Source organism: Pseudomonas sp. NFACC51 (genome assembly GCF_900103575.1).
GTDB lineage: Bacteria > Pseudomonadota > Gammaproteobacteria > Pseudomonadales > Pseudomonadaceae > Aquipseudomonas > Aquipseudomonas fluorescens_Q.
The window spans coordinates 1-56,219 of the sequence record NZ_FMXH01000011.1; the positions used below are offsets into that span (position 1 = coordinate 1).

The window sequence follows — 56,219 nt, forward strand, 5'->3', positions numbered from 1 at the left end:
ACCGTGAAGATGCCCCACGGGCTCTCGGCCAGGGCCTTGACCACGATCAGCGCCAACACCGCGAGGATGATGATCATGATCAGGAAGCAGCCGAACAGAGCGATGGTGCCAGGGACACGGCCCATTTCTTCCCGGACCATGTCACCCAGGGACCGACCGTTGCGGCGGGTGGACAGGAACAGGACCATGAAGTCCTGCACCGCACCGGCCAGCACCACGCCGGCGATCAGCCACAGCGTACCGGGCAGGTAGCCCATCTGCGCCGCCAGCACCGGCCCGACCAGCGGCCCCGCGCCGGCAATGGCCGCGAAGTGGTGGCCGAAGAGAATGTGTTTGTTGGTCGGGACGTAGTCCAGGCCATCGTTGTTGAGCACGGCAGGGGTGGCCCGGCGCGCATCGAGTTGCATCACGTTGTTGGCGATGAAGAGGCTGTAGTAGCGGTAGGCGACCAGGTAGATGGCCACGGCTGCGACGACGATCCACAAGGCGTTGATCGCCTCGCCTCGACGCAATGCCACGACGCCCAGGGCGCACGCTCCTACGACGGCCAGCAGTAGCCAGGGTAGATGGCGCAGCAGGCTATTATTGTTTTTCATTTTTATATTCCAGCCAGGGTGACAAGAAAGACAGCCATTGGAGTTTAGCGCTAACCCGGGCAAAGGCCATACCCGACATTCGTCTGTCGGCGGCCGAACGGTGACGATGCCCCGTCAGTTGGGTCTATAGTCAGTGAATCTCCAGAGGGAATGCGTAATGAGCGAACGTCGCCGCTTCGTACGAGTTGACTTCAATGCCAGGACCGAGCTGAGCCAGGGCCCGTTCATCTGGCCGGTAGAGTTGCTGGATCTGTCCCTGAAGGGGTTGCTGATCAAGAAACCCGAACCCTGGCTTGGCGATATCGAGCGACCCTTCATGGCCGATATTCATTTGAGCCCTGATGCTGAGATCAAAATGGAAGTTCGTTTGGCCCATGATGACCATGGTCACCTGGGCTTCGCCTGCGAGCACATTGACCTGGACTCCATCGCACACCTACGCCGGCTGGTAGCGCTGAACGTGGGCGACCAGGACGAGTTGGAGCGGGAGTTGGCGGCGTTGATCCATATCTGAATCAACGCCGATCCCTTGTTTGATCGTTCCCACGCTCTGCGTGGGAATGCCGCCAGGGACGCTCCGCGTTCCGATTCTGGAGTGTGACGCAAAGCGTCACGGGATGCATTCCCACGCGTGGGAACGGTCGGTACCTGACACACCGAGTTGTTAGGTTTTAGGGCTGCTGCGCAGCCCAACGGGGATAAATCCCCTCGCCACAGATAAGTCCATTCTCCACAAAGGATTTTGTACAGCCTTTAGGGTTATTCGAACAACGCATCCAACGCCTGTTCCAGGCGCGTCACGGCAATGATCTGCAACCCCGGTGGTGCTTCCTTCGGCGCATTGCCCTTGGGCACGATGGCGCGCTTGAAGCCGTGCTTGGCCGCTTCCTTGAGCCGCTCCTGGCCACTGGGCACCGGCCGTACTTCCCCCGACAACCCCACTTCACCGAAAACCAGTAGATCATGGGGCAGCGGCCGGTTGCGCAGGCTGGACATGACCGCCGCCATCAGCGCCAGGTCGGAGGCGGTCTCCAGTACCTTGACCCCACCGACCACGTTGAGAAAAACGTCCTGGTCGTGAGTCGGAATCCCACCGTGTCGATGCAGGACGGCCAACAGCATCGCGAGCCGATTCTGGTCCAGGCCCAAGGTGACCCGGCGCGGGTTCGCCAGGTGGCTGTCGTCCACCAGCGCTTGCACTTCGACCAGCATCGGCCGGGTGCCTTCCCACGTTGCCATGACCACGCTACCAGGGACTTCTTCCTGGGCACGCGTCAGAAAGATCGCCGAAGGGTTGGAGACTTCTTTAAGACCCCTGTCGGTCATGCCGAACACACCCAGTTCGTTGACAGCGCCAAAGCGGTTCTTCACCGCTCGCAGCAAACGCAGGCGTCCGTCGGATTCGCCTTCGAAATACAACACGGTATCGACCATGTGTTCCAGCACACGTGGTCCCGCCAGTGCGCCTTCCTTGGTGACGTGGCCTACCAGGAAAATCGCCGTGCCGCTCTGCTTGGCGTAGCGCACCAGCAACGCCGCGCTTTCGCGCACCTGGGACACGCCGCCCGGGGCCGATTGCAGCTGTTCGGTAAAAATGGTCTGGATCGAGTCGATCACCATCACCTTGGGTTTTTCCAGGCGCGCCGTGGCGATGATGGTCTCGATGCAGGTCTCGGTCATGACCCGCAACTGGTCCTGGGGCAAGCACAGGCGCCGGGCGCGCATGGCGACCTGTTGCTGGGATTCTTCGCCAGTGACGTACAGCGCCGGCATGCGGGTGGCGAGGTTGCACAAGGTTTGCAACAAGATGGTGGACTTGCCGATGCCCGGATCGCCGCCGATCAGCACCACCGAACCGTCTACCAGGCCGCCGCCGAGCACGCGGTCCAGTTCACCGGACGCGGTGGAGAAACGCGGGATTTCCTCAACGCTGACTTCGGCCAGGGTCTTGATCTGCGCCTGCTGGCCGGCCCAGCCCGTGCGACCGGTGGGTGCCGCCGCACCGCCGCTTTCCACCATGGTTTCGGTCAGGGTATTCCAGGCCCCGCATTCGCTGCACTGGCCGGCCCATTTGGGAAAGGTCGAGCCGCACTCGGTGCAGCCGTACATGCGCTTTGCCTTGGCCATCTGAACTCCCGGAGAAAAACCGCGATGATAGCCCAGGCAGTGGCTAGCGCGGGGCCGGCATTCTGATTTCACCCTTCGCCAGCCCCACCGGGGTATTGCCCAACGGGTCCTGGGCCTGCAGATCCGCCCCCTTGGCCTTCAAGGCATCGAGCAATTCATCACGCTTGAACAGACCGGCGTACATCGCCGCGGTCTGCCCGGCACCGTTACGTTGGTCCGGGCTGCAATCGGTGGACAGCAAACGACGCGCAATCTGCACTTCACCCTTGAAAATCGCCCCCATCAGCGCCGTGTTACCGCGTTTGTCCTGGGCACAGGCATCGGCGCCAGCGGCCAGCAGCCGCTCCACCGCTGGGCCGTGGCCGTGATAAGCCGCCAAGATCAGCGCGGTGTAGCCCTTTTCATCCTGGGTATTGAGCGAATAACCGGCCTCGATAAAAGTCTCGAGCATCGGCACATCGCCGCGGCGAGCGGCGTCGAAGTAATAGTTTTGCAACTGTTCCTGGACCGCAGCCGGCTCCGTGGGCATTGGTTGATCGGCCAGTACACTGACAGACCAGATCGCAAGCATCGATAAAAGTAATTTACCCATCGTGACGTCTCCTCTGGCATATGACTGCAGGGCCATGGTTGTGGGAGCAAGGCTTGCCCGCGATGCAGACAACGCAGTCTGGTTTCAGCCCCCTGCGCCTGCTTCGCGAGCAAGCTTTGCTCCCACAGGTTGTGCACCTGCCGGCGGTGGTCAGTCGCTCAGTTTTTCCGCCAGAGCCTTGACCCGGGCCAAGTCACCTTTGGCGACACGAGCCACGCCGGTGCCGTACTCAGGGTCAGCCTTGTAGAGGAACGACAGGATGATGTGCTTGCTCTCGTCATCGGTGGTCGCCAAAGAGCCGCCGAAGCTGTCGATCAGGTCATCACGCTCTTTCTTGCTGAACGAACGATACAAATCACCGGCCTGCTTGAAGTTCTGCTCACGCTGGATCTTCGCCTGCTGGGTGCTACCGCTCAGCGCGGCCTGGCTGTAGCGTGCCGATTGCGGTTCTTCACGCGGCGTCAGGCGGCTCGGCTGATAATTCACGCCGGTGCTGGTGCTGCCTGGGTTCATCGCGCCGTCCTGGTTACCGTTGTTCACCGCCACTTTGGGGGCATTGATCGGCAGTTGCAGGGCATTGGCGCCTATGCGGTACATCTGCGTATCGGCATAGGAAAACACCCGTCCCTGGAGCAGGCGGTCCTCGGAAGGCTCGATGCCTGGCACCAGATTCGCTGGCGCCATCGCCACCTGCTCGGTTTCCTGGAAGACATTCGCCGGATTGCGGTTCAAGACCATTTGCCCGACTTTGCGCTCAGGCACACCCGGCCAGATCTTGGTCGCGTCCAGTGGGTCGAAGTCAAACTTGGCAAGGTCCTGTGGATTGAGCACCTGGACGTACAAGTCCCACTTCGGGAAGTCGCCCTTATTAATATGATTCACCAGATCATTTGTCATATGGCTGTAATCTTGACCCTGAACTTTCACAACTTCTTTCGGATCGAGATTTTTCAGGCCCTGCAAACTTTTCCAATGAAACTTCACGTAGTGAACTTCACCCTTGGCGTTAACCAGTTTGTAGGCATGTACACCGTTACCGTCCATCTCGCGGTAACTGGCCGGTGTCCCGGAGTTGGAATACAACTCGGTCAGGGTGCGGGTCGATTCTGGAACATGGGAGAAGAAATCGAAGCGACGTGAATCATCGTCCAGATTGGTCCGAGGGTCGGGTTTGAAGGCGTGGACCATGTCCGGAAACTTGATGGCATCGCGGATGAAGAAGGTCGGAAAGTTGTTACCTACCAAGTCCCAATTACCGTCGGCGGTGTAGAACTTCGTGGCGAAACCACGGGGGTCGCGCAGGGTTTCCGGCGAATGATTACCGTGCACCACGGCAGAAAAACGTACGAACACTGGCGTGACCTGGCCTGCGGCAAAGACCTTGGCCTTGGTCAGATCGCTGAGATCGTCGGAAACCGTGAAGGTACCGTGGGCGCCGGTCCCGCGGGCATGCACCACGCGCTCGGGAATGCGCTCACGGTCAAAGCGCTGGAGCTTCTGGATCAACTGCACGTCTTGCAGCAAGGTCGGGCCGTTGGGGCCTGCCGTTTGCGAGTTCTGGTTGTCGCCGACAGCCGCGCCGTTGTCCCGGGTCAGGGTGGCCGCGTTGACAGACAAGGACAAAAGGCTCGCGGTCAGCACAAAAAAAGCGCGGCGATGGGAATAAGCCCCGTGGCCAAGGGAAGTGTTCATAGGCGTGTTCCTCTGATGGGATAGAGCGCATCCATGTGCGCCATCCAGAGGCTAGTGCCCGAAAAAGGAAAACCTAAATAGAAATGCCGTACCGCGTCGATAGAAAAAACGTTGTGGGGTGCCAGGCTGAAACCGCGTATCACGCGCGATTGATGGCACTTTGAAAACTTTTCACCCAGGACCAGGTCGATAATTGAAGCTTTGTAGGCAGGCGTTTCGAGCAGGACTCGTTGGGCTGATTTACACTGCCAGTCATCTTTCATTTGTTACAAGGAATAGCTCATGGGCGTGCTAAGCGAGTTCAAGGCCTTCGCGGTCAAAGGCAATGTCGTCGACATGGCCGTCGGGATCATCATCGGTGCCGCTTTCGGCAAAATCGTTTCGTCATTCGTTGGCGACGTGGTCATGCCTCCCATCGGCCTGCTGATTGGTGGAGTGGATTTCAGTGACCTGGCCATCACCCTCAAGGCCGCCCAGGGTGATGCGCCCGCCGTGGTACTGGCCTACGGTAAATTCATCCAGAGCACCATCGACTTCATCATCGTGGCGTTCGCCATTTTCATGGGCGTCAAGGCGATCAACCGCCTCAAGCGCGAAGAAGCCGTAGCCCCCAGCGCGCCTCCTGTCCCGACCAAGGAAGAACTGCTGCTGAGTGAGATTCGCGATCTGCTCAAGGCCCAGAACGAGCGGCCCTGAGGCAGTCAGTCACTGACAGACTACCAGTAGTTTTCCACCGCCACCTGGCCCGGCCGACGGGTCAGGCTCAGTTGCAGCCCCCTGGCCTTGAGCAACTTGCGCGTGTCATCAATCATCTGCGGATTGCCGCACAGCATCACTCGCGAATGCTCCGGCGCCAGCGCTGCGCCGGCCGCCCGCTCCAGCTCGCCATTTTCGATCAGCGTGGTGATCCGCCCATTGAGCGCCCCCGGATGCTGCTCACGGGTGACGGTCGCAATGAAACGAAACTTGTGAGCGTACTCGGCCAGGTAGTCGCGCTGGGGCAGTTCCTTGATCAGCGCCTGATACGCCAGCTCCTGCGCCTCGCGCACGCTGTACACCAGGATGATCCGCTCGAATTTTTCCCAGGCCTCGAAATCCTGGAGGATAGAAAGAAACGGCGCCACACCCGTCCCAGTAGACAGCAACCACAAATCCCGACCATCGACAAAGCGATCCAGCGTCAGGTAGCCGAAAGCCTGGCGATCCACCAACAGTTCGTCACCCGGCTGCAGGCGGCTGAGCTCACTGGTGAACTCGCCATCGGGAACCACGATGGAAAAGAATTCGAGGAACTCGTCGAACGGCGAAGACACCATGGAATACGCCCGCCAGACGGTGGTTCCGTCCGCCCTGACGACCCCCAGCCGGGCAAACTGACCCGCCCGAAAGCGAAAGCCTCGATCCCGGGTCGTGCGCAAAGTAAACAAATGAGACGTCAACGGCTGGACATCGAGCAGGGTTTGGCGGGTGAACTTCTCTGCGCTGTCGGTCATGAGCCACTCCAATGGGACAAGACTTGCAGTGTCCCGCAAAGCGAGCGTCTTCACCACCGATGACGAGTAATGGCACTTTAGCCACAAACAGCGTCTGACCATCAAAATCTTTTACTTAACTTATACAAAACTCACAAAACTGTAAAAAACCAACTAAAAAGTTTAGCTTCTTAAACATTTCAAAATGTAAGCAAACTAAAAAAAACTCACTACCAATTAAGAATAGTCCTACACTCAAATTTCGCATCATGGATTGGATCCGCATGGACGAATCAAACCCAGGAGAGAGCGATGGACAAGTGGAAGGACTTGTTATTGAGGAAGTTATCCTACGAGAAGGACCTGCAGACGGCCTATCGTCTGGTCCTGAATTTCTTTAACAATCAGGGATTTGAATATTGCGCATTTGCAACCTATCTAGGAAGCCCCGACAAGCACACTAGCAAGGTGAACCTGAATAACTACCCTTATGGATGGGACAGACTTTATGAACAAAATGGCTATGCGTCGAACGATCCATTAGTAGCACATTGCAATCAATCACCGCTCCCCATCTTGTGGGATGAGACTGTTTTTGCTCAAGCCCCCAAGTTATGGAGAGAACTTAATCGACAGGGACTCAAGTATGGCTGGACCCAAGCCGTTCATGATGACAAAGGGGCACGTTGCAGCCTGTTCAGCCTGGCTCGGTCCCATTGTCCCATTGATATCGAGGAGCACTATGCAAATCTCGGCTACGCCATCTTCGCCAGTCAAAAGCTGCACGCACTCGCCAGCAAAAAACTGTCTGACGCCCTGGCAGTCCAGCCCAAATGCCACCTGTCACCCAGGGAGATCGAAGTGTTGAGGTGGTCTGCCGAAGGCAAGACCGCGTCGGAAGTGGGCAGGATTCTCTGTCTTTCCGAACGAACCGTGAATTTCCATGTATGCAGTTGCATGCGAAAACTGAACGTCAGCAATAAAATTTCAGCGGTGGCAAAAGCAGCCCAAATCCATGTGATCTGAACAGTGGAGTGACACCACCCGGCTGAAAAACCCGCGAGTAATGTGCAACAAAAAAACGTACCATTTACGGTCCCACTTGAATGATGCCGCTTCCTGCACGCGACGCCGTTCATTCAGGCGGTCCCGCACAGACACCTACCTCCAGGCAGCGGGACATTCGTTGATTTCCAGAGTCCCCAGCCATGCCCCTGCTCGACAGCCCCTTCGCCCAACTCGACCTGATCCGCCAACCCGAACAGCAGAACGAACCACTGCAAGCCTTCGATGCGGCCGATGAATACCTGCTCGCGTACCTGGCCGAACAACAGCCAAGCGAGCAGACTCGGGTCCTGGTGCTCAATGATGGCTTCGGTGCCCTGGCGGCCAGCTTGGCCGGCAAGGTCGATGTCACCAGCAGCGGTGATTCCTTCCTCGCGTTGCAAGCACTGGAGAAAAACCTGGTGCGCAACGGCCGCCCCTTCGATGCGGTGCCGACGTTGCCCGCCAGCGCGCCACTGACTGGCCCATTCGATCGTGTCCTGGTCAAAGTACCAAAAACCCTGGCCCTGCTGGAGGAACAGCTGATTCGCCTGCAAGGCCAACTGCCACCAGGTGCCCAGGTGATCGCCGGGGCCATGATCAAGCACCTGCCCCGGGCCGCTGGCGATTTATTGGAGCGGTATATCGGCCCGGTGCAGGCCTCCCTGGCGGTAAAAAAAGCGCGGCTGTTGATTGCTACGCCACAACCCGGCGCTTCACAAGGCAGTGCGCCGATCGTATCGCCCTACCCCACGCGTTACTGGCTGGACGAGCCCAAGATCGAGCTGCTCAACCACGCCAATGTGTTCTGCCGCGAAGGCCTGGACATCGGCACCCGCGCGTTCCTGCCACATCTGCCGAAAAACCTCGGGACGGCCCGGGTCGCGGACTTGGGGTGCGGCAACGGTGTGCTGGCCATCGCCAGTGCCCTGCAAAACCCCGAGGCCCATTACACCCTGGTGGACGAGTCGTATATGGCCGTGCAATCGGCCGCCGAGAATTGGCGGGCGGCCCTGGGCGAGCGCGAAGTGACCCTGCGGGCCGGTGATGGCCTGGCCGGACAAGAGGCGCAGTCACTGGACGTGGTGCTGTGCAATCCGCCCTTCCACCAACAGCAAGTGGTGGGCGATTTCCTCGCCTGGCGGATGTTCCAGCAGGCTCGCGAAGCACTGGTGGTGGGCGGCGCGCTGTACATCGTCGGCAACCGGCACCTGGGTTACCACAGCAAACTGGCGCGATTGTTCCGTGGTGTCGAGCAAGTGGCCGCCACGCCGAAGTTCGTGATCCTCAAAGCCCGCAAATAAATCGTCCCCTGCGCAAGCAAAGCTTGCTCGCGATGCAAGCACCTCGGCTCCCACAGGGCAATCAGTGAGTGGTCAGGCCCGCGGCATTCATGAACATCCGCATCAGGCTGGCGACGATGAACAGCGCCAGCACACTGCCGGCCCAGATCAGCGCCAGCCAACCGAGCCGCTGCCAGAGTGGCTTGCGCTCGGCGGCCTCGATGTCTTTCAAGTCAGGTTTGCCCATGCTCGACGCCCTCAATGGTAACCGTCGTCATGGGTCACCTTGCCGCGGAACACGTAGTAACTCCAGAAGGTGTACACCAGGATCAACGGAATGATGAACAGTGTGCCTACCAACATGAAACCCTGGCTCTGGGGCGGTGACGAAGCGTCCCAGATCGAGATGGACGGCGGCACGATGTTCGGCCACAGGCTGATGCCCAAGCCGCTGTAGCCGAGGAAGATCAGCACCAGGGTCAGGATGAAGGGCGTGTAGTTGGCGTTGCGCGCCACGGCGCGGAACAGTCCGTACAGGGTCACCAGCACCAGGATCGGCACCGGCAGGAACCAGAACAGGTTCGGCAGGGTGAACCAGCGGGCCGCGATGTCCGCATGGGCCAGCGGCGTCCAGATGCTGACGATGCCGATCACCGCCAGCACCACGAACGCCAGCGGCCGGGCCAAGTCATGCATCTGTTCTTGCAATTTGCCCTCGGTCTTCATGATCAACCAAGTGCAGCCGAGCAGCGCATAGGCGGCGATCAACGCCAGGCCACAGAACATCGCGAATGGCGTGAACCAGCCCAGGGAGCCGCCGACGAACTGGCGATTGACCACCTCGAATCCGTCGATGAACGCCCCCAGCGCCACACCCTGGAAGAAGGTGGCCGTCAGCGAGCCACCAATGAATGCCTTATCCCAGAGGTGACGCTTCTCAGCCTTGGCCTTGAAGCGGAATTCGAAGGCCACGCCGCGGAAGATCAGGCCGATGAGCATCAGGATCAACGGCAGGTACAGCGCCGAAAGCACCACCGAGTAGGCCAGCGGAAACGCTCCGAACAGCCCGGCACCGCCCAGCACCAGCCAGGTTTCGTTACCGTCCCAGACCGGTGCCACGGTGTTCATCATCACGTCGCGATCGCGCTCGCCCTTGACGAAGGGGAAGAGAATGCCGATCCCCAGGTCGAAGCCGTCCATGATCACGTACATCATGATGCCGAAGATGATGACCACGGCCCAGATCAGCGGAAGATCAATACCCATGATTCAATTCCCCTTGTTCGAGCGTTGGTTATGGTCCATGTCGTCGCCGTCATCGGCGGCCGACAATGGCCGGGCCGGCGTACGTTTCTGACCCGGGCCACCGTCGCTCGGCTCGGTTTCGTGGGCCTCCGGCCCCTTGCGCACCAGACGCATCATGTAGCTCAAACCTGCGCCGAACAGCGCGAAATACACCACGACGAACAGCACCAGGGTGATGCTCATCTGCGCGAAGCTGTGGCCGGACGAAGCATCGGCCGTGCGCATCAAGCCATAGACCACCCACGGCTGGCGGCCGATCTCCGTGGTAAACCAGCCGGCCAGGATCGCGACCAGACCGGACGGCCCCATCCACAGCACCATGTAGAGAAACGGCCGGGATTGATAGATCCGATCGTTGCGGCGCAGCCACAGGCTGCACAGCCCAGTGAAAATCATCAGCAAGCCGAGGCCGACCATGACCCGGAACGACCAGAACACGATGGTCGAGTTCGGTCGGTCCTCAGGCGGGAATTCCTTGAGGGCCGGCACCTGCTTGTCCAGGCTGTGGGTCAGGATCAGGCTGCCCAGGTAAGGAATTTCCACGGCGTACTTGGTTTTTTCCGCTTGCATGTCGGGCCAGCCGAACAGGATCAGCGGGGTCGGTTCATTACCGACGTTTTCCCAGTGGCCTTCGATGGCGGCGATTTTCGCCGGTTGATGCTTGAGGGTGTTCAGGCCATGGAAGTCGCCGATGACCGCCTGTATCGGCGCCACCAGCAAGGCCATCCACATCGCCATCGACAGCATCCGGCGGATGGCCGGGGTATCGCGACCGCGCAGCAAATGCCAGGCCGCCGACGAGCCAACGAAGAACGCTGTGGCCACGAACGCCGCCGTGGACATGTGCAGCAATCGATAAGGAAACGAAGGGTTGAACACCACCGCCAGCCAGTCCACCGGGATCACCCGGCCGTCGATGATTTCGTAACCCTGGGGGGTTTGCATCCAGCTATTGGAGGACAGGATCCAGAAGGTCGAGATCAAGGTGCCGATCGCCACCATGACCGTGGAAAAGAAATGCAAACCGCGGCCGACGCGATTCCAGCCGAACAGCATCACGCCCAGGAAACCCGCCTCGAGGAAAAACGCCGTGAGCACCTCGTAGGTCAGCAACGGCCCGGTCACCGCACCGGCGAAGTCCGAGAAACGGCTCCAGTTGGTGCCGAACTGATAGGCCATGACCAACCCGGACACCACGCCCATGCCGAAGTTGACGGCAAATATCTTCGACCAGAAGTGGTACAGGTCGCGGTAGGTGTCATCGCGGGTCTTGAGCCACAAGCCTTCGAGTACCGCCAGGTAACTCGCCAGGCCGATGGTGATGGCCGGGAACAGGATGTGGAACGAGATGGTGAACGCGAACTGGATTCGGGCGAGATCGAGCGCCTCCAAACCGAACATAAGTCTTCCTCTGTCAGGTAAAACCGGCTGCGGGCGGGGCTTGCACCAGCCTCCAGGGATATGGAGTGCGATGCTTTTCAAATCGTTCTTTTTTTAAAACCGTCACAACGCAGGACGCTGGCCGGATGGCCGCCAACCCAAGGCCCCGAAAGGCATTGATCTGGATCAAGCAATGCTCAAAGAGTAGCCGCATTCTCGTCGATGAACGGCGTGGTCGTTTGTCGCGTGACAGGTTGTCTCAGATCGATCCATAACGTTCCAGAGTACACAGGACCCGTGGCGAGGGAGCTTGCTCCCGCTCGGTTGCGCAGCGACCGCAAAAAATCCTGGGGCTGCTTCGCAACCCAGCGGGAGCAAGCTCCCTCGCCACAGGTGTCCGTGATGCCCTTGACCTGAAAAGTCCACAGGCGAAAGTAGATGTTTGGCTAACTATTTTTTCCGCCCGACGTAATTTCCAGTTACAGCTCGGCGATAATCGCGTGGCCTTCCTCACCGGACCCGCCCTAGATGCCCAGCCAAGCGCCGCTGCTGCTCCGTCACCATCGTCCCTTCATCGCCTTCTGGCTGGCCCGGATATTCACCGCCAGCGGCTTCCAGATGCTCACCGTGGCCATCGGCTGGAACCTCTATCAACTGACCGGCAACGTCCTGGACCTTGGCCTGGTGGGGTTGGTGGAATTTGCCCCGCGCGTGCTGTTCATGCTCCACACCGGGCATGTGGCCGACCGTTATGACCGCCGCAAGGTGGCGGCCATCTGCCAGACATTGCAGGCGATGATTGCCTTGGCGCTGGTGATCGGCAGCGCCACTGACAACGTCACGCGGGAGATGATCTTCATCCTCGCCTTCCTGCTGGGCGCCGCCCGCTCCTTCGAAATGCCCACCACCCAGGCGCTGCTGCCGAGCATCGTGCCGGCTGCGCTGTTTCCCCGTGCCGTGGCCGCCGCGCAATCGGCCCAGCAGTCGGCCACCATCGTCGCCCCGGCGCTCGGCGGCTTGCTCTATGCCTTTGGCAGTGTCTGGGTCTATGGGCCGACGGTGCTGCTCTACATCATCGCCTGCTGCCTGATGCTCAACCTGCCGGCCCGGCAGACGCCACTGAACAAAGGCAAGGCAACGCTGGATTCGTTGTTGGCCGGGATTCGCTTCATCCGCAGTCGCCCGGACATTCTCGGGGCGATCTCCCTGGACCTGTTCGCGGTGTTGCTCGGCGGCGCGACGGCGTTGCTGCCGGTGTTTGCCAAGGACATCCTGCTCACCGGCCCCTGGGGCCTGGGTCTGTTGCGGTCGGCACCGGCGGTCGGGGCCTTGCTGATGTCGCTGTGGCTGGCGCGGTTTGCCGTGGAGCGCAAAGTCGGCCGGGTGATGTTCACGGCTGTAGGCGTGTTTGGCGTCGCCACCATTGCTTTCGGCCTCTCCACCTCGTTCTGGTTTTCCCTGGCGGTGCTGGTGGTGCTGGGCGCGGCGGACATGATCAGCATGGTGATCCGCGCCTCCTTCGTACAACTGGAAACACCGGATGAAATGCGCGGCCGGGTCAGCGCGGTGAACGGGCTGTTCATCGGCGCCTCGAACCAGTTGGGCGAGTTCGAATCCGGCCTCACCGCCCACTGGTTCGGCACGGTGCCGGCGGTGGTCATGGGCGGCGTCGGTACGCTGCTGGTGACCGGGACCTGGATCAAGCTGTTCCCGACCCTGGCCAACCGTGACCGGATGCACGAACCCGTGGATGAAGCAAAAGCCTAGAGCAACTTGTCGAGGGTGATGGGAAAGTCCCGCACCCGCTTGCCGGTGGCGTGGTAAATCGCATTGGCCACCGCCGCGGCCACCCCGACGACGCCGATTTCGCCGACGCCCTTGGACCCGAGCGCATTGACGATCTCGTCATGTTCCTCGACGAAAATCACCTCAATGTCGCCAATGTCGGCGTTAACCGGCAGGTGATACTCGGCCAGGTTGTGGTTCATGTGGCGACCCAGGGCGTGGTCCGTCAAGGTTTCTTCGTGCAAGGCCATGCCGACGCCCCACACCACGCCACCGAGAATCTGGCTGCGGGCGGTTTTCGGGTTGATGACCCGGCCGGCGGCGATGGCGCTGACCACACGATTGACCTTCACCGCCCCCAGGTCTTCGTCCACCAGCACCTCGACAAACACCGCCGAGTGAGTGGCCGTGGCGTAGGCCTGGCGTTTTGCATCCGGCTCGGCAGTGACCTGGGCTTGCAACGGCGTCTCGCCGCTTTTCTGCGCCAGCTCCGCGAGCGCAACGCTCGCTTCGCCGAGCCGCAGCTGACCATCGACAAACGTCACTTGCTCAAGGGTCGCGCCACTGAAGGCCGGACATGCCTGGCGGGCCACGGCCAGGAGTTTTTCCTTCAGTGCTTCACAGGCCTGCTGTACGGCGGTGCCTACCGACGATACGGTGAACGAGCCGCCCTGCAGCGGCGCGGTGGGCAACGACGAATCCCCCAGGACAAACGTGACGTCCTCAAGGGAAACGCCTGACGCCTCGGCAGCGATCTGGGTCATGACCGTGTAGGTCCCGGTGCCGATGTCAGTGGTGGCGCTGCTGACAGTCAGCTTGCCATGGGTGTCCAGCGACGCCTGGGCGCTGGCCTTCTGCTGCATGGCTTCCCACACACCACCGGCCATGCCCCAACCCACCAGTTGCCGGCCTTCACGCATGCTGCGCGGTTCCGGGTTGCGCTTGTCCCAGCCGAAACGATGGGCACCTTGGGCATAGCACTCACGCAGTTCCTTGCTGGAATACGGCTTGCCTTCGTTCTCGTTGCGTTCGGCGTAGTTGATCAAGCGCAGCTGGATCGGATCGATCGCCAGGGCACAGGCCAGTTCATCCATGGCGCACTCCAGGCCAATCAAGCCGAGGGCGGCACCGGGGGCGCGCATGTCCAAGGGTGTGTAGACGTCCAGCGGCACCAGTTTGTAAGTCAGCTCGACGTTGTCGCAGTGATAGAGCATGCCGCTCCACTCCACCACATGCTCGGTGAAATCCTCGAAGCGCGAGGTCTGGCCGATAGCGCTGTGCGCCACAGCCAGCAAGCGACCGTTGGCCGCCGCCCCCAGTTGCACGCGCTGGAGGGTTCGCGGCCGATAGCCAAAGGTGAACATCTGCTGGCGCGTCAGGCTGACCCGCACCGAGCGCTTGAGGGCCAGTGCCGCCATCACGGCCAACGGCAATTGATATTGCGGGCGCAGCCCGGAACCGAAGGCGCCGCCGACAAACGCGGCAAACACCCGCACCTGTTCTTGCTCCAGACCGAAGACCTTTTGCACATAGGCCTGGCAGTTCTGCGAGCCTTGGGTCTTGTCGTGGATGTGCAGGGTGCCGTCAGGCTGATACAGCACGGTGGAGGCATGTGGCTCCATGGGGTTGTGGTGTTCAATCGGCGTGCTGTAGGACACATCCACGCTGAGCGCGGAGCTGGCGTACTCGCCCTGAAAATTCCCACGAGGCTTGGGCAGTTCGGCCGGTGCCGGATGGGCGTCATATTGCAAGGTGATCAGATCGGTCCGATGCGCCTCGGCGTCGTATTCGATTTCAACCAGCGAACCGGCATACCGGGCCAGCTCAAGGTTTTCCGCCACCACCAGAGCCAGCGGCTGGCCGCTGTAAAGCACTTGGTCGTTGTACAACGGCCGGAACGGCGAGCCGTCCGCCGCATCGGCATCCAGGTAGGGCTCGTCGTAGCTGGCGATCCTCGGCCTGTTGGTGTGGTCGATGACCGCGACTACGCCGGGCAGTGCCAGGGCTCGGGACGCATCGATGCGCACTACGCGACCACGGGCGACCGTACCGGAGACGACGCTGCCGTGCAGCAAGCCGTCCTCGGGGTATTCAGCGGCGTAACGGGCCTGGCCCGTCACCTTGAGCAGGCCGTCGACCCGGTCGAGGGGTTGCCCTATGGATTTGCTCGGAGCGTTCATCAGGCGTGACCTCCCTGGGGTGCGCAACCCAATGCGGCGTCACTCAAGGCACGGACAATCGCCCGGCGCGCCAGTCTGACTTTGAAGCCGTTGTGCTCCAGCGGCTCGGCGTTTTGCAGCAGCGCGTCGGCAGCGGCGGTAAAGGTTTCGCGGCTGACGGCCTGCCCGGTCAGCCAACTCTCCACGGCCCGGTCGCGCCACGGTTTGTGCGCCACACCTCCCAGGGCCAGGCGCGCCTGGCGAATCACCGGCCCATCCAGTTCCAGCGCCGCCGCCACCGAGACCAGCGCAAACGCGTAGGAGGCGCGGTCACGGATCTTCAAGTAGTGGCTATGCTCGGCAAAACCGGCGGCAGGCAATTCGATAGCGGTGATCAGCTCATCGTCGGCCAGTTGATTGTCCCGTTCCGGGGCGTCGCCGGGCAGGCGATGGAAGTCGGCGAACTCGATGGTCCGCGCCCCGCCCCGGCCCAGGACATGGACCACCGCCTCCAGAGCGGCCAAGGCCACGCACATGTCGGAGGGGTGGGTGGCGACACATTGATCGCTGGCACCGAAAATCGCGTGGATCCGGTTCAAACCGCTCCGGGCCGGGCAACCGCTGCCGGGCCGGCGTTTGTTGCACGGTACGCTCGCGTCATAGAAGTAATAGCAGCGGGTGCGTTGCAGCAGGTTGCCGCCGGTGCTGGCCATGTTGCGCAGTTGCGGCGAGGCACCCGCCAGGATGGCCTGGGCCAGCAGCGGATAGCGGCGCTCGATCCACGGGTGCCAGGCCAGGTCGGCATTGCTCACCAGCGCACCGATCATCACCCCGCCGGAAGGGGTTTCACTGAGGTCCGCCAGGGGCAACCCGGTGATGTCGATCAGGTGCTCGGGACGGGTGATGTTTTCCTTCATCAGGTCCAGCAGGTTGGTGCCGCCGGCGATGAAGCGGGAAACCGGGCTCGACAGATCGACGGCCGCCTGCACGGTGTCGGGCTTGCTGTATTGGAAGGGATTCATTGATCACCTCCCTGCCGGCAAAGTGGCAGAGCCTCTTCAATGGCATCGCGAATGTTGGTGTAGGCGCCGCAGCGGCACAGGTTGCCGCTCATCAACTCGCTGATCTGCCCACGGGTCTGCGCCCGGCCCTCGTTGGCCAAGCCCACCGCCGAGCAGATCTGCCCCGGCGTGCAATAGCCGCACTGGAACGCGTCATGGGTGATGAACGCCTGCTGCATGGGATGCAATCCGTCGTCACCGGCAAGGCCTTCGATGGTGGTCAACTCGGCGCCGTCGCACATCACCGCCAAGGTCAGGCAGGCATTGATCCGCTTGCCATCGCGCAACACCGTACAGGCGCCGCATTGGCCGTGGTCGCAGCCTTTCTTGCTGCCCACCAGGTCCAGTTGCTCACGCAGCAGGTCCAGCAAGGTAGTCCAGGGCAACACCTGCAGTTCATGCACCTGGCCATTGAGTGTCAGATGGATCGGATGACGGACGAAGGACGCCTGCGTCGCTTCGGACAGGGTCGCGCTCATGGAACACCTCACGGTTGGTCGTACTCGCGGCGTTTTGGAAAACCGCCGTCATAAGGGGTACGACTTCAGGGTGGGGGTGAGCGTTCAAGGCAATTTCGACGCTCCACAAAGCCTTGTAAACCGCAGGATGCACAGATTCGCCTGGCATGTGCGGTATAAAAATACCGCATCAAGTGTAATGTATCGCCTTACACTCGATCCCATGGGAAACTGGCGAATCATTTTTCGCTTCATCGGGTCCGATATCGAACTGGTCGATTATCTGGACTACCACTGATCAGGAGGCTGGAACATGCCCATGCACAATCCGCCACACCCAGGCGAAACCTTGCGGTTGGACGTGCTGCCCGAACTGGGTATCACCGTCACCGAACTGGCGCGACACCTGGGTTTCGCCCGGCCTCATCTTTCCCGGATCTTGCATGGTCATGCGCCCGTCAGCCCCGACCTGGCTGTGCGCCTGGAGCGTGCCGGGATCGGCAAGGCCAGGGTCTGGCTGGGCGTCCAGACCGATTACGATTTGTGGCAAGCCGAGCAGCGCGTGCAGCCTGTGATTGAACCTTTCCCACAACACGCTTGATGTCCGTCAGGCCAGCAACTCCGCCGCCACCACGCTCCTCACGCCCTTGCCACTGAGTTGTTCCACCAACGTCAAGGCAAATGCCAGGGCGGCGGCCGAACCCTGGGCCGTGATGCAGTTGCCATCCACCACCACGGGTTGATCGACAAAGCTGCAACCAGACAGTTGCTGGCTCACCGCCGGCAGGCAGGTCATGCGCCGCTGGCGCAGGACGCCAAAGGCCTGTAGCGCCAGGGCCGGGGCTTCGGCGATGGCGGCGAAAAACCGTCCGGTGGCGGCCTGGTCCTTGACCAGCTGTTGCAGCGGCTGATGGTTTGCCAGGTGTTGGGCACCGATGATGCCGCCGGGCAGAACGATCAGGTCGAAATCCTGCACAAGCATGTCCACCAACATACCATCGGCGGTCAGGCGCGTGCCGCGGGCACAGGTGAGCATCCGCCGCCCTTCGATGCTTGCCACCACCACTTCGATCTGGGCTCGACGCAGCACGTCGATCAGGGTGACTGTCTGCAGGTCATCGACACCTTCGGCGACCGTAATCAGGGCTCGAGGCAGCTTGGTTCCAGGCATCATGGGCGCGCTCTCCGATGGGGTGGTTCCTGAAGCCTAGTCAGGTTTGCCGGGCCGCGTTCAGCTTGTCATGCCGAGAGGTCATTTAATGTACAGCTGGGCCGACATCCGATTGCCCGGTGCATTGATCGAAATGTTGCTGAAGTTGAAGGTGCCTTCCTGCTTGCCCTTCAGATCGAAGATGTACAAATAGCCGACGATTCTGGTCTGGGCCGAACAATCGTTGAGATTGCCATTGCTGTACGCACACACCGGCGAGCGAGTGCCATCGACCTCGAAACCGTCCAGCGTGACATTGGGCTGCCGACCGTAGCCGACCTCCAGCACGTAGACCTTGATATTTGGCCCGCTGTGATCGCAACGGGTCTGCGCCTGCCCTGGCGCGATATCTTCGAAGCCACAGGCCGGCGATTCGACCTTGAGCACCTTGACCTCGCTCAAAGGCGGCGCCGACGCGGCATTGGCGGCCTGTCCGGACGACCACCAACCCAGCATGCAACCCACCGCCGCCAGCAGCTTTTTATTCATGCAATACATAGAGACCTCCCGGAACCGCGCGCAGTATGGCCCACTTGGCGCGTTGGCAAAACATCGACGACGATCGCAGCCACAACGCTACGCTGCTGGTATGATGCGCGGCTTTTTCCGACCCGCAGAAAATTCCCGGGCGCCGCTGGCGACCTGTGCTTTGCTGTTGAGGTCGATACATTCACGGCGCCGGGCGCGCCACGGGGAGCAGACATGCTGGAAAGGCTGTTTCAACTCAAGGCACATAACACCAACGTGCGGACCGAGATCCTGGCGGGCGTCACGACCTTCCTGGCCATGGCCTACATTCTGTTCGTCAACCCGAGCATCCTCGGTGAAACCGGCATGGACAAGGGCGCGGTGTTCGTCGCCACCTGCCTGGCAGCGGCCATTGGCTCCACGGTCATGGGCCTGATCGCCAACTACCCGATCGCCCTCGCACCGGGCATGGGCCTGAATGCCTTCTTTACCTACACCGTGGTCCTGCACATGGGCCACACCTGGCAAGTGGCGCTGGGCGCAGTGTTCATCTCCGCCGTACTGTTCTTCATATTGTCGATCTTTCGTATCCGCGAATGGATCATCAATAGCATCCCGCTGCCGCTGCGCTCGGCCATTGCCGCTGGCATCGGCCTGTTCCTGGCGCTAATCGCCCTGAACAACGCCGGCATCGTGGTGAAAAACCCGGCGACCATGGTCGGCCTCGGCGACTTGAAGCAACCGGCGCCGATCCTCGCGACCCTCGGCTTCGTCCTGATCGTCGGCCTCGAAGCGCTGAAAGTGCGTGGAGCGGTGCTGATCGGCATCCTGGCGGTCACCATCGTGTCGATCCTGATGGGATTCACGCCGTTCGGCGGCGTGATCTCCATGCCACCGTCCCTGGCCCCGACCTTCCTGCAATTGGACATCAAGGGCGCCCTGGACATCGGCTTGGTGAGTGTGATCTTCGCCTTCCTGTTCGTCGACCTGTTCGACAACTCCGGCACGTTGATCGGCGTCGCCAAGCGCGCCGGGCTGATGGGCAAGGACGGGCACATGCCGAAGATGGGCCGTGCGTTGATCGCCGACAGCACCGCCGCCATGGCCGGTTCGCTGCTGGGCACGTCCACCACCACCAGCTACATCGAATCGGCAGCGGGTGTCAGCGCGGGTGGGCGCACCGGCCTGACAGCCGTCATCGTGGCGATCCTGTTCCTGCTGGCGCTGTTCTTCTCGCCACTGGCCGCCAGCGTCCCGGCCTTCGCCACCGCGCCGGCCTTGCTGTTCGTCGCCGTGCTGATGACTTCGGGCCTGGCGGAAATCGATTGGGACGATATCACCGTGGCCGCCCCCGTGGTGATCACCGCCCTGGCGATGCCGTTCACCTATTCCATCGCCAACGGCATCGCCTTCGGTTTCATCGCTTGGACCGCCATCAAACTGGTGTCCGGCCGTGGCCGTGAGTTGAACCCGGCGCTGGTCATCCTGTCGATCCTGTTCGTGATCAAGTTGGGTTGGTTCAACGCATGACTTTTGATTCCCACGCCTACACCGCTCAGCTCCAGGACAAGGTCACCCGCTTGCGTGACCTGTTGGCGCCGTTCGATGCACCAGAACCTGCGGTGTTCGATTCGCCGCTGGAGCACTTCCGTCTGCGCGCCGAATTCCGCCTGTGGCGCGAGGCCGGCGAACGGCATTACGCAATGTTCTCCCAGGACGACAAGCGCACGCCGATCCTCATCGAGCAATTCCCCATTGCCAGCCTGCGCATCAACCAGTTGATGCCGCAACTCAAGGCCGCCTGGCAAGCCAGCGCGCCCCTGAGCCACAAGCTGTTCCAGGTGGAGTTCCTGACCACCCTGGCCGGCGATGCGATGATCACCCTGTGTTATCACCGCCCGCTGGACGAGCATTGGCACACCGCCGCCTCGAAGCTGGCGAGCGACCTGGGCGTGAGCATCATTGGCCGCTCCAAGGGCAAGCGCGAAGTGATCGGCCATGACTACGTGGTGGAGAAACTCGAAGTGGGCGGTCGTACCTTCAGCTATCGCCAGCCCGAAGGCGCCTTCACCCAGCCCAATGGCACGGTGAACCAGAAGATGCTCAACTGGGCCTACGAGGCGCTGGGCGATCGCAGCGACGATCTGCTGGAGTTGTATTGCGGCAACGGCAACTTCACCCTGCCCTTGGCCACCCGTGTGCGCAAAGTGCTGGCCACCGAGATCAGCAAGACCTCGGTGAACGCCGCGCTGAGCAACCTCAGCGAAAACGCGGTGGATAACGTCACGCTGGTGCGCCTGTCCGCCGAAGAGCTGACCGAAGCCCTGAACGAAGTCCGGCCGTTCCGTCGTTTGCATGGCATCGACCTCAAAAGCTACGAATTCGGCAGCGTCTTCGTCGACCCGCCTCGCGCCGGCATGGACCCGGACACCTGCGAGCTGACCCGGCGTTTTGACAACATCCTGTACATTTCCTGCAATCCCGAAACCCTCGCGGCCAACATCGCGCAACTGCACGACACTCACCGCATTACGCGTTGCGCGTTGTTCGATCAATTCCCTTGGACCCATCATATGGAGTCCGGGGTGTTGCTGACTCGGCGGTAAGCCCTCCTTTTGGGGTGAAGGATTACCCTGTGGCGAGGGAGCTTGCTCCCGCTGGGCTGCGCAGCAGCCCCAAGCTTTTTGCGGTTGCTGCGCAACCGAGCGGGAGCAAGCTCCCTCGCCACAGTTTCCGTCTCCAAATTACCGACCTGTGAGGTCCATGTTCGATCATCGAACACTTAATGGCCAATGACGTCGGCTTTATTTGACCAAATTAACCATCTAGTACAATTTATCTCCACCGGCTGAAACCTGGCCGACACCAACAATAAAAATGTGGAGAAATTGCGATGCCTCCGATCGTTCTGGTGCTCAACGGCCCGAACCTGAACCTGCTCGGCACCCGCGAGCCGGCGACTTATGGCCATGAAACCCTGGCTGACATCTCGGCACTGTGCGGCCGCGCCGCTGAAGAGTTCGGCCTGGCGGTGGAATTTCGCCAGACCAACCAGGAAGGCGAGCTGCTGGACTGGATTCACGGCGCCCGTGGCCGGTGTGCCGGTATCGTCATCAACCCGGCGGCCTGGACCCACACCTCCGTGGCGATCCGCGATGCCCTGGTGGCCAGCGAAGTACCGGTCATCGAAGTCCACCTGTCCAACGTCCACGCCCGTGAAACCTTCCGTCATCACTCCTTCGTCTCATCCGTCGCCATTGGCGTGATGTGCGGGTTTGGCAGCCATGGTTATCGCCTGGCCCTTGAACATTTCAGTCAACGGTTGAAGGGTTGATGAGCATGTCGAATATCACTGTGCTGGCCGGCCTGATCGGCGCGGGCATCCAGGCCTCTCGCACGCCGGCACTCCATGAGCATGAGGGTGATGCCCAAGGCATGCGTTACCTCTATCGGCTGATCGACCTCGATGCGCTGAAACTCGACAGCGGCGCCTTGGCCGATTTGCTCAAGGCCGCCGAGCGCATGAGTTTTACCGGCCTGAACATCACCTTTCCCTGCAAGCAGGCGATCATCCCGCTGCTCGATGAGCTGTCGCCCGAGGCCCGGGGCATTGGCGCGGTGAATACCGTGGTGCTCAAGGATGGCAAGCGCATCGGTCACAACACCGACTGCCTGGGGTTCGCCGAGGGTTTTCGCCGCGGCCTGGGTGATGTTGCGCGTCGGCGCGTGGTACAGATGGGCGCCGGTGGCGCTGGCGCGGCGGTTGCCCACGCGCTTTTGGCAGAAGGCGTACAGACGCTGAGCATTTTTGACGTCGAGGTCAGTCGTGCCGAGGCCTTGGCCAACAACCTGAACCAACACTTCGGCGTTGGTCGTGCCCGGGCCGGGCATGACCTGTCCGCCGCCATGGCCGAGGCCGATGGCCTGGTGAACACCACGCCCATGGGCATGGCGAAACTACCGGGCATGCCGGTGCCGGTCGAGCTGTTGCACGGCCAATTGTGGGTGGCGGAAATCGTTTACTTTCCCTTGGAAACCGAACTGCTGCGCAACGCCCGCGCCCTTGGCTGCCGCACGCTGGATGGCGGCAACATGGCGGTGTTCCAGGCGGTGAAGGCGTTTGAATTGTTCAGCGGCGTCGCGCCAGATGCACAGCGGATGCTGGAACACTTCCAGAGCATGAATCACTAAAGCCCGGGGATTATCCCTGTGGGAGCGGGCTTGCTCGCGAATGCGGTTTGTCCGTCACACATTTGTCGACTGACACACCGCATTCGCGAGCAAGCCCGCTCCCACATTCGGTTCGGCTCAGGGCTGTAGGTAGCGCAACACCGACTCACAAACCATCTGCCGATGCCGCTGCTTGATCGCTTCGTCCGACAAATCGATCTGAAAAATCTCACCGAATGTCTGGCGGTTGGACACCCGGTAAAAGCAGAAGGAACTGATCAGCAAGTGCACATCCAGCGGTTGCAGATCGGGACGGAACACACCCTCTTCGGCACCGCGACGCAGGATCACGCCCAGGGAATCGAGGATGGTGTTGGTCATCGCCTTGATCGCGCCGGACTGTTTCACGTACTCGGCGTTGTGGATGTTCTCGATGCAGACGATGCGCACGAAATCCACATTGCGATCGTGGTGGTCGAAGGTGAACTCCACCAGGCGCCGAATCGCATCGACCGGGGCCAGTTCCGCCAGGTGCAGGCGGCTCTCGGTGGTGCGGATATCACCGTAGAGTTTTTCCAGCACCTCGACGTACAACTGCTCCTTGCTGCCGAAGTAGTAGTAGATCATGCGCTTTGAGGTGTGGATGCGCTCGGCGATGGCGTCGACCCGGGCACCGGCCAGGCCTTGCTGGACGAACTCGACGATGGCTTCCTGAAGAATGTTCTCCCGGGTCTTCTCCGGGTTGTTCTTGCGACTCTTGCGCGGCGCGACGACGGGTTCGTCGAGGGCTGCGGAAAGCTCTGGATTCATAGTCATTGCGGGGCTCACGGCCATCACTGCACAGGCTGGCGATTATGGGCCGCACCGTGCACTGAAGGAAGCCACGACACGGCCCATTACCGCCACGTTTACGATTTCCCTACAACTTGGCGTGTCGCAAACCACCGCTGCGAGACTTGGCCATGGCCGCCAGGCGCACCGCGACATTGGCGGCGCCATAACCGACGTAGCCGTTCTTGCGCTGGATGATCTCGAAGAAAAACCGCCCTTCGAACGGCTCGGTGTAAACGTGGAACAGCTCGCCACCCTGGACGTCGCGATCGTACAGCACATTGAAATAGGCCAGTTCGCTAAGGAACTCGTCATCGAAATCGAAACGCGCCGCCAGGTCGTCGTAGTAATTGAGCGGAATGTCCAGCAACGGTACGCCCGCCTCTTTGGCACGACTGACCTGAGCGAAGATGTCGTCGCAGTCGAAGGCGATGTGATGCACGCCGGAGCCGCGATAACTCGACAGCGCGTGTGAGATCGCGGTGTTGCGGTTCTCGGAAATGTTCAGCGGCAAGCGGATCGTACTGCAGCGGCTGCGCAGCGCACGGCTTTTTACCAAGCCATAAGGGTCGGGCAGGACGACTTCGTCGTCGGCCTCGAAATCCAGCAGGCTCTTGTAGAACAGTACCCAACTGTCGAGGCTGTCGGCCGGCAGCGCCATCGCCATGTGGTCGATGCGCTTGAGCCCGGCCCCAATGACCGCGCCCGGCTGCAGATTGAAATCAGTGCCGTAGACATCCGCCTGCTGGTCCACCAGATAGATCAGGCTGCCATCCGGTGCGCGCACCGCCGCCAGCTCCAGTTCATTGGGGCCTACCAACCCACGATAGGGCTGGCCTTTGTAGGCCACGGCCCGCTCCAGGGCGCTGGCGCTGTCTTTGACCCGCACCGCGGTGGCGCACAACGACGGTCCGTGGGCTTCGAAAAAATTGTGGGCGAACGAATACGGTTCGCTGTTGAGAATCAGGTTGATATCGCCCTGGCGCAGCAGGCTGACATTCTTGGAGCGATGCTGGCCGGCCTTGACGAACCCTAGCCGCTCCAGCCAATGGGACAGCTTGGCGCCGAGGCTATCGTCCACGGCAAACTCAAGGAATTCGATGCCGTCGTATTCGCTGGCCGGCGGCGTGGCGAACAGGATGTCGGTATTGCGCATGGAGGGCGCTTCTGCAGCCAGGCGCTGGCGGGTCTTCTCCTCCAGGTACAGCAGCGAGCGCAGGCCATCGGCGGCATTGGCCCGTGGCGGCGCGGCGCGGAAACCGTCGTTGAAGATTTCCAGCGACAGCGGTCCGGTGTAGCCACTCTTGATGATCGGCGCCAGGAAACCCGGCAAGTCGAACTCGCCCTGGCCCGGGAAACAACGGAAATGCCGGCTCCACTCCAGGACGTCCATGGCCAGGATCGGCGCGTCGGCCATTTGCACGAAGAAAATCTTGTCGCCGGGAATCTCGGCGATCGCGCTCGGATCGCCCTTGAGGGACAAGGTGTGGAAGCTGTCGAGCAACACCCCGAGGCTTGGGTGATCGGCCTGACGCACGATGTTCCAGACCTGTTGATAAGTATTCACGTGCCGCCCCCAGGCCAGCGCTTCATAACCGATACGCAAGCCGCGTGCGCCAGCGCGTTCGGCCAGCAGGCGCAGGTCATCGATGAGAATCCGTTCATCGCCGACGCTATCGGCCGAGGCATTGCTGCACACCAGCACCAGGTCGGTGCCCAGTTCCTGCATCAGGTCGAACTTGCGTTCGGCCCGCTCCAGGTTGCGCGACAGGCGATCGCGGCGGCAGCCCTCGAAGTCACGAAACGGTTGGAACAAGGTGATGGCGATGCCCAGGTCGGCGCACATCTGCCTGATTTCCCGAGGGCTGCCATCGTAATAGAGAAGGTCGTTCTCGAAGATTTCCACCCCGTCAAAACCGGCGGCGGCAATGGCTTCGAGTTTTTCCGGCAGGGTACCGCTCAACGACACGGTGGCAATGGAACGCTGCATGACTTCGGCTCCCGGGACAGGCATCGGCTACAAAAGGTGCGCCGCTTTTTAAAGAGTCAGCCGATTATTGAGCTGCCGGTTTCTTTCAGCAATTCAATATGTACCATCCGGTTAGTTTTTTGGGCGATTATCGAACAAAATGCCGATCGCCGAATTGACGATTTTTTGCTCACTGCGCACCATCGCTCCCCACATCGACGCAAGCCCTGATCGCCGACGTCGATGGACAGACCCAGACCGACCATAAGAATTTCAAAAACGGGTACCCGCTATGATTCCTTCCCAAAGTTCCCGCCTGGCCACTGGCCTGAGTGCCTCCACCGGCGGCGTCGGAGACAAGATCCGCGGCGCCATGACCGTGGGCAAGACCCGTTGGGGCATGCTCGCCCTGGTGTTTTTCGCCACCACCCTGAACTACATCGACCGCGCCGCCCTGGGCGTCATGCAGCCGATCCTGGCCAAGGAGATGAGCTGGACGGCGATGGATTACGCCAACATCAACTTCTGGTTCCAGGTCGGTTATGCCGTCGGTTTCGTGTTGCAGGGGCGGCTGATCGACCGGATCGGCGTCAAGCGCGTGTTCTTTTGCGCCGTGCTGCTCTGGAGCCTGGCGACCGGCGCCCACGGCCTGGCCACCTCGGCGGTGGGCTTCATGGTCTGCCGCTTCATCCTCGGCCTCACCGAAGCCGCCAACTACCCGGCCTGCGTGAAGACCACACGACTGTGGTTCCCGGCGGGCGAACGGGCCGTAGCCACCGGTATCTTCAACGCCGGGACCAATGTCGGCGCGATGTTCACCCCGATGCTGTTGCCGCTGGTCCTGCACGTGTGGGGCTGGCAGGCCGCGTTCCTGTGCATGGCCGCGCTCGGCGGGATCTGGCTGGTGTTCTGGGGCCTGAAATACTTCAACCCCGAAGACCATCCCACCGTCAAACAATCGGAGCTGGACTACATCCAGGCCCAGGACGAACCGGACCAGGTCCGCGTACCGTTCTCACGCATCCTGCGCATGCGCGGCACCTGGGCGTTCGCCCTGGCCTACTCGATCACCGCGCCGGTGTTCTGGTTCTATCTCTATTGGTTGCCGCCGTTCCTGAACCAGCAGTACAACCTGGGCATCAACGTGACCCAGATGGGCATCCCGTTGATCATCATCTACCTCACCGCCGACTTCGGCAGCGTGGGCGGCGGGATCCTGTCTTCGTTCCTGATCGGTCGCGGCCTCGATCCGATCAAGGCGCGACTGGTGTCCATGCTGCTGTTCGCCTGCTGCATCATCGGCGTGATCATGGCCGCCGGCGCAAGCAACCTGTGGATGGCAGTGTTCGCCATTTCCCTGGCCATCGGCGCGCACCAGGCCTGGACCGCCAACATCTGGAGCCTGGTCATGGACTACACGCCCAAGCACATGATGAGTACGGTGTTCGGCTTCGGCGGCATGTGCGCGGCCATCGGCGGGATGTTCATGACCCAGCTAGTGGGTCACATCCTCACCGTGACCAACAATAACTACACCGTGCTGTTCACCCTGATCCCGGCGATGTACTTCATTGCCCTGACTTGGCTGTACTTCATGGCGCCGCGCAAGGTGCCGACCCTGGAAAACTGATACGGCTGGAGAAGACCTGTGGCGAGGGAGCTTGCTCCCGCTCGATTGCGCAGCAATCGCCTGAAAGCGGGGGCTGCTTCGCAGCCCAGCGGGAGCAAGCTCCCTCGCCACAGTGGACTGTGCTAGCCACAGGGGACTGGGCTGGCCACAAAGGGTTCTGTGGGGCGGTCACTTGCGCCGCTGTTGCCACGCCGCCGCCAACCCACTCAAGCAGATCAGGGCGATGCCCACCACGGTGGTCAGCGTCGGCGTATGGTTGAACAACAACCAGCCCAGCAGCCCGGCAAACACGATCTGGCAATACCCGAACGGCGCGAGCAGCGCCGGGGCGGCAAAGCGGAAGGCCTGGGTCAGCATCAGGTGCGCCGTCATCCCGCAGGCGCCCAGCGCCAGCATCATCGCTCCGTGCAACAGGCTCGGCACTTGCCAGAAGAACGGCACCAACGCGCTCATCACCAGGGTGTTGCACAGGCCGGCGAAGAAGTTGCTGGTGGTCGGGCTGTCGATCTCGCTGAGCTTTCGCGTGAGCAGTTGGTAGAAACAGAAGAACAGCGCCGAACAGAACGGCAATATCACCGCCGGGGTGAACAGATCCCCGCCCGGATGGACGATGATCAACACCCCGACAAAGCCGAAGATCACTGCGATCCATTGCCCGCGTGTCACGTGTTCGCCCAGCAATGGCACCGACAACGCGGTGACCAGCACAGGTGCGAGAAAGTTGACCGCCGTCGCCTCGGCCAGCGGGATATACAACAGCGCCGTGGTGAAGAACAGACTGGTGCCCAGCAGGCACAGCGCCCGGCCCAGTTGCCACAAAGGCCGCTTGGTCCGCAGGACCCGCAACCCCGAGCGCGGCAGGAAAATACCCGCCATCAACAACGTGTGCACCACGTAACGTGCCCAGACCACCATGATGATCGGGTAGAAACCCGAGAGATATTTCGACAAGGCGTCATGACTGGAGAACAGAAACGTCGCCACCAGAATAAGCAGGATGCCCTTGAAAGCCTGATTGACACCGGAAAGCGGAGTGCTGACGGTCATGTAGGAATCCTGCGTTGCGTGATGTGGGGTGCAAGGCTTGCCTGTGGCGGACGAGACCGCATTCAGCTGAACAATTCCGAGGCCTGGCTGGCTTGCGATAACTCCTCGGCAAACGCCAGCAAGGTCGGTGCCAGCTCATGCAACCGCGCCCGCGTCATCCGTGCGCTGGGGCCGGCAACACTCAACACGCCGATGACCCGGCCGTCCAATGGATGACGGACCACAGCGGCAATGGCCGACGTGCCGATCGCCGAGCTTTCCTCGACACAGGCATAGCCGTGTTCGCGGGCCTGGTGCAGGTACTGGAGCAGTCCAGCCGGGCTGCGTGGCGCGTTTGGCCCGGCGTCCTCCGGCACTTGCACGGCCTGGCGCGCCACCAGCGCCAACGCCTCGGCGTCACTCATGCAAGCCAGCCAGGCATGGCCCGACGCGGTATAGGACAACGGCGTCTCACGTCCCATGTCCGGGTCGTAGCGCAAGCCGGAACGGGCCCCCTGAGATTTGGCGATCCAGGTCTGGCACTCCCCTTCGATGACACCCAGGCGCACCAGTTCACCCGTTTCCTGTGCCAGGCGATCGAGCACTGGCTGGACGATGTCGGCACCGCTTCGCGACAGATAACGAAAGCCCATGGCGACCAGGCGGGTCGACAAGTGATAACGCAGGTTCTCGGGATTCTGGCGCACATAGCCCAGGCGCATCAGTTCGGCGAGCAAACGGTGGGTGGCACTCTTGGGAATCTGCAACTGTTCGGCCAAGCCCAACAGCGGCCAGCCGCGAGGGTCGCTGGCGAGGCTTTCCAGCACATTGAAAACCCGTTCGATTTGACTGCCGGCCATGGGCGATCCAAAGGTAAGTTCGGCGATTCTAGAATATGCAAAGTGTAATGCAAATTCTGGAACCGGTGCGCCATTCATTCATGCCCTGATGAACCAAACCCCGCGCCGGTTGCCTGAAAGCTCAGGCATCACGCGCATCCTGACGCCTCAAAAGCTAGACTCACCGCAACGGCAGTACAGTGACACCCCGGTCAATCAGAGGAACGCCCACATGTTATGGAAAAAAGGTCGCCGCAGTGACAACGTGGTGGACGCTCGCGGTGACGGTGGGGGCGGTGGCGGGATGCGTTTCGGCGGCGGCAAGGGCTTGAGCCTGACGGCCGTCCTCCTGATCGTCGGCATCGGCTGGATCACCGGCCAGGACCCAATGCAGATTCTCGGGCAACTGGCCGGGCAGATGGATCAATCCGCACCCACCTCTTCACAGACCCGCCAGGCACCGCCGGCCAACGATGAACAGGCCGAGTTCGTGCGCTCGATCCTCGGCGATACCGAAGACACCTGGGGCCAGGTGTTCCAGCAGGCCGGACGCCAATACCAACAACCGAAACTGGTGTTGTTCAGCGGTCGAGTCAACTCGGCCTGCGGCCTGGCCTCGTCGGCGACCGGTCCGTTCTATTGCCCGGCAGACCGCCAGGTCTACCTGGACATGAGTTTCTTCAAGGAAATGTCCCAACGCTTCGCCGCCGCCGGGGACTTCGCCCAGGCCTACGTCATTGCCCACGAAGTCGGACACCATGTGCAGACGCTGCTCGGCGTGTCGGCGAAAATCCAGGAAGCGCGCCAGCAAGGCCGGCAGATGGAGGGCGATGGTGGCTTGTTGGTACGCCAGGAATTGCAGGCCGATTGCCTGGCTGGTGTATGGGCCAACCATGCGCAAAAACGCCTGAACTGGCTTGAGCCGGGAGACATCGAGGAAGCCTTGAACGCCGCCAATGCCATCGGCGATGACCGCTTGCAGCAACAAGGCCAGGGCCGCGTGGTGCCGGACTCCTTCACCCACGGCACGTCGGCGCAACGAGTGCGCTGGTTCAAGACCGGGTTCGCCCAGGGCCAGGTCAGCCAGTGCGACACGTTCGCGGCGAAAACCCTGTAGATGAAGTGGGGGACGTTGGTCGGGCTGGTGCTGTGCTGCGCCGTTGCCCAGGCCGAGGAACACGGCGTCAACGTGGTCGCCCAAGGGCGACTGCAGTTCAAGGGCGGCGCCATGGCCGTCGGCGTAAGCCCACCGCCAGCGTCCATCCAGCGCGTGTTGATCATCCTCCACGGTCGGCTGCGCAATGCCGACACCTACCTGCACAGCGCGGAAAAGGCCGCCGGGCAGGCCGGGCAACTGGGTACCACCCTGATCATCGCCCCGCAGTTTCTCAACGAACAGGACGTGGCGCGCCATCAACTGCCCAATGACCTCCTGCGCTGGCAAGGCAACGACTGGATGGCCGGTGGCTTATCCACAGGGCCCCATCCAATCAGTTCCTTCCAGGTACTCGACGACATCGTTGCGCGAGTCAGTGACCGACAGCAGTTTCCCGAAGTGAAAGAGATCGTCATCGCCGGCCATTCCGGCGGCGCCCAGGTCGTGCAGCGCTATGCCCTGCTCGCCCACGGCCAATACCGGGTCAGCCCACGTTTTGTCATTGCCAACCCGTCGTCCTATGCCTACTTCGATGCGCAACGGCCCATGGCTTTCGACCCTGCCGGTTGCCCTGGCTTCAATCATTGGAAGTACGGCCTGCAGAACTTGCCAGCCTACGCGGCGGGGCAAACACCCGCGCAACTGGAAGATAACTACGTCAAGCGCGACATCGTCTATTTGCTCGGACAACAAGACACCGACCCGGAACATCCAGCGCTGGATAAAGGCTGCGAAGCACAAACCCAGGGGCCGTATCGGTTACTGCGCGGGCATTTCTTTTTTGACTACCTGACCCGGCGTCATCCCGAGGGGTTGAACCAGCGGCTGATCGAAGTGCCGGGGGTTGGGCATAACGGGGATGGGATGTTGACTTCGCCTGAGGGGCTGAAGGTGTTGTTTGGGCAGTAAGTTTTGTCGCGAATGACTGGGGCTTATCACGAGCAAGCTCGCGATAGCGATCGTTCAGTCAACCCAGCGCTCAAGCCAACAGCATCCGCCGCAACTCCCCACAATCGCGCGCATGCCAATCCGTCAGCTCCGGCCACGGGTTATCCGGCAAGTTCACCAACACCGTCCGCGCCCCCGCCGCACGCCCGCAGTCCAGGTCAAAGCGGTAATCGCCCACCATCACCATCGCCTCGGGCGCCACGCTCCAGGCCTCGGCCAACTTCAACAGGCCACCGGGGTGGGGCTTGGGCGGTGCTTCGTCGCGGCCCAGCACATCCTCCACGGCGAAACAGTCCGCCAGGCCGATGGCTTCGAGGGTGACGTGGGCCAGCTCGCGGGCGTTACGGGTGAGGATGCCCAGGCGATAACCGCGCCCAGCCAGCTCCCGCACCAGCTCAACCGCGCCCGGCGCTGGCCTGGAGCCCAGCGCCAGGTCCCGTTCATGCTCCAGCAGCCAAGCATGCTTGGCTGCTGCCTCATCCGCCGGTAACGCGGCCAGGTGGGTCAGGATGTCGTCTTCGGCCGGAATCGCCAGGGCCACGCGAATCGCCGCGAAGTCATGCACGGCGATCGTCAGCGTGCCATCCATGTCGAACACCCAGTGACGAATCTCGGCCAGGCTCATGCCCAGTCCTTGCGATGGCGAATCAGGCCTTCCTGGGTGACCGAGGCCACCAGTTGTCCGGCGCGGTTGAACACGCTGCCACGGGAGAACCCGCGGGAGTTGCCGGCCCACGGGCTGTCCATGGCATAGAGCAACCAGTCATCGGCGCGCAGGTCGGCATGGAACCACAAGGCATGATCGAGGCTGGCGACCTGCATGTCTTTGTGCCACACCGATTTGCCGTGGGGCAGCAGCGAAGTGGTCAACAGGCCGAAGTCCGACGCGTAGGCCAGCAGGTATTTGTGCAAGGCCGGCGAATCCGCCAGGGCGCCATCGGCACGGAACCACACGTACTTCACCGGGTCGGCCGGTTGCGGGTTGTAAGGGTCCTTTTCGGTGACAGGGCGAACCTCGATCGGCTTGGGGCACAGCAGTTTTTCGCGCATGTGCTCAGGCAGCAAGTGCGCACGTTGCTGGGTCAGTTCCAGCTCGGACGGCAGGTTCTCCGGCCCGACGACTTGCGGCATGCTGCTCTGGTGCTCGAAGCCCTCTTCGTCGTACTGGAACGAGGCACTGCAAGTGAAAATCGGGTTGCCCTTCTGGATCGCCGTCACCCGGCGCGTGCTGAAACTGCCACCGTCACGCACCCGGTCCACCTGGTAGACCACCGGCAACGCCGCGTCGCCCGGACGCAGGAAATAACCGTGCATCGAATGCACATGGCGCGCCTCTTCCACGGTCTGGCTGGCCGCCGACAACGACTGGCCCAGGACCTGGCCGCCGAACAACTGGCGAAACCCCAGGTCCTGGCTACGCCCGCGAAACAGGTTCTCTTCGATCGGTTCCAGGGTCAGCAGGTCGACCAGATCTTCCAACACGTGGCTCATTCAGACTTTCCTCACACAGCGCAAAAACCGCGCAGTCTATGCTGCGGCGGCGGATCGATAGTGGCCCGGGCCATTTTGGCGGGCATTGTAAACGTCCGTGTCGGCTAACCGTGCAGGGTCTGTAGCCACTGCTCACGATTGATGCGATAGAGCACATGGTGACGCAATGGATGACCAACCGCGAGTGTCGGGTGTTCGAAATCGTCAGCCGGATCATGCTGCATGCCGATGGCCTGCATGACCTTTTGCGACGGCAAGTTATCCACGGCGGTGAACGCCACCACTTCGTCCAGCTTCAACTGGTCGAAGGCACAACGCAGGGCGGTCCAGGCCGCCTCGCTGGCATACCCCAGGCCCCAGTGCTCCCGGGCCAGGCGCCAGCCAATTTCGATGGCCGGTGTGAAAGGCGCATCGAACCCGACCACACCCAGCCCGGTGAAGCCAATGAAAGCGCCAGTGTCCTTGCGCTCCAAGGCCCACAAACCAAAACCATGCTCGGCGAAATGCCCTCGCACGCGGCCGATCAGGGCGGCGCTTTCCAGGCGGCTCAGGCGCGCCGGGAAATACCGCATCACCTGCGGGTCGGCGCACATGGCGGCAAATTCCGGCAAATCATCATCGCGCCACTGCCGCAACAGCAGCCGTGCGCTTTCCAGTTCCAGTATCGGCTCCATTTTCACTCCCCTTCCATGCCCCAGAGTCTACATCGCTGGTAGGATCCGTCACTCAATCACCGCTGAAAACACCATGCCACTGCCGCTGATCTATCACGAAGACTACAGCCCCGAGTTCCCGCCGGACCATCGCTTCCCCATGGACAAGTTTCGCCTGTTGCGCGATCACCTGGTGGACAGCGGCCTGACCCGCGATGCGGATCTACTGCGCCCGTCGCTATGTCCCCCGGACATCCTCGCCCTGGCCCACGACCGCGCTTATATCGAACGCTACATGGGCGGCGAGTTGTCTCGTGAAGACCAACGGCGACTCGGCCTGCCCTGGAGCGAAGCCCTGGCCCGCCGAACGGTTCGCGCCGTGGGCGGCTCACTCCTGGCGGCCGAGCAGGCCCTTGAGCACGGGCTGGCCTGTCATTTGGCCGGCGGCACCCATCACGCCCATTACGACCACCCGGCCGGTTTTTGCATTTTCAATGACCTGGCGGTGATCAGCCGCTATTTGCTGGCCAGCGGCCGGGTCTCACGAGTGCTTATTTTCGACTGCGATGTGCATCAGGGCGACGGTACCGCCCGAATACTCCATGACACCCCGGACGCCGTGACAGTATCCCTGCACTGCGAAAAGAATTTTCCTGCACGCAAGGCCCAAAGCGATTGGGACATTCCCCTGCCGATGGGCATGGAAGATGGCGCTTATCTGAAGGTGGTGGACGATGCGCTCAACTACCTGCTGCCGCTCTACCAGCCCGACCTGGTGCTGTACGACGCCGGTGTCGATGTGCACAAGGACGACGCCCTCGGTTATCTGAAGCTGACCGATGCAGGCCTCGCCGCCCGGGACGAAAGCGTCATGCGCCATTGCCTGGGGCGCGACATCCCGGTGGTCGGCGTGATCGGCGGCGGCTACAGCAAGGACCGCCAGGCCCTGGCCCGCCGCCACGGGATCCTGCACCACAGCGCACAAAAGGTCTGGGCGTCATCAGGTTGTCATTGAAGTCTGGGCGCGTTACCCACAATGCCTGTGGAGCGGCCTGTGGATAACCTGAGTGAAATGGCCTACAGGCTATGTCGCTTATAGCGTGCGAACGCTTGGCTATTTTTTGATCACCACCGCTCCCGCAGGAGTTTGTGCTGATAGAATGCGCCGCTTATTCCACAGCCCCACAATTTGCCATGACCCAAGCCGCCAAGCCCTCCACCCCAAACGTCACCATCATCGGCGGCGGCCCCGCCGGCCTGATGGCGGCCGAGGTGTTGAGCCAGGCCGGGATCCAGGTCGACCTGTACGACGGGATGCCATCTGTAGGCAGGAAGTTTCTGCTGGCCGGTGTCGGCGGTATGAACATCACCCACTCGGAAGCTTTTCCGGCCTTTCTGTCCCGTTACGCCGAACGCGCGCCGAACCTCGCCCCCTTGCTGCGGGCCTTCGGCGCGGATGAGTTGTGCACATGGATTCACGGGCTGGGCATCGACACCTTCGTCGGCAGCTCCGGACGGGTATTTCCTACCGACATGAAAGCAGCCCCGCTGCTGCGCGCCTGGCTCAAGCGCCTGCGCGATGCCGGCGTGACGATTCACACGCGCCATCGCTGGCTTGGCTGGCACCCCGACGGCAGCCTGAGGATCGCAGCGCCAGAGGGCGAAAAAACCCTGCAACCTGATGCGACGTTGCTGGCGCTGGGCGGCGGCAGTTGGTCACGGCTGGGCTCCGATGGCGCCTGGATGTTGCCATTGGAACAGCGCGGTGTAGTCCTTGCGCCTTTGCAACCGAGCAATTGCGGATTCGAAGTGCAGGCCTGGAGCGATCTGATGGTCAGCAAATTCGCAGGCGCCCCGCTGAAAAACATCGCCATCGGCCTGAACGACGATATACCGCGCCTCGGCGAATGCGTGATCACCGCCACCGGCATCGAAGGCAGCCTGATCTACGCCCTGTCGGCAGCGATTCGCGAAGCCATCAACCAACACGGCAGCGCGACCATTCATCTGGATCTGCTGCCAGGCCGACCTGTGGATAAAATCCAGCAAGCCCTGAGCAAGCCTCGCGGCTCGCGCTCGGTGGCCAAGCACTTGCACAGCCAGTTGGGGATCGACGGGGTCAAGGCTGCGCTGTTGCGTGAACTCACGCCAGCTGATTGCTTTGCTGAGCCGGCGCGGCTGGCCCAGGCGATCAAGGCCTTGCCATTGTCCTTGGTGAAAACCCGCCCGTTGGATGAAGCCATCAGCAGCGCCGGTGGCGTGACCTTCGAAGCCCTGGACGAACGCCTGATGCTCAAGCAGATACCCGGCGTTTTCTGCGCCGGGGAAATGCTCGACTGGGAAGCGCCCACCGGCGGCTACCTGCTCACGGCGTGCTTTGCCAGTGGCCGGGCGGCGGGGTTGGGTATGCTGGAATTCTTGAAGCAGTGATCGTTCCCACGCTCCGCGTGGGAATGCAGCCCGGGACGCTCCGCGTCCCAAAGCCGAACGCGGAGCGTCCGTAGAGGCGTTTCCACGCAGAGCGTGGGAACGATCATCGGTCAGTGAACTATCAGGGTTTCTTTTTACGCGGCCCGGTATTGAACACCGGTACTTTGCGAACCGGCTTGACCGAAGGTTCCACAGGCGAGGAGTCGCCGCTGTCCACCCACTTGCCCAGGTTGCGCTTGCCGCCGCCACCGGAGGTTTTCGGTTTCTTCGGCTTTTTCGGTTTCTTGATCACCTGGCCGCTGGCATCGGTGTCGGGCACACGGTGCTCAGGCTCGAAGTCTTGTTCCATCTGGCGAGGCAACGTCTGACGGGTCAACATCTCGATGGCTGACAGCAAATTCACTTCATCGGCGCAGACCAGGGAGATTGCCTGCCCTGTAGCGCCCGCCCGGCCGGTACGGCCGATACGGTGGATGTAGTCCTCGGCCACGATCGGCAGGTCGAAGTTCACCACCAACGGCAAATCTTCGATATCCAAGCCACGGGCAGCGACGTCGGTCGCCACCAGGATCTGCACTTCGCTGGCCTTGAAGCGGTCCAGTGCGCGCTGGCGGGTGGCCTGGGGTTTGTCACCGTGGATGCCGTCGGCGTTGACGCCCAGGCCCTGGAGTTTTTCCACCAGCGCATCGACGCCGTTGCGGGTCTTGGCAAAAACCAGCACCTGCTTCCACTTGTTCTTGCGCATCAAGTGCACGAACAATTCCGGCTTGCGCTTCTTGTCCACCGTCACCACCCATTGCTTGACGGTGTTGGCGGCGACGTTGCGCGGGCTCACTTCAATGCTCAGCGGATCGTTGAGCATCTGCCCGGCCAGCAGGCGGATCGCGTCGGAGAAGGTCGCCGAAAACAGCAGGGTCTGGCGCTTTTTCGGCAAGGCCTTGTAGATGTTCGCCAGTTCTTCGGAGAAGCCCAGATCGAGCATGCGGTCGGCTTCGTCCAGCACCAGGGTCTGCAACTGGTTGAACTTCAGCGCATTCTGGCGGAACAGGTCGAGCAGGCGCCCTGGCGTGGCGACCAGCAGGTCGACGCCTTTGCGCAATTTCATCATCTGCGGGTTGATGCTGACACCGCCGTACACGGCGTAGGTGCTCAGCGGCAGGTTTTGCGCGTACTGACGCACGCTTTCATGGACCTGCTCGGCCAGCTCACGGGTCGGCACCAGGATCAGCGCTCGCACCGAGTTGGCCGCGACCTTCGGTCCTTCGGTGGTCAGCAACTGCAGCAGCGGCACGGCGAAACCGGCGGTCTTGCCGGTGCCTGTCTGGGCCGCGGCCATCAAGTCGCGACCGGCCAGCACCGCCGGCATGGCTTGGGCCTGCACTGGGGTCGGGGTCTGGTAACCGAGCGTCTCGAGGGCGCGCAGCAAGGGTTCGATCAGGCCAAGAGTGGCGAAAGTCATGGAAGTACCGTAGGAAAAATCAGCGCAAGGTGTGCAATGCGCGGCAGTTTACCCTAAATCAGGAAGCGGCCGGCGCAGGCTTGGGTTTGCGCCACTGCGGCAAACCGATCAACACCACGGCACTGATGATCACCAACATCGCCACACTTTCTTCAGCGCCAATGGTTTCACCCGCGAACACGATCCCCAGCAACACCGCCACGGCTGGGTTGACGTAGGCATAACTGGTGGCCGCCGCCGGGCGCACATGCTTGAGCAGGTACATGTAGGCATTGAAGGCAACGATCGAGCCGAAGCAGGTCAGGTAAGCCAAGGCAAACCAACCTTCCAGCGGCGGCATCCTGTCCAGGTGCTCGCCGCTGGCCACACTGCCGATCAACAGCACCACGCCGCCTACCAGCATTTCCACGGCACTGGCCATCGCCCCTGCCGGCAACGGCAAGTGTTTGCTCAGCACCGAACCGAAGGCCCAGGAGGCCGCCGCGAATACCAGCAAGGTCGCACCCAACGGGCTGGACTGCAGATTGGAGCCCAGGTTGAGCATCGCGATGCCAATCAACCCCAATACAATGCCCGCCCATTCCAGACGCGTGTTACGCGCGCCCCAGAAATATCCGCAGAGCAAGGTAAACAAAGGCACCGTCGCCACGGCCAACGCCGCCACCCCGGACGCCACGCCCGTGTGCTCGGCCACACTGACCGCGCCGTTACCGAAACTGAGCAACAGCACGCCGATGATAGCCCCGGCCTTCCATTGCGCCCAGGTCGGCGCCGGTGCCCCGCGCCAGCGCAGGAAGCCGTACATCAGCGAACCGGCCAGCACAAAACGAATCCCGGCCAGCAACAGCGGCGGCCAATGCTCCACACCGATGCGAATCACCAGGTAGGTCGAACCCCAGATGACGTACAAGGCAAAAAAGGCAGCAATCAATGGCAAGGGAAAACGGCGTGGGCCAGGCATGTTCAGCTCGAAGTCAGGACAATGAGAGTCGCTATTCTAGAAAGGCGACAGACGGAAAATAAGTTACAAAACCTGTTTATCCCACCCATACACTTTTCAAAACATGGAGATTGGCGCTATAAACCGCGCTTTCGAAAGTCACGTCACTTGGAAGCCAATACATGGATAAATACGACCGCATGCTGCTCGCCGCCCTGCTGGAAAACGGTCGTGCGTCCTACGCCGAACTGGCCCGTAAAGTGAACCTGTCAGCCCCGGCCGTGGCCGAGCGGGTCAGCAAACTGGAAGCCAGCGGCGTCATCACCGGTTATCAAGCCAAAGTCGACATGGCGAAGATCGGCCTGCCGGTGCAGTGCGTGATCGAATTGCGGATGAACCAGCACGGCAACCAGAAGACCTACGACGAACTGTGCAAAATCCCGCAACTGACCGAGTGCCATCGGGTGACAGGCGACCCGTGCGTGATCATGCAAGCGGCGGTGGGCTCGATGCCGGAACTGGAAGAACTGATCAACCGCATCGCCAAGTTCGGCTTCAGCAAGACTTCGATCGTGCTGTCCAGCGCCATTGAAAAGCGTGTGCCGTTGGAGCAGTTGGAAGGCAATGGGAAATAACCGTCAACCTTGACCAGATCATTCCCACGCTCTGCGCGGGAATGCAGCCCAGGACGCTCCGCGTCCCATCAAGCGCCGAACGCAGAGCGTCCGTTGAGGCATTCCCACGCGGAGCATGGGAATGATCAAACTGTGGAGCAAGCCCGCTCCCACAGTTGGTTGTGGTGTGTTTAGAACCCGCGATGGCGCTTGAGGTGCTCATTGATTTTCGCCGCCGGCACTTTCTGCAGACTGCACAGCAGATCATGGGACAACTCCCGCAGCCCATGCTTTTGCCGCAATTCCGAAGCCAGGTGTGCGGTGAGGTTGGCGGCCATTTCGGCATCGGCCATGGCGCGGTGAGCCTGACCGGTGTGGGGCAGGCCGGCGAAAGCGTTGAGCGTGCCGAGCTTGTGGTTCGGCGCCGCCGGCATCAGGCGCCGGGCCAGCAACAGCGAGCAGGCAAAATTCTGCAGGCGGGTGCGCTTGATCCGTCCCAGTTCAAAGTCCCAGAATTTCTGATCGAACGCGGCGTTGTGGGCCAGCAGCGGCGTGATGCCAACGAATTCGTTGACCTCGTTCATCACTTTTTCCGCCGACGGGGCGCTGCGCAGCATGGCGTTGCTGATGCCGGTCAGTTGCTCGATAAACGCAGGGACGCGCACACCGGCATTCATCAGGCTCTGGTAGCGGTCGACGATCCGGCCTTGCTCGAGCATCACCACCGCGATTTCAGTGGCCCGGCAACTGCTGCTCGGGGTGATGCCGGTGGTTTCAAAGTCGATGACTGCGATGCGTTCCAAACCTTTTGAACTCCGTGAAAATCAATTCTTGAGCAGCAACGCGCCTTCGATCGGCACGTAGCGGCTGGCGGCGCGGATCAGCGAGTTGGCGGTCAGACCCGGCACGCCATAGGCCACGGCCTGCACGCCGTGCTTGGTGATGATGCGTTCGAGCAACATGTCGAAATCGCCGTCGCCGGAGGCCAGCACCACTTCGTCGACGTGGTCGGCGGCGTCCATGATGTCCAGCGTAATGCCCACGTCCCAGTCCCCCTTGGCCGAGCCGTCGCTGCGCTGGATATAGGGCTTGAGCTTCACGACAAAGCCCAGGTTGCGCAGGATCTGCTGGAATTGCTGCTGCTTGCTGTCACCGCGATCGATCGCGTAGGCATAGGCCTCGACGATCTGCCCCTGCTTGCTGACATCAGCCCACAGCGCGGCGTAGTTGAAATGGCAACCGTAGGCTTGGCGCACGGTGTAGTAGAGGTTCTGGACATCGGCGAACACTGCAATTTTTTTCACCGCGTTTCCTCTTGGATGCACACGCACACAGGCCACCAGGGCCGAAAAGTCGCCCAGTATGCCAGCCCGAAGGATTGTTCCGCGAATAATCGGCCCGAGGCGCCTGTGCGCCCCGGACGAATGGCAGGTCAGACGAAGGAGTCGTCGTCGCCGAAGGAAGATGAATCGTCACTGTAGTCCGCGTCGCTGAACCCGCCCTGGTCGTTGCCGTAGGTGTCGTTGTCAGCCACGCGCGGGTCATCGCCCCAGCCGTTGCCTGCGGTATCGTTGACCGGTTGCGCCGGTTCTTCCTTGATGACCTCGACGATTTCCTGCGGTTGCTGGTTACTGTGAAACAGGCTGCTGATGCCTTGGGCCAGCATCACGCCGCCGGCCACGCCCGCCGCGGTTTTCAGGGCGCCGCCCAGGAAGCTGCCCGCTGCCGGGGCCTGCTGCTGCTGCGGTGCGCCATAATTGCCGGGCGGCGCGCCGAAGCCCGGTTGGGGCTGGGCATTGAAGGACGGCTGTGCCGGTTCGCGCCAGCCTCCGCCACTGGATGTCGGTGCGCTTGCCGGGCGTGAATCCCGGGCACTGCCACCAAAAATGCTCGACAGAAAGCCTCCGCCACCGCTGGGCGCCGATGGCTGGGAACGGGCCCGTTGCAGCTCGGCCTGCAATTGCTCGGTTTGCTGAGTGAGTTGCTTGTTCTGTTCATCAAGGCGCTTGATCGCGGCCTCCTGCACCAGAATCGCCTGGGCCATGAAATAGCCCGCCGCTGGCTGGCTGGCCAGGTGTTCCTTGATCCGCGCCTCGGCCTGGGCGTCGCGCGGGGCTGAATCCTTTTCGGCCTGTTGCAGCCGTGAAAACAGTCCATCGATCAGGGTTTGTTCTTCGCTGTTCATGGCGACCTCATTAGATTGCCGGGTAGAAACCATTCCGATCCCGAAGACCGGTGCCCATCAGTAATGGGGCTCGCCGGAAAGCTTTCAATGGTCTTTACCTGATGTTTACGTTTGCTTGTGCGGGCGCCTGATCGGTTAAAGTGTCGGACCGCTTTTGAACTGCGATACCGACTCATGAATCCGTTTGACGTGCTGCGCGACTCTTTGTATTTCTTCAAGCGCCATCTGGGCCGAATCGCCCAACTGTGCCTGCCGCTGGTCATACTCGAGGCGTTGCTGCAGCAAGGCGTGGACAGCGCCCTCGGCCCCGACGGCTTTCCCGGCTACAGCGTGATCGTCGGGCTGCTGGTGTACCCCTTGTACACCGCCGCGTTGATCCTGTTCCTCGACGCCCGCAGCCGCGGTGAAGCACCACGCACCCGTGACCTGCTCGCAACGGCCCTCACCCTGTGGCCACGCTTTGCCTTGCTGACGGCGCTCAACACGCTGTTGATCCTGGTGGGGCTGTCGTTGTATTTCCTGCCGGGCTTATGGCTAATGGTGACCCTGGCCTTCAGTGAATACCTGTTGGTCCTCAGGGGACTGCCTCCCCTGGCGGCGATGAAGGAAAGCCTGAACATGTCCCGCGGCAACTTCTGGCGGATCCTGCTGTGCATCCTCTGTGTGATGGGCCCGCTGTGGCTGCTCAAGGGGGTCAGCGTCTCGGTGTACCCGCCGCCCCAGAATCCTTTGCTCAGTTTGCTGATCGAAAGCGTTCACAGCTTCTTGCAACTGTTCACCAGCGTGGTGCTGTTCCGCATGTTCATGTTGATCGAAGCCAAGCCTGACAACCGCTGATCGCACACTGCGAAGGCCCTGGGCTTGGGCTTGAGAACCGCTCTCGGTTATGCTCGGGAGCACTTTCGCGTTTCGCCCATAAGCCGAGCCATGACCCGTCTACTGCGCTACACCTTGCTGGGCCTGCTGTTGATCCTCAGCCTGGCCGCCCTGTCGATCTACGGCCTGACCTGGCGGCCACAGCCTCGGGAAACCTTGCCGGTCAGTTGCACCGCCAACGCAGCACCGCTGGTGCCCGGCCAGGCCTTGAAGGTGATGACCTGGAACGTGCAGTTCCTCGCCGGCAAACGCTACGTGTTCTGGCACGACCTGGCCCAGGGCAACGATGAAAGCCCGACCCTGGAAGACATGGCCTTCAGCCTCGACGAAGTGGCACGGGTCATCCGCGATGAGCAACCGGACGTCGTGCTGCTCCAGGAACTGGACAAGGGCGCCAAGGCCAGCGATTACCAGGACCAGCTCAAGCTGTTGCAGGAGCGGCTGGCTGACCTCTATCCGTGCGGCACCAGCACTTTCGACTGGAAGGCCGACTTCACCCCCGATCCACACATCTTCGGCAGCGTCGGCCGGCAACTGGCGACCCTGAGTCGCTACCGCATCGACCATGCCGAACGGGTACAACTGCCGGTGGCAGACGCCAACATCATCAGCCGTCAGTTCCAGCCCAAAAATGCCTTGTTGGTGAGCTATCTGTCGCTGAGCGGCGGCGGTCAACTGGCAGTGCTCAACACCCATCTGGAACGGGCCACCGAGCCGGACGAAACCCTGCCCAGACAAATCACCGCCGTGGCCAAGGCCTTGGATAAATTCGAATCCGCTGGCACACCCTGGCTGATCGGCGGCGACTTCAACCTGCTGCCCCTGGGCCAGTACCGGCGCCTGCCGTCCGAGCAACGCACGCCCTACTCCGCCGACAGCCCCTTGCACCTGTTGTGGGACAAATACCCGATGATCCCCACCAACAACGAGGCCAGCGGCATCGACCGCGCACACTGGCTGACCCACTACCCGAACGACCCCGGCCTCAACGGCCCCGACCGTACTGTCGACTACCTCTTCTACAGCCCGCGCATCAAGCGGGTCGAAGCCCAGGTGCGACAGGACGATACCTTGCGCATCTCCGATCACTTGCCGGTGATTGCACGGTTCCTATTGCCGGCTGCACCTTAGCAGGATTCACCTAAGCCCCCTGTGGTAGCCGAGCTTGCTCGCGATGGCGGCGGATCAGCAGCATTGCTATTGATTGACACACCGCTATCGCGAGCAAGCTCGGCTCCCACAGAATTTGTATTGCATACCCTGAATTGCCTCAGCTTATTTACGCGGCTTGACCCGCGCCGTCGCCTCCGCCACCAGCGGATCATCCGGCCAGTAGTGCTTGGGGTAGCGCCCCTTGAGGTCCTTCTTCACCTCGGCGTAGGTGCTGCGCCAGAAGTTCGCCAGGTCCTGGGTGACTTGCACCGGTCGGCGCGCCGGTGACAGCAGGTGCAGCTTGACCACCTGCCGCCCGCCAGCGATGCGTGGGGTGTCGGCCAGGCCGAAGAGCTCCTGCAAGCGCACCGCCAGGATCGGCGGATGCTCGCTGTAGTCCAGGCGGATCGACGACCCCGAAGGCACGCTCAAATGGTGCGGCGCCAGTTCATCCAAACGTTGCGGCAGGGGCCAGGGCAACAGGTTGTGAACGATGCTCGACAAGTCCAGGTTGGCAAAATGGCTGAGGCGCGAGACTCGGCCCAGATACGGCATCAACCAATGTTCGAGGCTGCCCAGCAACGCACTATCGCTGACATCCGGCCATTGGCTCTCGCCCTTGGCGTCCAGGTCCAGGCAACGCAGCAGCGCCACCCGCGCCTGCCATTGCCGCAGTTCCGGGGTCCAGGGCAATAATTCCAGGCCCTTGCGCCGCACCAGATTCACCAAGGCCTGGCTACGGGCAGACTCATCCAGGCCGGTCAGCGGTTCGCGGCTGAGCACCAGTTCGCCAACCTTGCGCTGGCGCTCGGCCCGCAGCACGCCTTCGCGCTCGTCCCAATCCAACTGATCCACCGTGTGCACCTGCTCGGCCAATACCGAGTCGAACAGTGCCGGGTCGAAATCCGTCGCCAAGTAGATCCGTTCTTCCCGCTGCCCCTGGCGGCTGCCCAGATCGGCGATCACCAGCCACGCTTGCTTCATCAGGCTGTCAGCCTCGGCAAACAGCGCCGCACGGCCGTTGGCCAAACGATATTCAGCGCCGCCGGGGCGGCGCTGCTGGGCGACGCGGTCCGGATAGGCCAACGCCAGCAACGCACCGAGCCAGCGCGGGTGATCGGGATCGGCGACGGCTTCTTCGGCCTTGCCTCGTAAATAGCCGCGATATTGCCGGGCCAGTTGTCGTGCCCGCTGCACCCCGCCCAGGGCACCGCGCGCTGCTCGCTCTTCACCGGACAGCAAGGCCAGGCGACTGTGCAGATCCGCGCCGGCGCCGCGCAGAATATCGCGCTCGCCCAACAGTGCGGCGACGTTGCAGGCCATGTCCGCCAGCCCCAGCGCCTGACCGCGCAACAACAGATGAGCGATACGCGGATGGGCCGGCAGCTCGGCCATGGCCTGGCCGTGGCGGGTCAGTTGCTCGCCCTCCAGCGCGCCGAGGCGTTGCAGCAGATCCTGGGCCTGGGCATAGGCGGCGGTGGGCGGGATGTCGAGCCAGACCAATTGCGCCGGCGTCACGCCCCAGCGCCCCAACTGCAGGGCCAATCCGGCCAGATCCGCCGACAGAATCTCCGCGCTGCCATAGGCGGCCAATTGTTCATGCTGGTCTTCGGACCACAATCGATAGCAGACACCAGGCTCCAGACGCCCGGCCCGACCGGCCCGCTGGGTGGCGCTGGCTCGGGAAATGCGCTGGGTGTCGAGCCGGGTCATGCCGCTGCCCGGGTCGAAACGCGGCACCCGGGCCAGTCCGGCGTCGATCACCACCCGCACGCCATTGATGGTCAGGCTGGTTTCGGCGATGTTGGTTGCCAGCACCACTTTGCGCTGGCCGGGCGGCGCGGGGTCGATGGCAGCGCGCTGAGCGGCGAGGTCCAGTTCACCGTGCAGCGGACAGAGCAACACATCGCCGCCCTCGCCCAAGGCCTCGGCCAGTTGCTGATGGACCCGGCGAATCTCCGCCTGCCCGGGCAAGAACACCAAGACGCTGCCGGTTTCATCGTGCAGTGCTTCCAGCACGGTCTGCACCAGCCGCGGCTCGACGAACTCGCCGGGCTGGAACGGCCGCCCCCAACGCACCGTCACCGGGAACATGCGGCCTTCGCTGCGCAGGATTGGCGCATTGTCCAGCAACCCGGCCAGGCGCTCACCTTCCAGGGTGGCGGACATCAGCAGGATCTTCAGTGGCTGGTCTTCGCGAAACAGTTCCCGCCCGTTGAGGCTCAAGGCCAGGGCCAGGTCGGCGTCGAGACTGCGCTCATGGAATTCATCGAAAATCAGCAACCCCACGCCTTCCAGCGCCGGGTCGTCCTGCAAGCGCCGGGTGAGGATGCCTTCGGTGACCACTTCAATGCGGGTCTTGGGGCCGACCTTGCTGTCGAGGCGAATCCGGTAGCCGACGGTTTCACCGACCTTTTCCTTAAGCTCGCTGGCCAGTCGCTCGGCCGCCGCCCGTGCCGCCAGGCGCCGGGGTTCGAGCATCAGGATGGTCTGCCCGGCCAGCCAGGGCTCGTTCAGCAAGGCCAGGGGAACACGGGTGGTTTTACCGGCACCAGGCGGCGCTTCGAGCACGGCTTCGTGGCGCGATGCCAAGGCTTGACGCAGGGCGGGTAAAACTTCATCAATCGGCAAAGAAATCATGCTGGCTCCAAAACAGAGGGCCGAGTATAACGGCGAACTGTTTAGCGTGGTCTGGACTCCAACCAGCAACGCCTTTACCTGTTCAGGAGATTGCTATGCGTATTCCCTTTCGCGTGATCGGTGGCGTGCTGGTCGCCTCCCTGCTGACTCAAATCAGCGCCTGTGGCTCGATCTTCTACCCGGACCGTCGCGGCCAGATCGACGGCAAGATCGACCCGGCGATTGCCGCCCTCGATGCCGTCGGCCTGCTGTTCTACATCATCCCCGGCCTGATCGCCTTCGCCGTGGACTTCGCCACCGGCGCCATTTACTTCGAGCCGGGCAAAAGCGTCCAGATCGAGCCAGAAAAACTCAAGCCGGCCATCAACCCCGACGGCACCGTCAATAACCACGTGTTGCAGGCGATCCTGGAACGCGAACTGGGCCGCAGCTTCCCGCTGGACGATCCTCGGCTGATCCAGCACAAGGGCAGCGCGCAACAACTGGCCGCCCTCGGCCTCAAGCCCGCCGCATGACAAGCGCTACTGAAGGAACGACCGCGCCATGACCACCAGCACCGAACACGCCCGCCTGCTGCGCCTGGCCACCCGGGCTTCGGTGGCCGTGGCGCTCATCCTGGTCGTCGCCAAGGCGCTGGCCTGGTGGCTGAGCGGCTCGGTGAGCATGCTTGCCGGCCTGACCGACTCGGCATTGGACGGCGTCACCTCGCTGCTCAATCTGCTGGCGGTGCATTACGCCCTGCGCCCCGCCGATGATGATCATCGTTACGGCCATGGCAAGGCCGAATCCCTGGCCGGCATGGCCCAGGCGCTGTTTATCGGCGGCAGTGCCTTATTGATTGCCTTGCAGGCTTTCGAGCGGCTGAAAAACCCGGTGCCGGTGGATGCCCCCTGGCTGAGCGTCGGCGTGATCGTGTTTTCCCTCGGGCTGACCCTGGCGCTGCTGGCGTTGCAGCATCGGGTCATCCGCGCCACCGGTTCCAACGCCGTGCGTGCCGACTCGCTGCACTATCGCTCCGACTTGTTGCTTAACGGCAGCATCCTGGTGGCGCTGGTGCTGGCCGGGTTTGGCTGGTATCAACTGGACGCCTGGTTCGGCCTGGGGATCGCCATTTACATTCTGTGGAGCGCCGTCCAGATCGCCCGGGAAAGTTTCGCCGTACTGATGGATCAGGAACTGCCGCCCGACGTCAGCCAGCACATGCTGGAACTGGCCTGTGCCGTGCCGGGCGTCGTAGGCGCCCATGACCTGCGCACGCGGATTTCCGGCAACCACTGGTTCGTGCAGTTGCACCTTGAACTGCCGGGGGAATTGACCCTGTCAGTGGCCCACGGCATCAGCGACCAGGCCGCCGACGCGATCCATCGCGCCTACCCGAAAGCCGAAGTGCTGGTTCACGCTGATCCGCTGGAAGTGGTCAACGGCGCCAAGGCCTGATCCCCGAGGCCCGACACAGAACCTGTGGCGAGGGAGCTTGCTCCCGCTCGGTTGCGCAGCGACCGCAAAATCTTGGGGCCGCTTCGCAGCCCAGCGGGAGCAAGCTCCCTCGCCACAAAAGGGGATCTGCGCTAAATCAATAAGTCACCTGATACCCACGGCTGCTCAAGCAACTGCCCTGGGCTTGGCGATAGGTCTGCACCACTTCCGGCGCCGGCGGATAGGTGTAGGTGCGCGGATCGAAACCACTCTGCTGCACCGCCCAGCGATAGCAATCGTACCCGTCCTGGTTGACCTGCTCGGGCGACTGGCCGTTGGCCGGGTAAGCCACCACGTCGTAGCTGTTGCCTTGGGGCTGGGGCTGCGGGTTGGCCACCGGCGCATCGACCACGACGTAATCCTGGGTGTTGGCTTCGTAGATGTAATAGGCGCCGGCGGCAAGAAAAAACAGCGAACTGCCGATCCACACCTCCCGAGCGTAATCCGGCAGATACCGGGTACGAATGCCCCGTGGCGGCGCGACCACGACATAGCGCGGCCCTTGCGGGCGATACCAGTAGCCGCCGGAATAGAAATAATCCTGGCCGCGATAAGGCACGCGGTAGTTGCGGTCCGGGAACCGGTCGATCACGTACCCCGGGCGGTACTGCGGGCCCGGGCCCCAGCCATTGCCATGCCCGTCCGGGCGGCCGGGCCAATGCTGTTCAGGGCGGTTGTCATGGCTTGGGCGTGGCCCGCCGCTGGGATAGCCATCGCTGCGACGCGGGATATCACGGTAATACCCCGGTTGCGGTTCGCGGGTCTGGGTCACGCTGTCGGGCCGGCCCTGGATCGGCAGGTTGTTGCCGGGCTGCGGCTGCGGCTGCGGACGGCCATGGGCGTTGGGATCCTGGGGCGGACGCTCATACCGCTGTTCGCCACCCTGGTATTGAGGTTGTGGCCTGACCTCGAACTGACGGCTGTTGTCGCCCCGAATGATTTCGTTGTTTTGCGACCGTTGCTGCGCCGGGTAACCCTGGCCGTTGCCACCGCGCCCGTCCGGGCCGCGATTGCCATCCGGGCCGCCACGGTTTTGCTGATCGTCGGCTATTCCCTGCGCACTGACACTTGCCCACAACAGACCAACACCTGCCAAACGCCAGATGCGCGACTTCATGTTATTCCTCACGACGGTTCAAGGCCTGATGATAAGACTCGGAAAAGCCCAGGCCGGTTCTGCGATAGGTTATCAGCCACGGGGTTTATTTCGCAGGCATTAAAAAAGGGAGACCCGTCGGCCTCCCCTTGAGAATTTCGTCCGTGCTCGACGCTTATGACGTCGGCTCACCTCACGCCGTCTTCTGGACAGTGTGCAGCTCGGGGGTCTGCCAACACCGGTGGGTGCCGCGACCGCAGCCGGCCTGATTGGGCGGGCCGCACTGGACTGTTTGTCCGAGCAGTGATCTTGGTGATAAGAATAAGCCTGGGGCGCCGGCAGAGGATTGCTAAGATTGCGGAAATAAACATCACTTGCGCAATTTTTAACCCTGGATAGATAATCTTCCGCAATTATCCAGATAAAGGCCCGACCGATGAGCAAACTCGACCGTTACGACCTGAGCATTCTGGCGGAATTGCAGCGCGATGCGCGCATCTCCAACCAGGAACTGGCCGAACGCATCGGCCTGTCGCCCTCCCCCTGTTCGCGACGGGTCAAGCAATTGGAGGATGACGGCTACATCACGCGCCAGGTTGCCCTGCTCGACCGCAAAATGCTGGGCCTGAGCCTGACCGCCTACGTATTGATCGGCATGGACCGTCACACCCCCGAGCGTTTCGAGAACTTCGAAGCGGCCATCCGCAACCTGCCGCAAGTGCTGGAATGCAGCCTGGTCACCGGGATGGACGCGGATTACCAACTCAAGGTGGTGGTACCGGATATGGACCATTACCAGAAACTGCTGCTGGGGCATCTGACCCGGATCGATGGCGTCACCAGCGTGCGTTCGAGCTTTGTGCTGAATCAGGTGCTCAACAGCACCGAACTGCCGTTGACTCACCTGCGCAGCTGACCGCTTTTTGTGGCGAGGGAGCTTGCTCCCGCTGGGTTGCGAAGCGACCCCAAGCTTCGGCCGGATTGCCAGTGGACCGGTTTGCGACTGCTGCGCAGTCGAGCGGGAGCAAGCTCCCTCGCCACAGCCCAGCCGATGAATAGCTGCGACACACCGCCGCAGGCCAATCCCGCGTCCGCGCCTCATGCCTTATACTCGCCGCGCCTTTTCAACCCCGCTTACGCCGGAGTGTCCTGATGGATCCTGCTGTTTTCGAAGAGTGGATGATGACCGGCCTGGTCAGCATCCTGATCATTTTCATGGGTTTCATCGTCTGGGACCTGGCGAAGAAATCCAAGGCCGGGCGTTTCGGCTCGTTCATTCTGTTTTTTGTGCTGGGGCTGGGCGTGGCGGCGTTCGTGATCAAGAGCGTGGTGATCGGCCTGATCGAGTCCGGGACGTTATAAGCGCGCCGGCACTTCCCTCCACTGGCCCTGATCGAGTCCTTCGAGGGTCCAGTCGCCGATCCTGACCCGCACCAGGCGCAGTGTCGGCAGGCCCACCGCGGCGGTCATGCGCCGTACCTGGCGGTTGCGCCCTTCGCGGATCACCAGTTCCAACCAACTCGTGGGTACGCTTTTACGAAAGCGCACCGGCGGGTTGCGCGGCCATAACTGCGGCTCGTCCAACTGGCGCGCCTCGGCTGGCAAGGTCATGCCGTCGTTCAACGCCACCCCATCGCGCAAACGCTGCAACTGTTCGGCATTCGGTTCGCCTTCCACCTGCACCCAATAAGTCTTGGCCAGCTTGTGCTTGGGGTCGGCGATACGCGCCTGCAACTGCCCATCATTGGTGAGCAACAGCAAGCCTTCGCTGTCACGATCCAGCCGCCCGGCCGGGTAGATGCCCGGTACGTCGATAAAATCCTTGAGCGTCGCCCGCCCTTCACCGTCACTGAATTGCGTCAGCACATCGAAGGGTTTGTTGAACAGGATCAGCTTCGGCTCGGCCGGCGGGGCCTTGGCCACACGGCGCGGGGCGGAGGCTGGAAGCTTCGCGCCAGGGCGACGGGAAGCGGGGCGTGGAGGACGGGGCATGGTGGCACGGCATCTAACGGTCAGGACCGCCAATGCTAGTGGTCTGACCGCTAAATAACCACCGCCGTATCAACGGAACGGAGGCTCGTCGAAGCTGCGCAGCTTGCGCGAATGCAACGAGTTGAGTTCCGTGCGCAACAGGTCCAACGCCTCGATGCCAATCTTCAGGTGCTGGTTGACCGCTCGCTCATAGAACGCGTTGGCCGAGCCCGGCAGCTTGATTTCGCTGTGCAGCGGCTTGTCCGAAACACACAGCAACGTGCCGTAAGGCACCCGCAGGCGATAACCCTGGGCGGCGATGGTGCCGCTTTCCATGTCCACCGCCACGGCGCGGGACAGGTTGATCAACGGACGCTCCTGGGCCCAGCGCAATTCCCAGTTACGGTCGTCGTAGGTCAGTACGGTGCCGGTGCGCAGGCGTTTCTTCAGCTCGTCGCCCTTTTCGCCAGTGACGTTGGCCGCCGCTTGCTGCAAGGCCATCTGCACTTCGGCCAGGGCCGGAATCGGAATGTTCGGCGGCACCACGCGGTCGAGGATCCCGTCGCGGCGCATGTAGGCATGGGCCAGCACGTAGTCGCCAATGGTCTGGGACTGTCGCAGCCCGCCGCAGTGGCCGATCATCAGCCAGCAATGGGGCCGCAGCACGGCCAGGTGGTCGGTGATGTTCTTGGCGTTGGACGGGCCGACCCCGATGTTCACCAGGGTCACGCCATGGCCATCATTGGTTTGCAGGTGATAGGCCGGCATCTGGTAACGGTGCCAGACCACGCCGGCAGCGATGGCCGATGCTTCTCCATGGTCCATGTTCTTGTCGATGATCACGTTGCCCGGCAGGACCATGCGCACAAAGCGCGGGTCGCTGCGCAGTTGCTCCAGGCCATGGACGATGAACTGGTCGACATAGCGGTGGTAGTTGGTCAGCAGGATCCACGGCTGCACATGGCGCCAGTCGCTGCCGGTGTAGTGCACCAGCCGGCGCAGGGAAAAATCCACCCGCGCCGCGTCGAACAGCGCCAGGGGCAGCGGGTCGGTGTTTTCCCAATCATAGAGGCCGTCGGCAATGCCATCGGTGGCGGCCGACAGGTCGGTGCTGGGGAAAACTCGTGCCAGCACGGCGGCGGTCACGCCGGAGCCGGCCAGTTCGTCGCCCTGCTCCACCACGTACGGGTACGGAATGTTCTGCTCGCTGACGCCCACTTCCACGGTGACGGTAAAGTCGTGCATCAGCGGGACCAGCTGTTCCAGCAGGTATTTACGGAAGGCGCCGGGGTGGGTGACGGTGACACTGTAGGTGCCGGGCAACTGGACCTTGGCATAGGCGCGGGTGGTTTGCGGGACTTCGCCGTGGCAGTGGTAGGTCAGGCGCAAGGCGGGATAGCGAAACAACGCCCTTTGCTCGGCATCCGGCTCGACGCGATCCTTGAGATAACGCATCAGCGCCTGGTTCAACGCGGTGGTCGCACGTTCGTGCAGGGCCGCCAGACGATCCACGGCTTGTTCGGCGGTTTGAACGACAATAAACGCTTCGGTCACGATCAGCTTCCTGTGTTCTGACTTGCAGGCTTTCATCTTGCCTGCATCGCCGCCCGACGGGAACAGTGGCGTATTGGGTATTCTCGGCGTCATGAAAACCTGTGGGAGCGGGCTTGCCCGCGAAGGCGTCAGCACATCCAACCTCTTCGGCGGCTGACATACCGCTTTCGCGAGCAAGCCCGCTCCCACAGCACTCTGTGTTGGCCGTAGCCTGCCTAGAATCCATGCGGGGTCGAGCGGGTAACGATGGCCTCGACATTCAAGCCCCGAGGCAAGGCACCGTACACCCGGCCGACCGAACCCAGGCGACTGGCAATGAAGGCATCGCTGACGTCGCTGTTGCCCGCCTCGAGCAACAGCTTGGCTTGCAGGCCCACGGCGATGTCTTCGGTCAATTGCCGGGCGCGGTACTGGATATCGTCGGTGTCCTTGAACGCGGCGTGCAATTGGTGGATGTGGCCAGCCAGGCGTTTGTCGCCGTGGCCGTCGCCCAATTCGCTGAACAATACCTCCAGCACGCCGGGCTCCTTGGACAAGGCGCGCAGCACATCCAGGCATTGCACGTTGCCGGAGCCTTCCCACGTCGAGTTGACCGGCGCTTCGCGGTACAGACGCGGCAGGATGCTGTCTTCGACGTAGCCGGCACCGCCCATGCATTCGGCGGCTTCGTTGATCATCGCGGGGGCGCGCTTGCAGATCCAGTACTTGCCCACCGCCGTCACCAGCCGAGCGAACTTGGCCTCATGCTCGTCATTCAAATGGTCCAGCGCCCGGCCCATGCGCAAGCTCAAGACCAGGGCGGCCTCGCTTTCCAGCGCCAGGTCAGCCAGGACATTCTGCATCAGCGGCTGTTCGCTCAACAGCTTGCCGCCGACCTTGCGGTGCGCACAGTGATGACTGGCCTGGGTCAACGCCTGGCGCATCAGGGCGCTGGAGCCGACCATGCAATCGAAGCGGGTCATGGCCACCATCTCGATGATCGTCGGCACGCCGCGGCCTTCTTCACCGACCATCCAGGCCAGTGCGCCACGGAACTCGACTTCGCTGGAGGCGTTGGAACAGTTGCCCAGCTTGTTCTTCAGCCGCTGGATGTAGAACTGATTGCGGGTGTCGTCGGGGCGATGGCGCGGCAGCAGGAAACAGGTCAAGCCCTTGTCGGTCTGGGCCAAGGTGAGGAAGGCATCGCACATCGGCGCCGAACAGAACCATTTGTGGCCCACCAGCTCATAGGCCTGGCCCGGGCCGCTGGCGCCCACCGGATAGGCTTTGGTGGTGTTGGCCCGCACATCGGTGCCGCCCTGCTTTTCGGTCATCGCCATGCCCAGGGTCACCCCGGCCTTGTGGGTCATGCCGACATTGCGCGGGTCGTATTCGGTGGCGAGCACCTTGGGCACCCAGTGCTCGGCCAGGCCCGGCTGCAAGCGCAGCGCCGGCACGCTGGCGAAGGTCATGGTCAGCGGGCAGCCGGTGCCGGCTTCGGCCTGGCTGTGCAAATAGGTCATCGACGCCCGGGCGACATGCGCGCCGGGTTGCGGATGCGCCCAGGGCAAACTGGGCAGGCCGTGCTCGACGGCGGTGCGCATCAACTGGTGATAAGCCGGATGGAACTCCACCAGGTCGATGCGATGGCCGTAACGGTCGTGGCTGGAGAACACCGGTTTGTTCTGGTTGGCCAGGAAGCCCGCTTCCATCAACGGCCCGCCGGCCAGCGCCCCATACGCATCGATCCGCGCCTGCGCCCAGCCCGCCCCAAAGTACTGCGACCACTGCTGCAGCGGCAGGTCGATGCGGTACAGGTTGGCGCCATCCAGGGACGGCGGTTGGTTGGTGACGTCGTGGGTTTCAGCGAACTGGTGCAGGTTCATGACAGGGCTCCTCGATCGGGCAGGGATTCAGTTAAGCACTGCCTCCAGGCCGGACAAAGTGTCATATCCGCCTAAATATCGGCGCTTTCACCCTGTCTCGGGCAAAGCACCCGGCGCTGGAGCATCGCCTGCAGTGCCTCGAATTTCACGGGTTTGTTCAGGTAATCGATCTGAGCGCCCGAGGGGCAGCATTCGCGCGCCACATTCGGGCTGACCACCAGCACCGGCAGTTCCTCGCAGCCGGGCAAGGTGTGGATCTGGCAGCAAAGCGACACGCCGTCCAGCGGCGGCAACTGGCAATCGAGCAGCACCGCATCAAAGCGCTCGCCGTGCAGCAGATCCAGCGCGGCGCGGCCACTGTCGGCGGTGCGCACCCGATAACCGAGCTTGAGCAACATGCCGCGCATGACCAACTGATCGATGCTGTTGTCATCGGCCAGTAGCACCGTGCAATCCTGCGGCAGGCGCGAGCCTTGGCGGCCACCGAAGGAAAACGGCGTCGGGACCGCCGCTGGCAAGGCCACGTCAAACTCCACGTCCAACTGGAAACGGCTGCCACGACCGGGTTCGGAGGTGTGGGTCAGGCGTCCGCCCAGCAATTCCACCAGTTGCCGGCAGATGGCCAGGCCCACGCCGAGACCGCCGTATTCGCGGGTCATCGAGCCGTCGAGTTGGAAGAAGCGCTGGTACAAGGTCGCTTCCCCCAGGTCGGTAAAACCGATTCCGGTGTCGATGACAGCAAAGGACAGCACCAGCCGATCAAGCGCCGTCGGCCTGCCGCTGACTCGCAGGGCCAGGCCGCCAACCCGGGTGAACTTGATGGCGTTGTCCAGCAGGCATTCCAGGCTCTGGGCCAGTTTGCCACTGTCGCCAAGCAACCGGTCCGCCAAGCCAGGGGCCACGTCGACCTTGAAATCCAGGCCCTTGGCCGCCGCATTGGCGCCGAACTGCACCTGCAGCGCATCGACCACCCCACGCAGGCTGAACGGTGCCGGATAGACCTTGAGCTTGCCGGCCTGCAACTCGGTCAGGGTGAGGATGCCGTTGACCATGCGCATCATGTCCCGCGCCGAACCGGCGGCGGTCTGTTGATACTGGGTCAGCTCCTCGTCCATCTCGACGGTTTCCATCAGCTCAAGGGAACCGATCACGCCATTCATCGGCGTACGCAGTTCATGGGTCAGGGTGGCGAGGAATTCATCCTTGAGCTTGTTGCCGTGGGCCAGTTGCTGGTTGAGCACTTCGAGTTTCTGCCCGGCGTCCAACAGGGTCTGAGCCTGCTGCTCGCGCATGGCATTGATGCGGTCGGCCAGGGCCAAGGACAACAGCGCCACTTCGATGGCCGAGCCGATCTGGCTGGCGTACATGGTCAGGAAGACGTTCGGCAGATAGCCCAGCACCATCAAGGTATTGATGATGCCCCCCAGCAGAAACGCCGACCAGGCAATGATGAAATAACGCGCCACCCGCAGGCCACGCCACCAGGCAAACAACCCGGCAGCAAAGATCGCCACCGTGAACAGCAGCGCCAACACCGTCGCCAGGCGCAGCGCCAGGGCATAACTGGTCATCAGCGACAGGCCGACCACCACAGCGCTGTAGGCGATCAGCGCCAGCAGCAAGCGGTCCAGCCAACGGCTGTGCTGGGCGGTTTGCAGGAAACTGCGGGCGAACTGGCTGCCAAACAGGCCCGCGCAGCCAATGAAGAACGGCGTCGCGGCGTTGGCCCACCAGGGGTTGTCCGGCCAGAAATACTCCACGGCGGCACCGTTGACCGACAACTGGTACAGGCCGAATGAGGCAATGTAGAAGATGTAATAGAGGTAGCTGGTATCGCGCACGCTCAGGTAGATGAACAGGTTGTAGACCAGCATCCCCAGCAGCACGCCATAGATGATCCCCAGTACATACAAGCGCACCGGCTGTTGTTCGAGGTAAGCGGTGCTCGACCACAGCGTCAGCGGCGCCTGGATCGAACCCTGGCTTTGCAGGCGCAGGTAGAGGGTCTGCCGTTGTTCGGGCTTGAAAGCCAGGCTGAACAGGTAGTTGTTCTGGCGGATCTCGCGGCTGGCGAACGGCAAGGCATCACCGGTCTGGCGAACCAGGCGATAGCCCCCCGACGCATCGGGCAAATACAAGTCGAGGTGGTCCAGCGGCGGGTATGCCAGCTCCAGCAGCCAGGTACGCTGGGCGTCCGGATTGGCAGGACGGTAGTGCAGGTCGATTTTCAACCAGAAGGCTGATCGCGAGTAACCGGCGTTCAGCGTGGCTTGGTCGTGGGCTTTGAAAGCACCGGCGCCAGCCTGGGCCAGGACATCGTCAATAGAGGCCGTGCCGCTCGCATCTTCGAACACCTGCAGGGCATGGCCCAAGGGCAGGTTTTGGGTGAATTCATCGAATTCGAGAGCACTTGCCAGAGGGGACAAGCACAGCAACAACATCAGCAAATAGCGCATTTAAGCCCCAGCGCGGCCTGTCCGGTTGAGTCAGGAAGCCCCCCATTCCCTGAGTAGACGTAAAACCGGCATTACCTGTTATGAGTTGGATCCATCTCTAGCATAGCCGTTGATGGCCAATTTGCACCATTGAAATTTTTCCTACAGAAGGCTCTAGAAC

54 protein-coding genes are annotated in these 56,219 nt (G+C 62.0%); 23 read left to right on the top strand and 31 right to left on the bottom strand.

Annotation, left to right across the window (positions count from 1 at the left end; all coding sequences use genetic code 11):
- Positions 1-596: carbon starvation CstA family protein (locus tag BLT00_RS20640; RefSeq protein ID WP_305883204.1), on the bottom strand; the 596-nt coding region annotated here is incomplete at its 3' end.
- Positions 597-753: 157 nt separating this feature from the next.
- On the opposite strand from BLT00_RS20640, the gene BLT00_RS20645 reads away from it, so the two are divergent.
- The gene (locus tag BLT00_RS20645) at positions 754-1,110 is read left to right on the top strand and encodes a PilZ domain-containing protein (RefSeq protein ID WP_063324284.1); all 357 of its coding nucleotides are present in this window, start codon (positions 754-756) and stop codon (positions 1,108-1,110) included.
- Between the two features lie 245 nt (positions 1,111-1,355).
- Here BLT00_RS20645 and radA read toward each other — a convergent pair whose 3' ends face one another.
- From radA to katB, 3 genes are all read right to left on the bottom strand, one after another.
- Positions 1,356-2,723 (bottom strand): DNA repair protein RadA, encoded by a 1,368-nt coding sequence (radA, locus tag BLT00_RS20650; protein ID WP_092149799.1) that lies wholly within the window; start codon positions 2,721-2,723, stop codon positions 1,356-1,358.
- Positions 2,724-2,766: 43 nt separating this feature from the next.
- A complete protein-coding gene (locus BLT00_RS20655; RefSeq protein ID WP_256572345.1) occupies positions 2,767-3,294 on the bottom strand; it encodes an ankyrin repeat domain-containing protein in 528 nt (175 codons plus the stop codon).
- Between the two features lie 171 nt (positions 3,295-3,465).
- Positions 3,466-5,007 (bottom strand): catalase KatB, encoded by a 1,542-nt coding sequence (katB, locus tag BLT00_RS20660; protein ID WP_092149863.1) that lies wholly within the window; start codon positions 5,005-5,007, stop codon positions 3,466-3,468.
- Positions 5,008-5,289: 282 nt separating this feature from the next.
- Between katB and mscL the strand changes: the two genes are divergently transcribed.
- Entirely contained in the window at positions 5,290-5,703 is a 414-nt protein-coding gene (mscL, locus tag BLT00_RS20665; protein ID WP_003205779.1) for a large-conductance mechanosensitive channel protein MscL, read from the top strand.
- Positions 5,704-5,723: 20 nt separating this feature from the next.
- Here mscL and BLT00_RS20670 read toward each other — a convergent pair whose 3' ends face one another.
- Positions 5,724-6,500, bottom strand: coding sequence for a ferredoxin--NADP reductase (locus BLT00_RS20670; protein WP_092149866.1), 777 nt, complete (start codon positions 6,498-6,500; stop codon positions 5,724-5,726).
- A 291-nt stretch (positions 6,501-6,791) separates the two neighbouring features.
- Between BLT00_RS20670 and BLT00_RS20675 the strand changes: the two genes are divergently transcribed.
- The gene (locus BLT00_RS20675) at positions 6,792-7,505 is read left to right on the top strand and encodes an autoinducer binding domain-containing protein (RefSeq protein WP_092149869.1); all 714 of its coding nucleotides are present in this window, start codon (positions 6,792-6,794) and stop codon (positions 7,503-7,505) included.
- A 182-nt stretch (positions 7,506-7,687) separates the two neighbouring features.
- Positions 7,688-8,827 (top strand): methyltransferase, encoded by a 1,140-nt coding sequence (locus BLT00_RS20680; RefSeq protein ID WP_092149872.1) that lies wholly within the window; start codon positions 7,688-7,690, stop codon positions 8,825-8,827.
- 61 nt (positions 8,828-8,888) lie between these two features.
- Here the strand turns inward: BLT00_RS20680 and BLT00_RS20685 are convergent, their stop codons facing one another.
- Genes BLT00_RS20685 through BLT00_RS20695 form a run of 3 tightly spaced genes read right to left on the bottom strand, consistent with a single transcriptional unit; the run spans position 8,889 to position 11,512 of the window.
- Positions 8,889-9,053, bottom strand: coding sequence for a DUF2474 domain-containing protein (locus BLT00_RS20685; protein WP_086936717.1), 165 nt, complete (start codon positions 9,051-9,053; stop codon positions 8,889-8,891).
- An 11-nt stretch (positions 9,054-9,064) separates the two neighbouring features.
- Complete coding sequence (cydB, locus tag BLT00_RS20690) at positions 9,065-10,072, bottom strand: cytochrome d ubiquinol oxidase subunit II (protein WP_063324279.1); 1,008 nt, start codon at positions 10,070-10,072, stop codon at positions 9,065-9,067.
- Between the two features lie 3 nt (positions 10,073-10,075).
- Positions 10,076-11,512, bottom strand: a complete 1,437-nt coding sequence (locus BLT00_RS20695; RefSeq protein ID WP_092149874.1) for a cytochrome ubiquinol oxidase subunit I — start codon at positions 11,510-11,512, stop codon at positions 10,076-10,078.
- 507 nt (positions 11,513-12,019) lie between these two features.
- Between BLT00_RS20695 and BLT00_RS20705 the strand changes: the two genes are divergently transcribed.
- On the top strand, positions 12,020-13,258 hold the full coding sequence (locus tag BLT00_RS20705; protein ID WP_092149880.1) for an MFS transporter: 1,239 nt from the start codon (positions 12,020-12,022) through the stop codon (positions 13,256-13,258).
- On the opposite strand, the gene BLT00_RS20710 is transcribed toward BLT00_RS20705, so the two are convergent.
- The 3 genes from BLT00_RS20710 to BLT00_RS20720 are packed head-to-tail and all read right to left on the bottom strand — an operon-like array spanning position 13,255 to position 16,975.
- Positions 13,255-15,456, bottom strand: a complete 2,202-nt coding sequence (locus BLT00_RS20710) for a xanthine dehydrogenase family protein molybdopterin-binding subunit (protein ID WP_092149883.1) — start codon at positions 15,454-15,456, stop codon at positions 13,255-13,257. The two genes, BLT00_RS20705 and BLT00_RS20710, sit on opposite strands and share 4 nt — an antisense overlap.
- Positions 15,456-16,457: an FAD binding domain-containing protein gene (locus BLT00_RS20715; protein WP_092149886.1), complete on the bottom strand. Its 1,002-nt coding sequence runs from the start codon at positions 16,455-16,457 to the stop codon at positions 15,456-15,458. Before BLT00_RS20715 ends, BLT00_RS20710 begins: the two co-directional genes overlap by 1 nt.
- A complete protein-coding gene (locus tag BLT00_RS20720; RefSeq protein ID WP_092149889.1) occupies positions 16,454-16,975 on the bottom strand; it encodes a (2Fe-2S)-binding protein in 522 nt (173 codons plus the stop codon). The genes BLT00_RS20715 and BLT00_RS20720 overlap by 4 nt, the downstream gene beginning before the upstream one ends.
- Here BLT00_RS20720 and BLT00_RS32210 point away from each other — a divergent pair.
- Positions 16,974-17,252, top strand: coding sequence for a type II toxin-antitoxin system RelE/ParE family toxin (locus BLT00_RS32210; RefSeq protein ID WP_092149892.1), 279 nt, complete (start codon positions 16,974-16,976; stop codon positions 17,250-17,252). The two genes, BLT00_RS20720 and BLT00_RS32210, sit on opposite strands and share 2 nt — an antisense overlap.
- A 15-nt stretch (positions 17,253-17,267) precedes the next feature.
- On the top strand, positions 17,268-17,555 hold the full coding sequence (locus BLT00_RS20730) for a HigA family addiction module antitoxin (protein ID WP_092149894.1): 288 nt from the start codon (positions 17,268-17,270) through the stop codon (positions 17,553-17,555).
- A gap of 6 nt (positions 17,556-17,561) precedes the next feature.
- On the opposite strand, the gene BLT00_RS20735 is transcribed toward BLT00_RS20730, so the two are convergent.
- Together BLT00_RS20735 and BLT00_RS20740 are read right to left on the bottom strand one after the other, a co-directional pair.
- Positions 17,562-18,128: a DJ-1 family glyoxalase III gene (locus BLT00_RS20735; RefSeq protein ID WP_092149897.1), complete on the bottom strand. Its 567-nt coding sequence runs from the start codon at positions 18,126-18,128 to the stop codon at positions 17,562-17,564.
- 78 nt (positions 18,129-18,206) lie between these two features.
- The gene (locus tag BLT00_RS20740; protein ID WP_092149900.1) at positions 18,207-18,662 is read right to left on the bottom strand and encodes a DUF4879 domain-containing protein; all 456 of its coding nucleotides are present in this window, start codon (positions 18,660-18,662) and stop codon (positions 18,207-18,209) included.
- 204 nt (positions 18,663-18,866) lie between these two features.
- On the opposite strand from BLT00_RS20740, the gene BLT00_RS20745 reads away from it, so the two are divergent.
- The 4 genes from BLT00_RS20745 (at position 18,867) to BLT00_RS20760 (ending at position 22,823) form a co-directional block, all read left to right on the top strand.
- Positions 18,867-20,162, top strand: coding sequence for an NCS2 family permease (locus tag BLT00_RS20745; protein WP_092149903.1), 1,296 nt, complete (start codon positions 18,867-18,869; stop codon positions 20,160-20,162).
- Positions 20,159-21,238, top strand: a complete 1,080-nt coding sequence (gene trmA, locus BLT00_RS20750) for a tRNA (uridine(54)-C5)-methyltransferase TrmA (RefSeq protein WP_092149906.1) — start codon at positions 20,159-20,161, stop codon at positions 21,236-21,238. Before BLT00_RS20745 ends, trmA begins: the two co-directional genes overlap by 4 nt.
- Positions 21,239-21,525: 287 nt before the next feature.
- Complete coding sequence (gene aroQ, locus BLT00_RS20755) at positions 21,526-21,966, top strand: type II 3-dehydroquinate dehydratase (RefSeq protein WP_003205806.1); 441 nt, start codon at positions 21,526-21,528, stop codon at positions 21,964-21,966.
- Positions 21,967-21,971: 5 nt separating this feature from the next.
- Positions 21,972-22,823: a shikimate dehydrogenase gene (locus BLT00_RS20760; protein ID WP_371856981.1), complete on the top strand. Its 852-nt coding sequence runs from the start codon at positions 21,972-21,974 to the stop codon at positions 22,821-22,823.
- Between the two features lie 117 nt (positions 22,824-22,940).
- Here the strand turns inward: BLT00_RS20760 and BLT00_RS20765 are convergent, their stop codons facing one another.
- Together BLT00_RS20765 and quiC are read right to left on the bottom strand one after the other, a co-directional pair.
- A complete protein-coding gene (locus tag BLT00_RS20765; protein WP_063324270.1) occupies positions 22,941-23,618 on the bottom strand; it encodes a TetR/AcrR family transcriptional regulator in 678 nt (225 codons plus the stop codon).
- A 103-nt stretch (positions 23,619-23,721) separates the two neighbouring features.
- Complete coding sequence (gene quiC, locus BLT00_RS20770) at positions 23,722-25,623, bottom strand: 3-dehydroshikimate dehydratase QuiC (protein WP_092149912.1); 1,902 nt, start codon at positions 25,621-25,623, stop codon at positions 23,722-23,724.
- Positions 25,624-25,894: 271 nt separating this feature from the next.
- Between quiC and BLT00_RS20775 the strand changes: the two genes are divergently transcribed.
- On the top strand, positions 25,895-27,232 hold the full coding sequence (locus BLT00_RS20775) for an MFS transporter (RefSeq protein ID WP_092149915.1): 1,338 nt from the start codon (positions 25,895-25,897) through the stop codon (positions 27,230-27,232).
- 168 nt (positions 27,233-27,400) lie between these two features.
- Here the strand turns inward: BLT00_RS20775 and BLT00_RS20780 are convergent, their stop codons facing one another.
- Together BLT00_RS20780 and BLT00_RS20785 are read right to left on the bottom strand one after the other, a co-directional pair.
- Positions 27,401-28,279 (bottom strand): DMT family transporter, encoded by an 879-nt coding sequence (locus BLT00_RS20780; RefSeq protein WP_092149918.1) that lies wholly within the window; start codon positions 28,277-28,279, stop codon positions 27,401-27,403.
- 62 nt (positions 28,280-28,341) lie between these two features.
- A complete protein-coding gene (locus tag BLT00_RS20785; RefSeq protein ID WP_092149921.1) occupies positions 28,342-29,118 on the bottom strand; it encodes an IclR family transcriptional regulator in 777 nt (258 codons plus the stop codon).
- 211 nt (positions 29,119-29,329) lie between these two features.
- Here BLT00_RS20785 and BLT00_RS20790 point away from each other — a divergent pair, with 211 nt between their 5' ends.
- Both BLT00_RS20790 and BLT00_RS20795 read left to right on the top strand, forming a co-directional pair.
- Positions 29,330-30,214 (top strand): KPN_02809 family neutral zinc metallopeptidase, encoded by an 885-nt coding sequence (locus BLT00_RS20790; RefSeq protein WP_003205817.1) that lies wholly within the window; start codon positions 29,330-29,332, stop codon positions 30,212-30,214.
- Complete coding sequence (locus BLT00_RS20795; protein WP_092149924.1) at positions 30,215-31,162, top strand: alpha/beta hydrolase; 948 nt, start codon at positions 30,215-30,217, stop codon at positions 31,160-31,162.
- 70 nt (positions 31,163-31,232) lie between these two features.
- Here BLT00_RS20795 and BLT00_RS20800 read toward each other — a convergent pair whose 3' ends face one another.
- The 3 genes from BLT00_RS20800 to BLT00_RS20810 form a co-directional block, all read right to left on the bottom strand.
- The gene (locus BLT00_RS20800) at positions 31,233-31,826 is read right to left on the bottom strand and encodes an HAD family hydrolase (protein WP_092149927.1); all 594 of its coding nucleotides are present in this window, start codon (positions 31,824-31,826) and stop codon (positions 31,233-31,235) included.
- Positions 31,823-32,692, bottom strand: a complete 870-nt coding sequence (tesB, locus tag BLT00_RS20805) for an acyl-CoA thioesterase II (RefSeq protein ID WP_003205823.1) — start codon at positions 32,690-32,692, stop codon at positions 31,823-31,825. The genes BLT00_RS20800 and tesB overlap by 4 nt, the downstream gene beginning before the upstream one ends.
- Before the next feature lie 104 nt (positions 32,693-32,796).
- Positions 32,797-33,366: a GNAT family N-acetyltransferase gene (locus BLT00_RS20810; RefSeq protein ID WP_063324264.1), complete on the bottom strand. Its 570-nt coding sequence runs from the start codon at positions 33,364-33,366 to the stop codon at positions 32,797-32,799.
- A 73-nt stretch (positions 33,367-33,439) separates the two neighbouring features.
- Here BLT00_RS20810 and BLT00_RS20815 point away from each other — a divergent pair, with 73 nt between their 5' ends.
- Together BLT00_RS20815 and BLT00_RS20820 are read left to right on the top strand one after the other, a co-directional pair.
- Entirely contained in the window at positions 33,440-34,360 is a 921-nt protein-coding gene (locus BLT00_RS20815; RefSeq protein ID WP_092149930.1) for a histone deacetylase family protein, read from the top strand.
- A 179-nt stretch (positions 34,361-34,539) separates the two neighbouring features.
- On the top strand, positions 34,540-35,775 hold the full coding sequence (locus BLT00_RS20820; RefSeq protein ID WP_092149933.1) for a TIGR03862 family flavoprotein: 1,236 nt from the start codon (positions 34,540-34,542) through the stop codon (positions 35,773-35,775).
- Between the two features lie 121 nt (positions 35,776-35,896).
- Here BLT00_RS20820 and BLT00_RS20830 read toward each other — a convergent pair whose 3' ends face one another.
- Together BLT00_RS20830 and yedA are read right to left on the bottom strand one after the other, a co-directional pair.
- Positions 35,897-37,234, bottom strand: a complete 1,338-nt coding sequence (locus tag BLT00_RS20830; protein ID WP_092149939.1) for an RNA helicase RhlE1 — start codon at positions 37,232-37,234, stop codon at positions 35,897-35,899.
- 58 nt (positions 37,235-37,292) lie between these two features.
- Complete coding sequence (yedA, locus tag BLT00_RS20835) at positions 37,293-38,195, bottom strand: drug/metabolite exporter YedA (RefSeq protein WP_092149942.1); 903 nt, start codon at positions 38,193-38,195, stop codon at positions 37,293-37,295.
- 161 nt (positions 38,196-38,356) lie between these two features.
- On the opposite strand from yedA, the gene BLT00_RS20840 reads away from it, so the two are divergent.
- Positions 38,357-38,809, top strand: a complete 453-nt coding sequence (locus BLT00_RS20840) for an Lrp/AsnC family transcriptional regulator (protein ID WP_092149945.1) — start codon at positions 38,357-38,359, stop codon at positions 38,807-38,809.
- A gap of 170 nt (positions 38,810-38,979) precedes the next feature.
- Here BLT00_RS20840 and BLT00_RS20845 read toward each other — a convergent pair whose 3' ends face one another.
- The 3 genes from BLT00_RS20845 to BLT00_RS20855 all read right to left on the bottom strand — a co-directional run bounded on the left by BLT00_RS20845 (position 38,980) and on the right by BLT00_RS20855 (position 40,973).
- Positions 38,980-39,591 carry a 3'-5' exonuclease gene (locus BLT00_RS20845; RefSeq protein ID WP_053189903.1) on the bottom strand — a complete coding sequence of 204 codons (612 nt, stop codon included), beginning with the start codon at positions 39,589-39,591 and terminating at the stop codon, positions 38,980-38,982.
- A 21-nt stretch (positions 39,592-39,612) separates the two neighbouring features.
- Positions 39,613-40,092: a LabA-like NYN domain-containing protein gene (locus BLT00_RS20850; RefSeq protein ID WP_063324258.1), complete on the bottom strand. Its 480-nt coding sequence runs from the start codon at positions 40,090-40,092 to the stop codon at positions 39,613-39,615.
- A 128-nt stretch (positions 40,093-40,220) separates the two neighbouring features.
- Positions 40,221-40,973 (bottom strand): DUF2076 domain-containing protein, encoded by a 753-nt coding sequence (locus tag BLT00_RS20855; RefSeq protein WP_092149948.1) that lies wholly within the window; start codon positions 40,971-40,973, stop codon positions 40,221-40,223.
- A gap of 174 nt (positions 40,974-41,147) precedes the next feature.
- On the opposite strand from BLT00_RS20855, the gene BLT00_RS20860 reads away from it, so the two are divergent.
- A complete protein-coding gene (locus BLT00_RS20860) occupies positions 41,148-41,810 on the top strand; it encodes a YciC family protein (RefSeq protein ID WP_092149951.1) in 663 nt (220 codons plus the stop codon).
- Positions 41,811-41,900: 90 nt separating this feature from the next.
- Positions 41,901-42,980, top strand: a complete 1,080-nt coding sequence (locus BLT00_RS20865) for an endonuclease/exonuclease/phosphatase family protein (RefSeq protein WP_092149954.1) — start codon at positions 41,901-41,903, stop codon at positions 42,978-42,980.
- Between the two features lie 144 nt (positions 42,981-43,124).
- Here the strand turns inward: BLT00_RS20865 and hrpB are convergent, their stop codons facing one another.
- Entirely contained in the window at positions 43,125-45,641 is a 2,517-nt protein-coding gene (gene hrpB / locus BLT00_RS20870; RefSeq protein ID WP_092149957.1) for an ATP-dependent helicase HrpB, read from the bottom strand.
- A 95-nt stretch (positions 45,642-45,736) separates the two neighbouring features.
- Here hrpB and BLT00_RS20875 point away from each other — a divergent pair, with 95 nt between their 5' ends.
- Both BLT00_RS20875 and BLT00_RS20880 read left to right on the top strand, forming a co-directional pair.
- Positions 45,737-46,156, top strand: a complete 420-nt coding sequence (locus BLT00_RS20875) for a polyribonucleotide nucleotidyltransferase (RefSeq protein WP_092149960.1) — start codon at positions 45,737-45,739, stop codon at positions 46,154-46,156.
- Positions 46,157-46,184: 28 nt separating this feature from the next.
- Complete coding sequence (locus BLT00_RS20880) at positions 46,185-47,078, top strand: cation diffusion facilitator family transporter (protein WP_092149963.1); 894 nt, start codon at positions 46,185-46,187, stop codon at positions 47,076-47,078.
- A 136-nt stretch (positions 47,079-47,214) separates the two neighbouring features.
- Here the strand turns inward: BLT00_RS20880 and BLT00_RS20885 are convergent, their stop codons facing one another.
- Positions 47,215-48,234 carry a DUF6515 family protein gene (locus BLT00_RS20885; RefSeq protein WP_092149966.1) on the bottom strand — a complete coding sequence of 340 codons (1,020 nt, stop codon included), beginning with the start codon at positions 48,232-48,234 and terminating at the stop codon, positions 47,215-47,217.
- A gap of 415 nt (positions 48,235-48,649) precedes the next feature.
- Between BLT00_RS20885 and BLT00_RS20890 the strand changes: the two genes are divergently transcribed.
- Both BLT00_RS20890 and BLT00_RS20895 read left to right on the top strand, forming a co-directional pair.
- On the top strand, positions 48,650-49,129 hold the full coding sequence (locus BLT00_RS20890) for an Lrp/AsnC family transcriptional regulator (RefSeq protein ID WP_025215622.1): 480 nt from the start codon (positions 48,650-48,652) through the stop codon (positions 49,127-49,129).
- A gap of 236 nt (positions 49,130-49,365) precedes the next feature.
- Complete coding sequence (locus BLT00_RS20895; RefSeq protein WP_007937369.1) at positions 49,366-49,575, top strand: DUF2788 domain-containing protein; 210 nt, start codon at positions 49,366-49,368, stop codon at positions 49,573-49,575.
- On the opposite strand, the gene BLT00_RS20900 is transcribed toward BLT00_RS20895, so the two are convergent.
- From BLT00_RS20900 to BLT00_RS20915, 4 genes are all read right to left on the bottom strand, one after another.
- Positions 49,570-50,136 carry a pseudouridine synthase gene (locus tag BLT00_RS20900; RefSeq protein ID WP_161951762.1) on the bottom strand — a complete coding sequence of 189 codons (567 nt, stop codon included), beginning with the start codon at positions 50,134-50,136 and terminating at the stop codon, positions 49,570-49,572. The two genes, BLT00_RS20895 and BLT00_RS20900, sit on opposite strands and share 6 nt — an antisense overlap.
- Before the next feature lie 138 nt (positions 50,137-50,274).
- On the bottom strand, positions 50,275-51,774 hold the full coding sequence (amn, locus tag BLT00_RS20905) for an AMP nucleosidase (RefSeq protein ID WP_170862101.1): 1,500 nt from the start codon (positions 51,772-51,774) through the stop codon (positions 50,275-50,277).
- 179 nt (positions 51,775-51,953) lie between these two features.
- A complete protein-coding gene (locus BLT00_RS20910; protein ID WP_092149969.1) occupies positions 51,954-53,603 on the bottom strand; it encodes an acyl-CoA dehydrogenase family protein in 1,650 nt (549 codons plus the stop codon).
- Between the two features lie 71 nt (positions 53,604-53,674).
- Complete coding sequence (locus BLT00_RS20915; protein ID WP_092149972.1) at positions 53,675-56,059, bottom strand: hybrid sensor histidine kinase/response regulator; 2,385 nt, start codon at positions 56,057-56,059, stop codon at positions 53,675-53,677.
- Between the last annotated feature and the right edge of the window lie 160 nt (positions 56,060-56,219).

Coding starts and splice junctions, on each gene's coding strand:
- BLT00_RS20645 (WP_063324284.1), top strand. CDS start 754: ATGAGCGAACGTCGCCGCTTCGTACGAGTTGACTTCAATGCCAGGACC.
- radA (WP_092149799.1), bottom strand. CDS start 2,723: ATGGCCAAGGCAAAGCGCATGTACGGCTGCACCGAGTGCGGCTCGACC.
- BLT00_RS20655 (WP_256572345.1), bottom strand. CDS start 3,294: ATGCTTGCGATCTGGTCTGTCAGTGTACTGGCCGATCAACCAATGCCC.
- katB (WP_092149863.1), bottom strand. CDS start 5,007: ATGAACACTTCCCTTGGCCACGGGGCTTATTCCCATCGCCGCGCTTTT.
- mscL (WP_003205779.1), top strand. CDS start 5,290: ATGGGCGTGCTAAGCGAGTTCAAGGCCTTCGCGGTCAAAGGCAATGTC.
- BLT00_RS20670 (WP_092149866.1), bottom strand. CDS start 6,500: ATGACCGACAGCGCAGAGAAGTTCACCCGCCAAACCCTGCTCGATGTC.
- BLT00_RS20675 (WP_092149869.1), top strand. CDS start 6,792: ATGGACAAGTGGAAGGACTTGTTATTGAGGAAGTTATCCTACGAGAAG.
- BLT00_RS20680 (WP_092149872.1), top strand. CDS start 7,688: ATGCCCCTGCTCGACAGCCCCTTCGCCCAACTCGACCTGATCCGCCAA.
- BLT00_RS20685 (WP_086936717.1), bottom strand. CDS start 9,053: ATGGGCAAACCTGACTTGAAAGACATCGAGGCCGCCGAGCGCAAGCCA.
- cydB (WP_063324279.1), bottom strand. CDS start 10,072: ATGGGTATTGATCTTCCGCTGATCTGGGCCGTGGTCATCATCTTCGGC.
- BLT00_RS20695 (WP_092149874.1), bottom strand. CDS start 11,512: ATGTTCGGTTTGGAGGCGCTCGATCTCGCCCGAATCCAGTTCGCGTTC.
- BLT00_RS20705 (WP_092149880.1), top strand. CDS start 12,020: ATGCCCAGCCAAGCGCCGCTGCTGCTCCGTCACCATCGTCCCTTCATC.
- BLT00_RS20710 (WP_092149883.1), bottom strand. CDS start 15,456: ATGAACGCTCCGAGCAAATCCATAGGGCAACCCCTCGACCGGGTCGAC.
- BLT00_RS20715 (WP_092149886.1), bottom strand. CDS start 16,457: ATGAATCCCTTCCAATACAGCAAGCCCGACACCGTGCAGGCGGCCGTC.
- BLT00_RS32210 (WP_092149892.1), top strand. CDS start 16,974: ATGGAACACCTCACGGTTGGTCGTACTCGCGGCGTTTTGGAAAACCGC.
- BLT00_RS20720 (WP_092149889.1), bottom strand. CDS start 16,975: ATGAGCGCGACCCTGTCCGAAGCGACGCAGGCGTCCTTCGTCCGTCAT.
- BLT00_RS20730 (WP_092149894.1), top strand. CDS start 17,268: ATGCCCATGCACAATCCGCCACACCCAGGCGAAACCTTGCGGTTGGAC.
- BLT00_RS20735 (WP_092149897.1), bottom strand. CDS start 18,128: ATGATGCCTGGAACCAAGCTGCCTCGAGCCCTGATTACGGTCGCCGAA.
- BLT00_RS20740 (WP_092149900.1), bottom strand. CDS start 18,662: ATGTATTGCATGAATAAAAAGCTGCTGGCGGCGGTGGGTTGCATGCTG.
- BLT00_RS20745 (WP_092149903.1), top strand. CDS start 18,867: ATGCTGGAAAGGCTGTTTCAACTCAAGGCACATAACACCAACGTGCGG.
- trmA (WP_092149906.1), top strand. CDS start 20,159: ATGACTTTTGATTCCCACGCCTACACCGCTCAGCTCCAGGACAAGGTC.
- aroQ (WP_003205806.1), top strand. CDS start 21,526: ATGCCTCCGATCGTTCTGGTGCTCAACGGCCCGAACCTGAACCTGCTC.
- BLT00_RS20760 (WP_371856981.1), top strand. CDS start 21,972: ATGTCGAATATCACTGTGCTGGCCGGCCTGATCGGCGCGGGCATCCAG.
- BLT00_RS20765 (WP_063324270.1), bottom strand. CDS start 23,618: ATGACTATGAATCCAGAGCTTTCCGCAGCCCTCGACGAACCCGTCGTC.
- quiC (WP_092149912.1), bottom strand. CDS start 25,623: ATGCAGCGTTCCATTGCCACCGTGTCGTTGAGCGGTACCCTGCCGGAA.
- BLT00_RS20775 (WP_092149915.1), top strand. CDS start 25,895: ATGATTCCTTCCCAAAGTTCCCGCCTGGCCACTGGCCTGAGTGCCTCC.
- BLT00_RS20780 (WP_092149918.1), bottom strand. CDS start 28,279: ATGACCGTCAGCACTCCGCTTTCCGGTGTCAATCAGGCTTTCAAGGGC.
- BLT00_RS20785 (WP_092149921.1), bottom strand. CDS start 29,118: ATGGCCGGCAGTCAAATCGAACGGGTTTTCAATGTGCTGGAAAGCCTC.
- BLT00_RS20790 (WP_003205817.1), top strand. CDS start 29,330: ATGTTATGGAAAAAAGGTCGCCGCAGTGACAACGTGGTGGACGCTCGC.
- BLT00_RS20795 (WP_092149924.1), top strand. CDS start 30,215: ATGAAGTGGGGGACGTTGGTCGGGCTGGTGCTGTGCTGCGCCGTTGCC.
- BLT00_RS20800 (WP_092149927.1), bottom strand. CDS start 31,826: ATGAGCCTGGCCGAGATTCGTCACTGGGTGTTCGACATGGATGGCACG.
- tesB (WP_003205823.1), bottom strand. CDS start 32,692: ATGAGCCACGTGTTGGAAGATCTGGTCGACCTGCTGACCCTGGAACCG.
- BLT00_RS20810 (WP_063324264.1), bottom strand. CDS start 33,366: ATGGAGCCGATACTGGAACTGGAAAGCGCACGGCTGCTGTTGCGGCAG.
- BLT00_RS20815 (WP_092149930.1), top strand. CDS start 33,440: ATGCCACTGCCGCTGATCTATCACGAAGACTACAGCCCCGAGTTCCCG.
- BLT00_RS20820 (WP_092149933.1), top strand. CDS start 34,540: ATGACCCAAGCCGCCAAGCCCTCCACCCCAAACGTCACCATCATCGGC.
- BLT00_RS20830 (WP_092149939.1), bottom strand. CDS start 37,234: ATGACTTTCGCCACTCTTGGCCTGATCGAACCCTTGCTGCGCGCCCTC.
- yedA (WP_092149942.1), bottom strand. CDS start 38,195: ATGCCTGGCCCACGCCGTTTTCCCTTGCCATTGATTGCTGCCTTTTTT.
- BLT00_RS20840 (WP_092149945.1), top strand. CDS start 38,357: ATGGATAAATACGACCGCATGCTGCTCGCCGCCCTGCTGGAAAACGGT.
- BLT00_RS20855 (WP_092149948.1), bottom strand. CDS start 40,973: ATGAACAGCGAAGAACAAACCCTGATCGATGGACTGTTTTCACGGCTG.
- BLT00_RS20860 (WP_092149951.1), top strand. CDS start 41,148: ATGAATCCGTTTGACGTGCTGCGCGACTCTTTGTATTTCTTCAAGCGC.
- BLT00_RS20865 (WP_092149954.1), top strand. CDS start 41,901: ATGACCCGTCTACTGCGCTACACCTTGCTGGGCCTGCTGTTGATCCTC.
- hrpB (WP_092149957.1), bottom strand. CDS start 45,641: ATGATTTCTTTGCCGATTGATGAAGTTTTACCCGCCCTGCGTCAAGCC.
- BLT00_RS20875 (WP_092149960.1), top strand. CDS start 45,737: ATGCGTATTCCCTTTCGCGTGATCGGTGGCGTGCTGGTCGCCTCCCTG.
- BLT00_RS20880 (WP_092149963.1), top strand. CDS start 46,185: ATGACCACCAGCACCGAACACGCCCGCCTGCTGCGCCTGGCCACCCGG.
- BLT00_RS20885 (WP_092149966.1), bottom strand. CDS start 48,234: ATGAAGTCGCGCATCTGGCGTTTGGCAGGTGTTGGTCTGTTGTGGGCA.
- BLT00_RS20890 (WP_025215622.1), top strand. CDS start 48,650: ATGAGCAAACTCGACCGTTACGACCTGAGCATTCTGGCGGAATTGCAG.
- BLT00_RS20895 (WP_007937369.1), top strand. CDS start 49,366: ATGGATCCTGCTGTTTTCGAAGAGTGGATGATGACCGGCCTGGTCAGC.
- amn (WP_170862101.1), bottom strand. CDS start 51,774: ATGAAAGCCTGCAAGTCAGAACACAGGAAGCTGATCGTGACCGAAGCG.
- BLT00_RS20910 (WP_092149969.1), bottom strand. CDS start 53,603: ATGAACCTGCACCAGTTCGCTGAAACCCACGACGTCACCAACCAACCG.
- BLT00_RS20915 (WP_092149972.1), bottom strand. CDS start 56,059: ATGCGCTATTTGCTGATGTTGTTGCTGTGCTTGTCCCCTCTGGCAAGT.